We start from the raw sequence: 57,671 nt of genomic DNA, 5'->3' as shown, positions 1-57,671 counted from the left end.
CTTGGCCCGCTGGTTCCACCAGCCGTAGCGCGGGTGGTAATAGCCGTAGGCGCGGTTGTAGTAGTAGCCGTCGCGATAGCGGAACTCGACCCGCTTGCCATGCCAGCGGTAGTAGCGGCGGTCGGGCGAGGCGCCGGGACCCCCACGCCAGCCGGGCGGGTTCTCCCAGTTGGTGCCGGGTCCGCCGCGCGGGCCGGGCGGGTTGTTGTCGCGGTCGTAATGGCGCTGGGCCAGGACCGGCGTCGCGGTCACGGCGGCCGTGGCCAGGGCCAACACGGCCAGGGTTCTGAGGCGCTTCATCCGCGTCTCCTTCGGTTGTTCTGTCCCTCTGGCCTATCAACGCCCGAGACGGCGATTCCCGTCGGGAGATGATGTATGTTCTCGAAAAGTTCTGGCCTTGCGAAGCGACTCTGCTAGCGTCGCCGCATGACCGAGATCACCCGCTGCACCTGGAAAGGCATGAACGGCGACCCGTTCTACGAGGCCTATCACGACCACGAATGGGGCGTGCCCGAATGGGAGTCCCGCGCGCTCTGGGAAAAGCTCGTCTTGGACGGTTTCCAGGCCGGGCTGTCGTGGATCACGATCCTGCGCAAGCGCGAGGCCTTCCGCGCCGCCTTCGCCGATTTCGATCCGGAAAAGGTCGCCCGCTTCGACGAGACCGACCGCGCTCGGCTGATGGCCGACGCCGGCATCATCCGCTCGAACGGCAAGATCGACGCGGCGATCTCGGGCGCGCGGATCTATCTGGACATGCGCGAGCGCGGCGAGGATTTCGGGACGTTCCTGTGGGACATGGTCGGCGGCGCGCCGATCCAGAACCAGTGGCGGGCCGGCGAGGTCCCGGCCGAAACGCCGCTGGCGGTCCAGATGTCCAAGGCCCTGAAGGCTAAGGGCTTCAAGTTCTGCGGCCCGGTGATCGTCTACGCCTTCATGCAGGCCACCGGCCTGGTCAACGACCACCTGGTGACCTGCTTCCGCCATGAGGAATGCAAGGCGATGGCGAAGCGGACGGGTTGACCGCGCGCGTGACCCTGGCGCGCCGCTAGAGGCCCGAGGGGAACATGTCGTCTTCGCCGCTTCCCGACCGGGCGGCCGTCGAGGCGACGGCGCGGGTTTCGTCGAACCAGACATAGGCGTCGAACTGCCGAGGCAGAGAGCAGGCCGAATAGTGGCTCCAGCGTTCGGTCTCCGGGCGATAGATCACGCCGATGAACCGTTCGAGCCGGGGCTCCAGGAGCCGATAGCGCAGGTCGGGGCGGCGGCCCTCGCGCAGGTCGAGCAGGAACCGGCTCACGCCGCTGTCGTGCGCCAGCCGCTCGTAGCTGTCGGGAAGGGCCGGGCGGACGCGCTTTTCCTCCAGCGGCCCGTCCCAGTCGCTGGCGCAGGCCACCGTGCCTGTATTGGTGCCGAAGCCGATCAGGGCGGCCGCGTCGCCGAACCGCTCGCGGCACAGCTGGCCAATGTTGAGCTCGCCGCGCGACAGGCCCATGTCGGTCTTGGAAGCGTCGCCGACGTGGGAATTGTGCGCCCAGACCACGGCCTTGGCGTTGGGTCCCCTGGCTTCAAGGACCGCCTCCAGCGTCTCGAACATGTGCGTGTCGCGCAGGTTCCAGCTGTCGGCCGCGCCATAGTACATCGCCCGATAATAGGCCTCGGCGTTCTTGACCAGCCGGGCGTTGGCGGCGGCGTCGAGGAAGTCGTCGCCGTCGTGGGCCGCGTAGTCGAGCCGTCGGCGCAGCAGGTCGACCAGGGTCTTGACCACGGCGGCCTCGCACCGCCCATAGCCCGCGCTGCGCGCCATGCGGCCATAGGCCTGGGGCTCGTGCGCCCACGGCGTCAAGCAGCCATAGCGCTCGCGGGCGATCGCCGCGGCGGTAGGGTCGACGCGATCGAGATAGTCCAGCACCGCGCGAAGCGAGGCCGACAGGTTGTAGAGGTCCAGGCCATGGATCCCGACCCGGTCAGGCTCCGGCAGGCCGGCGTTCCACAAGGCCAGCCAGGCGGTGAAGTCCTCGAACTCCCGATTGCGCCACATCCAGGTCGGGAAACGTTGAAAGGGCGGCTCGGCGTCGAGGCGCGCCGGCCGGTCGCGCACCTGCCGGTCCAGCACGGCGACGTCGGGCCAGTCGGCCTCCAGCGCCACGATCGAAAAGCCATGGGCCTCGACCAGTCGCCGGGTGATCGCCGCGCGGGCGCGATAGAACTCCGACGTGCCGTGGCTGGCCTCGCCCAGCAGCACCACGCGCTTTTGGGCGAAACGGTCGAACAGGGCGCCGAAGGCGGGATCGTCCAGGTCGGGCAGCGGCTCGGCCGCCTCGGCGATCAGGCTGGCCGTGGTCCTGCCCGGCCCGACGGGTCGGAAGCTGCGCGCCTCGACAGGGCGGCCTTCGGTCTCGGCGTCGCTCCAGCCATGTTCGCCGATCAGCGGGACGAAGGTGACGGCGCCGAGATCGTCCTCCTCGAAGTGGTTGGCGCTGGTGCGGGTGATCTTGATCAGCCGCTGCCCGCCCTGGCGCTCGCCGACCGGCATGACCAGGCGGCCGCCCAGGTCCAGCTGATCCTTCAGCGCCTGCGGAATGGCCGGACCGCCGGCGGCGACGAGAATGGCGTCGTAGGGGGCGGCGTCGGGCCAGCCGTGCGTGCCGTCGCCCAGATGCACCTCGACATTGGCCAGTTGGGCCAGGCGTTCGCGCGCGGTCTTCGCCAAGGTCTCGTGACGCTCGATCGTGTGAACCTGGTTGGCCAGGCGCGCCAGCACGGCGGCGGCGTAGCCCGACCCCGTTCCGATCTCAAGCACCCGGTCGCCGGGCTGGATCATCGCGGCGGCGGCCATCAGGCCGACGATATAGGGCTGCGAGATCGTCTGACCGGCCTCGATCGGCAGGGGCGAGTCGTCATAGGCGAACTCGCGCAGGCCCTCGGGCACGAACAGCTCGCGCGGCGTCTCGCGCAGGGCCTCCAGCACCCGTTTGTCGCGCACGCCGCGCCGGGCCACCTGCCGCTGCACCATCCGTTCGCGGGCGTCTTCCAGGTCGATCATGGTTCTAGCCGGGCTGGGCGGCGCGGCGTCCGAGGCTCGTCCTCGATATGGGACATGGCCGCCTCCTGAGACGAGGGCGGCGAGGCCGCCGACACCTCCCGGAAACGCCGTCGATCAGCCTGTGTTCCTCATTGTGCGGCGACGGCGCAGCTGTGAACTTCGAGGCGTCCAGACGGTTTTCATGAGGGGGAGGACGGGCGCCGAGCCTGCCAGACCGGCGCCAAGCTGGAAAGGAGACCCTCATGGACGCGATATCTCCCCACGACCTGATCATGGCCGATCGGGTCACCGACACGCCGGTGTTCAACCGCGCCGGCGAGCGCATCGGCCGTATCGACAACCTGTCGATCGACAAGGTGTCCGGCGAGGTCGTCTATGCCCTGCTGTCGTTCGGCGGCTTTCTCGGTATCGGCGACAAGCTGCATCCGCTGCCCTGGGCCCGGCTCGAATACGATGTCGAGAAGGGCGGCTATGTCGTTCCGCTGAGCAAGGAACAGCTGCAAGCCGCTCCGGCTTTGGATCGCGAGGACCTAGAAGATCTCGGCGCGGGCGCCAGCTGGCGCGACGGCGTCGGCGCCTATTACGGCTCGCTTGGTCCGTACTGAATCGAGAGGCCTTCGAACCGCGCGACGTGGGCGAGGGTCACCCGTTGTCTCGGGCCTCGTCTACGCCCACATTCGGCGACCTTCGGACGACCGCCCAGGATCGCGCATGACAGAGATCGACGACCGCACCGCCGCCGCCGCATTCCGCCGGCTGGTCGAGCACCTGCGCCTGCGGACCGACGTTCAGAACGTCGACCTGATGGGCCAGGCCGGGTTCTGCCGCAACTGTCTCGGCGATTGGCTCAGCGAGGCGTCGGAGGGCGCGCTCGGCAAGGACGCGGCGCGCGAGGCGGTCTACGGCATGCCTCAGGTCGAATGGAAGGCGCGCCACCAGGTCCCGGCCACGCCCGAGCAACTGGCCCGCATGGAGGCCAGCGTAGCCCTGAACGAAAACCTCAGGGCCGCTCGCGACGCCTAAGCCTATTTGGTCGGCTTCGGCCGCACCTCGACGATTGAGCCGTCGGCCGCGTAGGTCAGCGGCTCGATGGCGATCGAGCGGCGGTGGTCGCCGCCGCCGGGCAGCAGGTTGTCGTGATAGAAGAACCAGGTCTTGCCCTTGGCCTCGATGATCGCCTGGTGGTTGGTCGAGATCTTCAGATAGTCGAGGATCACGCCGCGATAGGCGTAGGGGCCCATCGGGCTCTTGGCGGTGGCGTAGACGATCTGGCCCGGCCAGCCGGTCGAGAAGCTGAAATAGTAGAGGCCCTTGCGCTTGTGCAGGAACGGGGCCTCGCCGTACTTCTTCTTCGGGTCCTGCGCGGGGAAGCCGGTGACGACCAGATCCTGGATCGGACCGGTCAGGCTCTTCATGTCCGCGCCCAGCTTGACGATCTTGGGCACGCGGGTGCCGAAGACCACGTAGGCTTGGCCGTCGTCGTCGATCAGCACTTGCGGGTCGATCGGCTCGGCCCCGGCGTTGGCGTCGCGAGCCTTGTCGACCAGCGGCGCGCCGATGGCGTCGGTGAACGGCCCCTCGGGCTTGTCGGCCACGGCCACGCCGATCTTGTCGCCGCCGACGGGGGCGTAGAAGTAGTACTTGCCGTTCCGATAGGCCGCCTCGGGGGCCCAAGCCTTGGCGTCGGGCTTGGCCCATTTGAACACCGACACGCCCAGGAAGGCGCCAGCGTCCTTCCAGGTCTTCAGGTCCTTGGAGGTGTAGAGCCGCCAGGTGGTCGAGTCCCAGTACTTGCCGGAGTTCGAGGCGTCGTCGGTGGCGTAGAGGTAATAGCCGCCCTTGAAGGCGTGCGGCGACGGGTCGGCGTTGAAACGTGGGCTGATCGGCTCACCGGCCAGGGCGGGGCCCGCGAGCAGGGCCGCCACGAGCAGCGGAGCGGCGAGACGGAGGGCTAAGGGCTTCAAGTCTGAACTCCTACTGCGGCGGCGTCGCCTGGGCGGGGCGGGCCTTGTCGGGCGTCGTGCCCTCGCCGGTGAACGGCTCCAGGCGGAAGCTGACGCGGGTCGGCGCCAAGGTCGTACGGTACTTCATATGCGGCAGGCCGAACGTGTTCCAGGCGGTGTCGCCGCCGACGCCCCACTGGGCGGCGTCGATCAGCAGGGTTCCGTCGCCGTGCGGGACGACGTCGGTGGATTTCCAGGTCCCCGGCTCCCGGCGATAGAGATCCTCGTACGGGAAGGCGAGGGCGGTCATCATCAGCGGCCGCTCGCCGGTGACCCGCACGCCGCGGCCCTCGCCGCTCAGCTCCATCCAGCGGACGTCGACCTTGTTGCCGGTGTCCTGGGGGCGGATGTAGTCGTGGTCCTGGTCGGCCACCGCGCCGCGCCACAGGCCGATCGACGCGCTGGTCTTGCGGTCGACATAGCTCTCGTGCGGACCGCGTCCGTACCACTCGACCGTCTTCAGAGCCGAGGGAACGGTGAACCACAGCCCGACCCGAATCGGCGGCGGCAGGTCGTCCTTCAGCGGCGTCGGGTCGCCGGTGACAGCGACCGTTCCGTCGCCGGCCATGACGTAGGTGGTGACGAAGCGCGCCGCGCCCGCGCCCAGGGCGTGCTCGACGACGATCCGCCCATCGCCGGCGCTGACGGAGCGCACCTGGCGCTGCTTGGTCATGGCCTGCCAAGCGCGTTGCTGGGTCGAGAGGCCGGTGCCGGCGTCGTTGTCGGTCTCGGCCCGGAAGAAGTTCGGCTGGCCGCCGCGCGCCAGCACCACGCCGTCCTTGACGTAGCTTTCGACCAGGCCGGTGGCGCGGTCGATCCTGAGCACGGCGCCGGCCGCCGATAGGGTCACCGCGTCCTTGCCGTCCGTCGTCGCCACGGAACCGGCGCGGGCCGGCGCGGCCTTGGGCGCCGACTTCAACGCAAACTGCTCCCAGCCGACCACATAGCCCTCTGGCGTCAGGGGCACAGCGCCAGCCTTGGCTCTAGCGCGGATCGTGACGAAGTACTCGGCGCCCGGCTTGCGCGGCGTGGCGCCCAGCGGCAGGACGATCGTCTGGCGCTCGCGGGCCTTGGTCGCCAAGTCGGGCAGGGCGCCCGAGGCGACGGGGACGCCGTCCTCTTCCAGCACCCAGTCAAAAGCAAAGCCCGACAGGTCGCGGAAGTCGTGACGGTTGACCACGCTCACCCGGCCGTCGGCCTCGTCGAAGGCCTCGAACTGGATCGGCGAGAGCACCTTCTGGGCTTCGTAGACCTGGGGGTTGGGCGTGCGGTCCGACTGGATCAGGCCATCGCCGAACTCGATCTCGCCGCCGGGGTTCGGACCATACTCGCCGCCGTCGCCCCAGTAGCGGCGACCGTCCTTGGCGTAGCGGTACATTGACTGGTCGACCCAGTCCCAGATGAAGCCGCCCTGCAGCTTGTCGTACTTGTAGATGGTGTCCCAGTAGTCTTTCAGATTGCCGCCGGAATTGCCCTGCATGTGGGCGTATTCGCACTGGATCATCGGCTGGGTGCGGGTCGGATCGGTCGCCCAGTCCACCATCTTGGTCACGTCGTCGTACATCGGCGCATAGATGTCGACATAGCCGTTGGGCACGTGCTCCCAGGGCCGCGCGCCCCAGCCCAGATAGGAAATCAGCCTGCCCGGGTCTCGTTTCCTGGCGGCGGCCGCAGCCTTTTCGAAGTTCTGGCCGATGCCGGCCTCGTTGCCCAGAGACCAGAAGATCACCGACGGGTGGTTCTTGTCGCGTTCCACCATGTTCAGCACGCGGCTGACATGGGCCCCTTCCCAGGCCGGATCGAAGCCAATCTGGCGCTTGTCGCGCTGGGACGGGTCGGCGTTGCCGTAGCCCATATAGGCGTGGCTCTCGATGTCGGCCTCGTCCATGACATAGAGGCCGTACTCGTCGGCCAGGGCGTACCAGAGCTCGGCGTTGGGATAGTGCGAGGTGCGCACGGCGGCGCTTCATCAGCTCGATGTCGCGGCGCATCGAGGCTTCGGAGATGACGTGGAAGGTCTCCGGGTCGTGCTCGTGGCGATTGACGCCGCGGATGACGATCGGCTTGCCGTTGACGGCGACGCGGCCGTCCTTGATTTCCACGGTGCGGAAGCCGATGCGCTGCGGCGTGGCCTGGATGATCTGGCCCTTCGCATCGAGGACCTCGACCAGCAGGGTGTAGAGGTTGGGGGTCTCGGCGGTCCACTGGCGCACGCCGGGAACGGACGCCGACAGGGTCTCGGTCCTGGCCGCGCCGGCGGCGACCTTGGCCTCCTTCGTCAGCACCGCCTTGTCGCCGTCGAGCAGGGTCATGCGGACGGTCACTGGCTGAGTGCGCGCCGTCAGGGCCACGTCGGTCGACAGCACNGGCCTCCTTCGTCAGCACCGCCTTGTCGCCGTCGAGCAGGGTCATGCGGACGGTCACTGGCTGAGTGCGCGCCGTCAGGGCCACGTCGGTCGACAGCACGCCGTCGCGATAGGCCTTGTCGAGGCCGGCATGAACGAACAGGTCGGTCAGCCGGGCCTTGGGGGCGGCCTTCAGATAGACCGAGCGCTCGATGCCCGAGACCCGCCAGAAGTCCTGGTCCTCCAGGTAGGAGCCATCCGACCAGCGGTGGATCTGGATAGCCACCACGTTCTTCTGGCCGGCTTTCAAGAGCTTGGTGACGTCGAACTCGCTGGGCAGCTTGGAGTCTTCGGAATAGCCGGCCTCNGGATCTGGATAGCCACCACGTTCTTCTGGCCGGCTTTCAAGAGCTTGGTGACGTCGAACTCGCTGGGCAGCTTGGAGTCTTCGGAATAGCCGGCCTCCACGCCATTGACCCACACTCGATAGGCCGAACCGGCCGCGCCGATGTGCAGGATGATGTCCTGGCCCGACCAGCTCGCCGGGACCTCGAAGGTCCGGCGGTACGAGCCGACCGGATTGGTGGCGTGCGGGATCAGCGGGCGGTTGGCCGGAAACGGATAGGTGATGTTGTTGTAGCGCGGCTGGTCGTAGCCTTCGGTCTGCCACATCGCCGGGACCTTGATGGTCTTCNATCAGCGGGCGGTTGGCCGGAAACGGATAGGTGATGTTGTTGTAGCGCGGCTGGTCGTAGCCTTCGGTCTGCCACATCGCCGGGACCTTGATGGTCTTCCAGCCGCTGACGTCATAGTCGGGCTTCTCGAAGCCGTCGGGAACCGCGTCCGACGACGGCGAGAAGCTGAACGACCACTGGCCGTCCAGGGTCTGGTAGCGGCTCGACTGGGCCGGGTCGCCGGCCAGGGCCGCCGCGCGGCTCTCGAACGGGAAGTGCGTCGCGCTGGCCGCCAGCTTGCCCCGCGCATACACCGCCGGGTTCTCCCAGTCCGGACGCGAGGCGTCCACCTGNGCGCGGCTCTCGAACGGGAAGTGCGTCGCGCTGGCCGCCAGCTTGCCCCGCGCATACACCGCCGGGTTCTCCCAGTCCGGACGCGAGGCGTCCACCTGGACCGGCTGGACCTGGATTTCCTCCGCTTGAGCGGCAAGGGCGATCCCCAACCAGGCGGCGCCCGCCATCAAACCCCGCGTCATTCGGTCGTCTCCCCGTTTCCGGCCTTGGCCATTATGCATTCGTTCTCGTGCAACAGCGCCGCTAAGGCAGGGCGGCGAATCCGATTGCGACGTTTCCGTACAGCGATCCGAAAGCCGCACGCCTCCTCGCGGAGGCCGCTCGCCCAAACCTGGGCGCGAGCGTTGAGCGGATATCGCAATTCTTGGTTGATAATTTGGCCTGACCACTTCGCATAGTCGAAATATTTTTTCTAACGTAAGATTGCGAAAAAATATGCCAATTAAACCGAAGTGGCTCCGAAAATCTTATTAAATCAGTGAGTTGTTTCCATTGTTGCATAATGGCAGCACGGTTCAGCTGTCGTCAACGACAATCGTCAGACAAATTGAAGGGGGGCTCATGACCTGTTATCGCTAAAGAGGTCAGGCCAATAAGTCGCCAGCAAGGCGCCAAGAAACACAACGAGGAGGAGGGACTATCGTGAGCACCAACAACACCCGGGGGCGGGTCCTCAAGATCGCGCTGCTATCGGCCACCGTCATCACGGGCTTGCCGACGTTCGCCGCGGCGCAAACCGCCGCCGCGCCCCAAGCCGCCGCGGCGAGCGAGACGCTCGACGCGGTCGTGGTCACCGGCTTCAAGCAGAGCTACGCCAACGCGGTTCGCGCCAAGAAGACCGCCATCGAAATCACCGACGGCATTTCGTCGGACGGCCTGGGCCGCTTTCCGGACCTGAACGTCGGCGAGGCGCTGCAGCGCATCCCGGGCGTGCATGAACGGCCAGTCGTTCGCCTATCCGCCGCTGCTGCGCGACAATCAGGGCACGCCGCTGGGCGCGTTCAACTCGGATATCTTCTCGGCCTTCGTGATCCAGAAGTCGCCGATGGCCAACACCGTGTCGGGCGGCCTCAGCGGCAATGTCGACATGCAGATCGCCCCGGCGCTGTCGCGCAAGGATGGCGGCTCCATGAAGGTGTCGTTCGAGCACAACACCCTGGGAGACCTGAACGCCCCGGCCGCCACCATCGGCTACAACAAGCACCTGTCGGACACGCTCGCCGTGTTTGGGACGCTGGCCTACAAGAAGGAAAACTTCCGCCGCGATACGGTCCGTCTCAACAGCTACGACTATCTGACGTCGGCGATGACGGGCTTGACGCCCACCCAGTTCAACGCCGCCTACGGTCAGTACTTCTCGGCGACGGCGTGCCCGACCAGCGCGACCTCGTACTGCCGCTCGCTGGGCCAGGCCCTGGGCCTGTCGCAGACGGCGGCGACGCCGTTCATCACCAGCAACACGGGTTCGACGGCGACCAACGGCGTCTGGGCCAATAGCCAGATCCGCCAGTACACGCGCATGAACGTCGGCAAGGTCTGGTCGGGATCGGGCGGCATCGAGTGGAAGCCGAACGACAACACCAAGATCGGCCTGATCGGGTTCAAGACCGATCGCAACCTGCCCGACACGACCCAGTACTTCCTGATCAACACCGTCCTGCCGTCGGCCACGGCCGGCGCGGGCACGGTGATCACGCCGACGGGCACGCCGATCAAGACCAACGACGGACGCTATCTGTACCAAAGCTACTCGTTCACCAACATGAACGCGCTGTCGTCGACCCGTCTCTACTCGCAGCGCCAGAAGTCGGACGGCCTGATCGGCAATATCGATTGGAGCAACGATGATTGGCGCGTCGCCGGCGTCCTGACCGCGTCATCGGGCTACAACGCCTCGGTCGAGACCGAGGTCGACGTCGCCAACTACACCCGCGCGGGCGGCAACGGCATCGGCGGCTCGCTGACCACCGGCCTCGATGACATCGGCGCCTTCCAGTACACGACCACCCCGTCGCCGCAGAACTCGATCACGAACGGCCAGACCTGGACCTGGGGCGGCGCCGGCGATCCGACGGCGTTCTACAACAACGGGACCAAGGCCAACTCGACCAACCAGATCCAGATCCAGGGCACCGAGAGCTTCGCCAAGAGCGACGTAAAGACCGCCTCCCTCGACGTCGAGCGCTTCGTCAAGTTGGGCCCGATCAAGAGCATCCAGGGCGGTGCGCGCCTCGAGCGCGAGAAGTTCGTGTCGACCGGCTACCGGGTCTATGCCTACGGCGCCCAGATGCAGAACATAACGTCGAGCATGATGGTCACGGCGCCGTTCGTCGATGACTTCATGGGCGGCTCGGCTGGCAACTACAACCGCAACTGGCAAGTGCTGAACGTCCGCGACTTCCTGAATGCGGTCCGTCCGGTCACGGTCTATCAAAGCGGTGGCCTGTCGACCCAAGGCTTCAACATCCAGTATGCCGACGCCGGCTATTACGATAAGAACTTCACCAACGAGAACGACGTCAATCAGTTCTACGTCCAGGCGAAGTACGACACCGAGATCTTCGGTCACGGCCTGCGCGGCAACTTCGGTGGCCGCTACGAAGACACCAAGAACACCATCACCACCCTGGACCGCACGACCCCGCCGACCGACTCGGTCGGCTCGTCCACGGCGTTCAAGACCGACGAATATAAGAACAAGTACCACTACTTCCTGCCGTCGGCGATTTTCGTGGCCGACGTCACCGACGACCTGATCCTGCGCGGCGCCTACTACAAGACCTATGTCCGCCCGCACCCGCGTCAGTATTCGCCGTCGACCAAGGTCAGCCCGGCCCAGATCCTCAACAACAGCCTGAGCTCGGGCTCGGTCGGCGTCTATGACGTCACGGTCGCGATCGGGAACACCAAGCTGAAACCCTATCTGGCGGAGTCCTTCGACCTGTCGCTGGAGTGGTACAACCGTCCCAACGGCCTGGTCTCCCTGGCCTATTTCCACAAGAACATCACCGGCCGTATCGCCACCACCACCGACCCGTCGATCATCTGCCCGTCGGACGGTTCGACCTGGGGCTTCGGCGCCCTGGCCTGGGACGGCACCTACTGCAACGCCACCAGCCTGAGCAACGCCACCAAGCAGGTCCACGTCAACGCCAGCGGCNTCGACCTGGGGCTTCGGCGCCCTGGCCTGGGACGGCACCTACTGCAACGCCACCAGCCTGAGCAACGCCACCAAGCAGGTCCACGTCAACGCCAGCGGCGCCTATAACCTCGACAAGCCGACCACCGTCGAGGGCGTCGAGTTCAACATCCAGCAGAACTTGGACTTCCTGCCGGGCTTCTGGAAGAACTTCGGCGGCAGCTTCAACTACGCCTANGCCGACCACCGTCGAGGGCGTCGAGTTCAACATCCAGCAGAACTTGGACTTCCTGCCGGGCTTCTGGAAGAACTTCGGCGGCAGCTTCAACTACGCCTACACGACGTCGAAGAGCCCGGCGATCGCCCCGTTCCCGGGCATCTCCAAGCACAATGTCAACGTCATCGGCTACTACGAGACGCCGAAGTACGGCATCCGCGCGGTGTACAACTATCGCTCGGACTACGCGCTGAACGCCAACGGCACCTACACCGGCGCTGCCCGTTCGGTGAGGGCGCGCGGCCAGCTGGACATGTCGGCCTCCTACAACGTCAACGACAACCTCACCGTGTCGCTGGACGCCTATAACCTGACGGACTCGAAGCGCTTCGAGTACGAGAACGACACCAAGGTGTCGCGTTGGGTCGATTACGATGGCCGCACCTTCACCCTGACGGCGCGCGCCACCTTCTAACCTTCACTCCCCGTGAAGCCACTTGATAGCCGGTCCATTCGTGGACCGGCTATGTTTTCTCGGCGAGGATCGCTGCTCACTCGCCAGGCCTGTAAGTCGGATCAGTAAGAGGGTTTTCCATGCCGGGATTTCGCGCGACGCCCCTGCTGGTTTTAGCCGCCCTGGCGGCCGGCCCGATCGCCCAGGCCGCGCCCGACCCGTCCCTGTACAAGCTTCCCGCCCTCACCGTCGGCCTCGGCAACGACAACGAAGGCGACACCATTCCAGGGCCCACGCGGCCTAACGGCTCCATTCATCCTTCGCCCGAGACCCCCAATCCCAGCAACGCCGGCTACAACGCCGCCGAGCCGATCAGCGGCTTCGCCCAGTTGCATTCCCAAGGGTCGGGCGGGGTCACCACCTACGGCACGTTTCTGCTGTCGCCCCAGGTCGGCCAAGCCCAGTTCGACGAGGCCGCCCACCTGTCGCCCAAGGCCGACGAGGTCCTGGCCGCCGACGCCTATTCGGTGCGCCTGTCGCGCTACGACACCCGGGTCGAGGTCACGCCGGCTCACTATTCGGCCCTTTACCGCCTGACCTATCCGGCCACGGATCAAGCCCAGCTGGTCTTCGACGTCACCCGCAAGGTCGGCGGGCTGGTCGCCTCGGACCAGGCCGACGTGAAGCTGTTCCCCGCCGACGGCAAGATCGTCGGCCACGTCAAGGCCAAGGGTTATTGGAACCCGGCCCTGATCGACATCTGGTTCGTCGCCAAGTTCGACCAGAAGCCCACCGCCTGGGGCGTGTTCAACCAGCAGGACCGCCTGGCCGGCGCCACCGAGGGCAAGACCGGGCCGGACGCGCGCCTGGGGGCCTGGACGACCTTCAAGACCAACCCGGGCAAGCCGCTGCTGGTCAAGATCGCGGTGTCCTTCACCAGCGCCGAGACCGCCGAGGCCCTGCTGGACCGCGAGATCCCCGACTGGAGCTTCGACCGTGTCCGCCAGGAGAGCCAGGCCGCCTGGAACGACCGCCTGGGCGAGATCGAGGTCTCGGGCTTGTCGCAGGCCCAGACCCGCCGGTTCTACACGGCGTTCTACCACGCCTCGACCCACCCGCGGGACCGCACCCTGGACCAGCCGGCCAAGGAGCTGGGGCGGCCGAACTGGGACGACCACTATACGCTGTGGGACACCTACCGGACGCTGTTCCCGCTGATGTCGGTGCTGCGGCCCAGCGAATACGCGGCCAACCTGAACTCGCTGATCCATACCTTCGACAAGTTCGGCGCCGCCGACACCGCCATCATCGGCGGCCAGAACTATCATGTCGGCCAGGGTGGCGACGAGGTCGACAACGTGCTGGGCGAGGCCGCCCTGCGCGGCGCCCAGGGCGTCAACTGGACCGACGCCTGGCGCGTGACCCACTTCAACGCCTTCGAGCGCCGCCGGCCGCGCTATCTGGAGAGCGGCTATTTCGGGGTCGGCGACCTCAGCCCCGAGCCCAACAACCAGCGCGCCAAGTCGGGGTCGTCGACCCTGGGCTTCGCGCTGAACGACTATTTCGCCGCCCAGGTCGCCGCCAAGGCGAGTCATGCCGACGAGGCCGCCGCCCTGACGCAGCGCGCCCAGAACTGGCGCAAGATCTGGAACCCTGAAACCGCGAGCGACGGTTTCAATGGCTTCCTGATGCCGCGCTATCCGGACGGCAAGTTCCAGGACGTCGACCCGAAGCAGGGCTGGGACGGCAAGGTTCACAACAATGTCGGCTACTATGAGGGCACGGCCTGGATCTATTCCTACGGCGTGCTGCACGACCTGCCGGGCCTGGTCGAGGCCATGGGCGGGCGGGTGCGGTTCAACGAGCGCCTGAACCACGCCCTGGACGCCGGCCTGATCGACATCACCAACGAGCCGTCGTTCGCCACGCCCTGGCTGTTCCACAATCTGGGTCGCGCCGACCTGTCGTCCTATTGGTCGGGTGAGGTGTTCAAGCACTTCACCGACACCGCCTATCCGGGCGACGAGGACGCCGGGGCGATGAGCTCCAACTATGTCTTCAACCGCCTGGGCCTGTTCCCGAAGCTGGGCAGCGACCTGTTCTACCTGCACGGGCCGCGTCATCCGCGCAGCGTCATCCATCTGGAAGGCGGCAAGACGCTGGAGATCCTGGCCGCGGACGCCGGGGCCGATCACCCGTACATCGCCGCCGCCACCCTGAACGGCAAGCCGCTATCCGGCCCGTTCGTCTCGCAGGCGCAACTGTTGGCCGGCGGCGTGCTGAGCTTCACGATGAGCGCGACACCCGGCCAGTGGGCCTATGACAGCGCGGTGCTGAAGGCGGAGACCGACGTTCCGGTCCTGACCGACGGCAAGACCTCGACCGTCTGGACCGCCTCGGCCGGCCAGTCGGCGGTGTTCACCCGTCCGGCCGCCACGTGCCTGAAGGCCTACACGGTCAGTGTCGGCCCCGCCGCCGCCGATCCGACCGCCTGGCGCCTCGGCGGCTTCGATGGCAAGCGCTGGGTCAAGCTGGACGCGCGGCGCGGCGAGCGCTTCGAGCACCGCCATGCGACCCGGACCTTCGCCCTGACCGCCAAGGCCTACGCCCGCTACCGGTTCGAGGTGACCAAGGGCAAGGCCGTGCAAGTCGCGGAAATCGAGCTGATCGCGGCGGACCAGTCGGCGTGCCGTTGATCTGAGCTCAAGGTCGATTAGAGCGTGGCAGCCGAAAGTGTGAGCGGTTTCGGCGCCCGCCACGCTCTAACTATTAGAGATAGAGCCTGTTTATCCGTTTCTGATGTTTCCATCAGAAACGGACAGGCTCTAGTGTGGCCGGCGAGCTATTTGTCTGAGGAATATCGATGCAGTGGGTTCGATCCGCGACCGCGGGAGTCTGGGCGCTCGTCCTGTGCCTTGGCGTGACGACAGGGGCCATTGCGGCCCAGCCCACGCGGACCGCGGCCGAGGCCGAACCGATCTTCAGCGACAGCCTCGCACGCGGCGGTTTCGTGCTGGTCGAGGCCGGCAAGGCGCCGACGATCGTGATCGATCCCGCCGACGCGGCCGTCGTCCGCCACGCGGCCGATGATCTCGCTGACGACCTCAAGACCGTCACGGGCCAGTCGGTCGCCGTCGCGGCCGCGCCCGCCGGCAAGACCGCGATCCTGGTCGGCACGCTGGGCCACGGCAAGCTGATCGACCAGCTGGTCGCCGCAAGGAAGGTCGACGTCTCGCGCCTGACCGGAGCTTGGGAAAGCTTCGTCATTGCCTCCGTCGACCGCCCGCTGCCCGGCGTCGACAAGGCCCTGGTGGTGATCGGCAGCGACCGGCGCGGGACCGCCTTCGGGATCTACGAGGTCGCCCAGGCCATGGGGGTCTCCCCCTGGGCCTGGTGGGCCGACGTGACGCCGCAGCATCGCGACAAGCTGTTCGTCCGCGCCGGCGTCCACCGCTTCGGTCCGCCGTCGGTCCGCTATCGGGGCGTGTTCGTCAATGACGAGGACTGGGGGCTCTATCCGTGGGCCGCCAAGACCTTCGATCCCGAGCGCGGCGACATCGGGCCCAAGACCTACCGCCGGATCTTCACCCTGCTGCTGCGCCTGAAGGCCAACACCCTGTGGCCGGCCATGCACCACACGACCGCGCCGTTCAACTCCGACCCAGCCAACGCCAAGCTGGCCGAGGAGTACGGCATCGTCATGGGCTCGTCCCACGCCGAGGCCATGCTGCGCAACAATGTCGGCGAGTGGAAGGACGCGCCCGACAAGTTCAACTACGCGACCAATCCGGACGGCGTGAAGGCCTACTGGGAAGAGCGCGCCAAGACCAACGCCGGCTATGAGAGCCTGTGGACCGTGGGCATGCGCGGCATCCACGACAGCGGCATGGTCGGGCCCAAGACCATCCAGGAGAAGGTCGCCCTGCTGGACAAGATCATCGCCGACCAGCGCGAGATCCTCAGCAAGAACGTCTCGCCGGACCTGGCCAAGGTTCCGCAGATATTCGTTCCGTACAAAGAGGTGCTGGAGATCTACCGGGCTGGCGTGAAGGTCCCGGACGACGTGACCATCGTCTGGCCCGACGACAATTTCGGCTACATCCGCCAGTTCGCCAGCGCCGAGGAGGCCAACCGCAAGGGCGGGGCGGGGGTCTATTACCACCTGTCCTACCTGGGCTATCCGCTGTCCTACCTGTGGCTGGGCACGACGCCGCCGGCCCTGGTCCAGGAAGAGATGATCCATGCCTGGGACAAGGGCGCGCGCAACGTCTGGGTCGCCAATGTCGGCGACATCAAGCCGGCCGAGATCGGCGCCAGCCATTTCCTGGAAATGGCCTGGGACATCGATCGCTGGCGCGGCAAGAGCCAGCGGCAGTTCCTGGAGGACTGGAGCGGCCGCGCCTTCGGCTCCGCCTTGGCCGGCAAGACCGCCGACCTGCTCGACACCTATTACCGGCTGAACTTCGAGCGCCGGCCCGAGCACATGGAGTGGCAGCCCAAGGCCGAGAGCCGGCACCTGTCCAGCTTTACGGCCGACGAGGTCAATGACCGCCTCCGCGCCTTCCGCAAGCTGGTGGACGCGACCAAGGCGGCGGGGACCCAGGTGTCGCCGCAGCAGGCCGACGCCTGGTTCGAGCTGGTCGAGTTCCCGATCCGTGTCTCGGCGGCGGCCAACATGCGGTTCTTCGCCGCCGAGCGTTACAACGAGCTGATCGACGACGACCAAGTCATGGCCCGCTCGGCGGGCGCCGCCGCTGTCGACGCCCAGAGCGAGATCACCGCCCTGACCGACCGCTTCAACACCAAGATCGCCGGCGGCAAGTGGCGCTGGCTGATGCCCGAGGAGCCGGCCGACAGCCAGTGGCGCATCTACCGCGCCCGCCCCGTGCCGATGCCCGGCGGCGGCCTGATCTCGGATCCGGCCAAGTTCCTGGCCGTGGTCGACGGCAATGCGCCCGCCGGCTCGCCGATCGTCGAGGCCGAGACGTATCTGACCAATACCGGCTGGCGTCTGGTCGAGGGCGTGGGCCGGGGGCGTGGGGTGATGATCGCCGACGCGCCTGGCGCGACCCTGACCTTCAATGTCGAGGTCGGCGCGGCGGGCCGCAGCGTGCAGGTCGGCGTGCTGCCGATCTTCCCGGACGGCCAGGCCAAGGAGATCGAGCTGGACGTCAGCGTCGACGGCGCCGCGCCCCAGCGCGTCAGCTGGCCGCGCAATGTCGGCTCGCCGGCCTGGGCCCAGGGGGTGCTGGACAACCTGCTGAAGGCCACGGCCGGCCCCGTGCTGTCGCCGGGCCGCCACACGGTCACCGTCGTCTCGCGCGCCGGCCGTGTCGGGCTGGACCAGCTGCGCCTGGTCACGCCCGAGGTGATCCCGACCCACGAAAACCACTAGAGGCGTTCCCGATGAGCACGATGAAGCTGAGCCGTCGCGGGCTGCTGGGCGCGTCCGCGGCGCTGGGCGCTCTGCCCGCCGCCGCCGCGACCAAGCCGGCCGCCAAGAAGACGCCGCTGCTGGCCCCGACGCCGCCGATGGGCTGGAACAGCTGGAACAGCTTCGCCACCACGATCACCGAGGCCCAGACCTTGGAGCAGGCGGGGATCATGGCCCGCGAGTTGCTGCCCGCCGGCTACGACATCCTGACCGTCGACATCCAGTGGTACGAGCCGGGCGCCAGCAGCTACGAATACGCCGCCAAGCCAGTCCCGACCCTGGACGACCACGGCCGGCTGCTGCCGGCCCCGAACCGCTTCCCGTCCAGCGCCGGCGGCAAGGGCTTCAAGCCGTTGGCCGACCGCTGCCGGGCCCTGGGCCTACGCTTCGGCGTTCACCTGATGCGCGGCGCCCCGCGCTTGGCGGTCGAGCGCGGCCTGAAGGTGCTGGGGACCAATATTCCGATCGTCGACATCGTCGACAAGCGCAGCGTCTGCTCGTGGAACCCCGACATGTACGGGGTCGACATGAGCAAGCCGGGCGCCCAGGCCTATTACGATAGTGTCTTTTCGCTGCTGGCCTCATGGGGCGTGGACTTCGTCAAGGTCGACGACCTCAGCCGGCCCTATGACGCCCACGCCGCCGAGATCGAGGCCATCCATCGCGCCATCGGCCGCTCGGGCCGGCCGATGATCCTGTCGATGTCGCCGGGCGAGACCCCGGTGGTGCGCGGCGCCCATGCCAAGCAGCACGCCCAGATGTGGCGGATCTCGGACGACTTCTGGGACGACTGGAAGATGCTGGACGCCCAGTTTACACGGCTGGAGAACTGGTCGCCCTATAGCGGCGACGGCGGCTGGCCCGACGCCGACATGCTGCCGCTGGGCCGCCTGGCCCTGGGCGAGCGCGACACCAAGTTCACGGTCGACGAACAGCGCACCCTGATGACCCTGTGGTCGATCGCCCGCTCGCCGCTGATCATGGGCGGCGATCTGCGCCACCTGGACGGCCCGACCAAGGCCCTGCTGACCAATCCCGAGGTGATCGCGGTCAACCAGGCCTCGCGCGGCAACCAGCCTCATTTTGTCGAGGACGGGATCCGCGTCTGGACGGCGAAGGCGACGAACGGCGACACCTACCTGGCTCTATTCAACACCGGCGGCAAAGCGCGCGAGGTCGGCGTCGACTTCAAGGCCGTGGGCCTGCCCGGGACGGTTGCGGCGCGGGACCTCTGGTCACGGAGCGATCTGGGCAAGATCGCCGGCCGGTTCGCCGTTCAGCTGCCGTCGCATGGATCGGGGCTGTATCGGCTGGCAGGGCGCTGAACTGTTGGAATCCCTCTCTCTATGAGAGAGGGATTTATCCTCACTGTCCGTTGGGCGGGGCCACGAACGTCGTTGCCCAGGCCGATGGCTTCGAGCCCATCGTCAGCGTCAGCACCCCGCCCTTGGCGAGTTCGTCATGGGTGATCCAGGCGCGGTCCAGCGGCTTGCCGTTCAGGCTCGCGGCCGTGACGTAGCGGTTGGCGTCGGAGGTCGCCGGCGCCTCGACGACGAAGCTCTTGCCGCCTTCCAGCGCGATGACGCCGCGCGCGAACACCGGCGAGGCGATGTAGTAGTAGGGCTGGCCCGCGTTCGGATAGAGGCCGAGCGCGTTCCAGACGTACCAGCTGGACATCGCGCCGGCGTCGTCATTGCCCGGCAGGCCCGTGCGGGTCGCGTGGTAATGCTTGGCCATCAGCTGGCGGACGATCTCGTCGGTGCGGTCGGGCCGGCCGGCGTGGATGTAGAGGTACGGCGCCAGGATGTCGGGCTCGTTGCCCTGCGAGTAGTGGCCGTCGAACAGCTGGTCCAGCCAGGCGACGAAGCCCTCGCGGCCACCCGCCTTCGCCATCAGTCCGGCCACGTCCTGCGGCACATAGGTGGAGTACTGCAGGGAATTGCCCTCGTAGAACGGTGCGTCCCACCACGGCCCCGAGCGGTCCGGATACTCATAGGTGCAGCTGTAGTTCTCGACCCATTCGCCGTTCGGGTAACGCGGGCGGACGCAGCCCAGCTTATCGTCCCAGAGGTTCTTCCAGTTGCCGGCGCGCGCGAGGTAGCGCTTGGCGTCGTCGGTCTTGCCCAGGGCCTTGGCCACCACGCCGATGGCGTAGTCGTCATAGGCGTATTCCAGGGTGCGCGAGGCGGACCGCGTCTCGGTAAAGGGCACATAGCCCAGCTTCAGATAGTCCTTCAGCACCCGGCCCTGCAGGAAGGGTTGGTCGGTGTCGACCTCGCCGTTCTTGCGGATCGCCTCATAGGCCAGGGCCTGGTCGAAGCCGCCTAACTTCTTGACGACGGCGTCGGCGACCAGGACGTCGCCGTTGGAGCCGCCCTGGGTCATGCCGTTGGCCCCGGCGATGCGCGCGTCGGGCATCCAGCCGGTATGCTTGTAGGTGTCGATCAGCGAGCGGAGCATGTCGCGCTGCCGTTGCGGCTGGATCACGGTCAGCAGCGGGTGCAGCGTCCGGAACGTGTCCCACAGGGTGTAGAAGTCCTCGTAGTGGGGCTCGTCGGATGTCCACCAGACGTTCTCGCCGCTGAGGTCGTGCGGCATGGTGTGAGCGCGGTAGAGGGCCGAGTAAAAGATCCGCTGCTGCTCGTCCGTGCCGCCCTCGACCTGGATCTTGGCCAGGGCGTCCGCCCATTGAGCCCGCGCCGCCTGGCGATAGCCGTCGAAGTCCCAGCCGGGCATTTCCTCGGCCAGGTTGGCGCGGGCCTTGGCGGCGCTGACGAACGACACGGCCAGCTTCATCTGGACCTGGCGCCGGGTGGTGGTGTCGAAGGTCAGATAGGCGCCGAGGCGATTTGAGAACTCGCGCTCGGTGTCGTACTCAATCATCAGGCCCTGGCGGTTGGCCGGGCTCTTGACCTGCGAACCGCCTTCCGAGCGGCCGACGCCGGGCTTGGCCTCGAATGCGCCCTGGCCCGCCTTCCAGGCCCCGAAGGCCTTGGCCGGCCGGTCGACGACGGCGTGGAAATAGAGAGTGTAGGGCGCGGGGTTCCAACCGCCCTCGACCGTGACCTCGCCAGCCAGGGTGTGGTCGTCGATCAGCTCGACCTTGGCCAGCCGCACCCGCTGGCCCCGCCCGCGCATGGCGACCACTGAGCTGACGTCGAAGATCAGCTGGCTGTCGGCGACGGCGGGGTAGGTCAGGCGCTGGAAGCCAACCCGTCGCGAGGCGGTCAGCTCGACCTGGATCCGCTCGGCGTCGCTGTTGCCCAGGCCGACGGAATAGTAGCCCGGCGAGGCCCGCTCGCCGGTCTTGCCGAAGTGCAGGTGGTTCAATTTCAGCGGGCCGACGGTCGGCGTGACCCGGAAGTTGCCGTACTTGCCCGAGCCGCCGGTGCCGCTGACGTGGGTGTAGCTGAAGCCCATGATCGGGCTCTTGGAATCATAGCCGTTGGTGTCGGCGTTGGTGGTGTCGGGGCTCAGCGACACGAAGCCGAACGGCACGCCGGCGCCGGGCACGGTGTTACCGCCGGTGACCCCGCCGCCGTCGACGCCGACGAACGGGTCGGCTTTTTGCGTCAGATCAGGCGCGGCGGTTTGGGCCAATGCCGCGAGCGGCAGCACCGCCAGGGCGGCGCCGAGGAGAAGACCGCTCAGGAGGCGCATCGGGATCAGGCCTTGTGGGTGCGGGCGTAGTGGTCGAAGGCGACCGCGGCGACGATGATCAGGCCGATCACCACCTGCTGGAAGTACGAGGTGACGTGCATGATCACCAGGCCGTTCGACAGTACGCCGATCAGCAGGGCGCCCAGGATGGTGCCGCCGACGCCGCCGGAGCCGCCGGTCAGGCTGGCCCCGCCGATCACCACCGAGGCGATGACCCGCAGCTCGTAGCCCGTGCCAGCCACCGCCTCGGCGGAGCCCAGGCGGGCCGACAGCAGGAAGCCCGACAGGCCGGCCAGGGCGCCGATCACGGCGTAGACGCTGGTGACGATGAAGTCGACATTGACCCCCGACAGGCGCGCGGCCTCGGCGTTGCCGCCGACGGCGTAGACCTGGCGGCCGTAGCGCGTGTAGCGCAGCACCACGTGGCCGACGATCGCCACCAGGGCGAAAACCGCCACCGGGACCGGCACGAACAGGATGTCGCCCGTGCCCCACCAGCGATAGGCCGCGTCGAAGCCCGAGATAGGACCGCCGTCATTGAGGATCAGGGTCGCGCCGCGCCAGACGGTCATGCCGCCCAGGGTGACGATGAAGGCGGGAACGTGCAGCCAGGTCACCGCCTTGCCATGGATGTAGCCGCCGACCAGGCCGACGACGCTGGAAAGGGTCAGTGCGATCAGCCAACTGACCGGCGACTCGCCGACCACCGTGGTGATCACATAGGCGGCCGCCAGCGAGGCGAAGGCCAGCAGCGAGCCGACCGCCACGTCGATGCCGCCGATCAGGATCACATAGGTCATGCCGACCGCGATGATGCCGTAGATCGACACCTCGCTGAGGATGTTCAGCGCGTTGCGGATCGTCAGGAAGCGTTCGTTGACGATCCCGAACGCGGCGATCAGCAGCAGCAGGAACAGGATCGTCCGATGCTTACGCGCGAAGGCCAGAAGGTCGAAGCGGCGCCCAGGCGGCGGCGCGGGTTGGGGCGGCGCGGCCTGCTGGACTGTCGGTTCCGGGGAAAGCGTCGGGGAAGCGGTCATTGGGGACGGAGTTCCATTCCTGACGGCGAGGGCCGGCCGGCGCCGGTCGCCATATAGGCCATCAGGCCTTCTTCTGTGGCCGCGTCGGCCTCGAGGTCGGCGACGATCGCGCCTTCGCGGAAGACGATGATCCGGTCACTGACGGCCATGACCTCGGCCAGTTCCGAGGAGATGACGACGATTGCCACGCCCTGGGCCGCCAGGTCGGACAGCACCTGGTGGACCTCGGCCTTGGCGCCGATGTCGATGCCACGTGTGGGTTCGTCGACGATCAGCACGCGCGGGGCCAGCGCCATCGAGCGGCCCAGCAGCACCTTCTGCTGGTTGCCGCCGGACAGCTTGCCGATCGGGGTTTCCTGGTCGGCCATCTTGATCCGCAGCTTCTGGCGATAGGTCTCGACCAGGTCGCGCTCGGCGCGCTCGTCGACCCACTGGCCGAAGCGGCTCAGCGGCCCCAGGCTGGGCAGGCTGAGATTGTGGCGGATCGAGTGGTCGAGGAAACAGCCCTGCTGCTTGCGGTCCTCGGGCACCAGCATGACGCCCGCCCGGATCGCGTCACGCGGCGACCTCAGCTTCAGCGGCTTGTCGTCCAGATGGATCGAGCCCGACGCGATGGCGTCGGCCCCGAAGATCAGCCGAGCCAGGTCCGTGCGGCCGGCCCCGACCAGACCGGCCAAGCCGACGATCTCGCCGGCTCGGACCTCCAGGCGGATGTCCTTCAGATAGCCCGGCGTGGAGAGACGCGGCCGGCGCGGGGTCACGCTCTCGACCTTCAGCACCACGCGGCCGGGCGGACCCGAGCGGACGCGGCGAACGAACTCGACGTGGCGGCCGACCATCAGCCGGACCATGTCGGCGACCTCGACCTCGGCGACGTCGCCGCTGGCCACCCAGCGGCCGTCGCGCATCACCGTATAGCGGTCGCACATGGCCTTCACCTCGGCCAGGCGGTGCGAGACGTAGATGACGCTGACGCCGCGCGCCTTGAGGCCCGCGATGATGGCGTGCAGGCCGTCGACCTCGCGGCTGCTCAAGGCGGCCGTCGGCTCGTCCATGATGATCAGCCGGGCGTTCAGGGTCATCGCCTTGGCGATCTCGACCATCTGCTGCTCGGCCACGGTCAGGCGGCGGACCGGCTCGTCCGGATCCAGCGGCAGGCCCAACGCTTCGAGCAGGGCGCGGGCGTCGGCGCGCAGTCGCCTCCAGTCGATCAGGCCCAGCCGTTTGGGCTCGCGGCCCAGATACATGTTCTCGGCGACGCTGAGTTCCGGGAACAGGTTGAATTCCTGGTAGATCGTGGCGATGCCCAGCTGCTGGCGGCGCAGCGGCGTGTCGCGCGGGTCCAGCGGCTGGCCGTCGAACGTCACGGTCCCCTCGTCGGCCGCGTGGGCCGCCGACAGGATCTTGATCAGGGTCGACTTGCCCGCGCCGTTCTCGCCCAGCAGGGCGTGGACCTCGCCCTGTCCCCCTTTGGGTCCGACTTGCAGCCGGACCTGATCGAGGGCCAGCACGCCGGGAAAGCGCTTGCTGACCTGGCTGACGTCCAGAAGAGCCATGGCGTCGTCTACTTCACCTCGGCGATGCGCGAGGCCTCGGCGAGGTTGGCGCTGGTGATCAGCACGGGGATCAGGCTGACGCTCTTGGGCGCGGCGCCGGTCTTGATCTTGGCCACGGCCTGGCGAAGGGCGGTGCGGATCTGCTGGCCGGGGTTCTGCTCGACCGAGGCGACCATCTCGCCGGCCTTGATGCGGGCCAGGGCCTCGGGAATGGCGTCGAAGCCCAGCACCTTGACCTTGTCGGACGTGAAGCCGGCGGCGCGGACGGCCTCCAGCGCGCCCATGGCCATGTCGTCGTTCAGGCACAGGATCACGTCCGGCGGCGTGTCGTGCATCGAGGTCAGCACGTTCTGGGTGACCGTCAGGGCCTGGTCGCGCTTGGAGTTGGCGGTCTGCTCGGTGACGATCTTGAACGCCGGACCGCCGGACGCGAGTCCGTCGTGGACGCCCTTGACCCGCTCGATCGAACTGGAGCTACCGGGATCGTTGGTGATCACCACCACGCGCGCGCCGCCCGGATAGGTCTTGACCACCCAGTCGGCCATGGCGCGGCCGCCGGCCACGTTGTCGGCGCCGACGTGCGGCACCGGCGTCTTGCCGCCGACGATGTTGCGGTCGACCGAGATCACCGTCACGCCTTGCTCGGCCAGCTCGTCGGTGGCGGTGGCCAGGGCCTTGGAGTCGGTGGGGGCCACGATCACCACCTTGGCGCCTTGCACGGCGGCGGCCTCGAGGTCGGCGATCTGCTTGGCGGAATTGTTCTGGGCGTCCAGCACCTGGACCTTGACGCCCAGCTTGCCGGCCTCGTCCTCGAGTTCGCGGCGCATGGCCACGAAGAAAGGTTGGGAGAGGTCGTTGAAGCTGACCACGACCTCGGAAGCGTCCTGGCCGCCGCGCGAACAGGCGCCCAACAGGCCGGCCGTCAGCCCCATGCCTGACACCAGGCCCAGTCCGGACACCAGGCCGAAGAAGCGTCGGCGCGACGGCAGAGGGCGGGTCATGGGGTTTCTCTTCCTAATGTCTGATTATTGGATGCTGGGCATCACTCTGAGTTTGGGACAGGTGTATGGAAGGCATATTCCATGTCAAGCAAACTAAGAAATTGTGTTTCAAATCCGGCCTGATCGGGCTCCCCGGCTCGCGCCGCGCGCACGGGCCGCTACAGGCGCCTCGAGCGTCAGCATACTCGGATCCGCGCGGCGCTTTCACCCCCGTTCGACGGCTCCGGTCCAATTGTCGGAGATATAGCGCATAAAATGCGCGGGCGGGATCGACGCGCCGAGCGGTCCCAAGGGCGGGACTAAAGTTTTTACGCAACAGGTCGGGCGCGAGTTGGGAAACCCGCGCTCGCTAGCCGTCCAAAGCATTGTCGGGCGGCTCGGCGCTCTGTAAGCAGGCGCCTTACTGACCGCCGTGAGGCGTTGAGGAAGGATCCGCATGCCGAGTCCCTTGATGGCGGCGCTGAAGGACGTGGGAGACGGCATTCGCCTCGCCCCCCTGTGGTGGCGGCTCGGCCTGGACCAGACGGCGTCGCGCTTCCAGCGCTCGATCCTGGGTCCGTTCTGGATGGCCTGCAACCTGCTGGTCGTCGCCTTCGCCTTGGCGTTCCTAGTCAGCGCCATGATGGGCGTGAACCTGATGGGCACCTTTCCGCAGGTGGTGGCCGGCTTGCTGGCCTGGTCGCTGGTCGGGACCACGATCGCCGACGCCCAGGCGATCTTCCTCTACAATGCCGGCCTGATGCAGAGCCAGCGCCTGCCGCTGACCTTCTATGTCTTCCTGCACGCCCAAAAGGCGGCGACGAACTTCCTTTTCCAGCTGATCGCGTTTTGGGCCGTGTTGCTGGTCATCGGCCGTTTCGCCGTGCCGCACTGGACGCTGATCCCGGCGGTCGCGCTGATGCTGTTTGTCGTGTGTTTCCAGGGTTTCATCATCGCCATCCCGTCGACCCGCTTCCGCGACGTGGCGTACATGATGAGCTATGTCGTGCAGTTGCTGTTCTACGTGACGCCCGTGTTCTGGATGACCGCCAATGTCAGCGCCAAGCACCGCTGGGTGGTCGAAATGAACCCGCTGGCGCATCAGGTCGAGCTGCTGCGCGCGGCGCTGACCGGTCATGCGCCCGCGGCGATCGACTGGTGGTGGACGTTGGGAACGGCTGGCGTTCTGGCGATAATCGCCTTCGCGCTGCTGGCCATGTTCCGCAAGCGCGTGGTCTTCTGGCTTTAGGAGACGGCGATGACGCACCGGATCAAGCTGACGAACGTCGATCTCGACTACTTCGTCTACAGCCTGCGCTCGCAGTCGCTGCGCAGCGCCGTGTTCAACCTCGCCGTGGGCGGCAAGATGTACAAGGCGGCCGGCGACGTCGCCGCGGTCAAGGCGCTGTCGGACATCAATCTCGAGATCGTCGAGGGCGACCGCATCGCGCTCGTCGGACATAACGGCTCGGGCAAGACCACCCTGCTGAAGGTGATCGCCGGCATCTATTCGCCGACCCGCGGCGAGCTAGAGATCGATGGCGACATCACCTCGATGATCGCCCTCAACGCCGGCATCGACATGGAGGCGACGGGCCTTCGCAACATCCACAAGCTGGGCCTGATGCGGCGCCTGTCGCGCAAGGTGATCGACAGTCGCGTAGACGCCATCGCCGAGTTCTCGGGGCTGGGCGACTTCCTGCACCTGCCGGTCCGCACCTATTCGGCCGGCATGCTGGCGCGCCTGATGTTCTCGGTCGCCACCGAGTTCGAGGCCGATATCCTGGTGCTGGACGAGTGGCTCAGCGCCGGCGACGCCGCCTTCGTGCAGAAGGCCGCTCAGCGCATGCACCGCATGGTCGAGGACGCCAAGATCATGGTCATGGCCACGCATGACCACGACCTTGTCTGTCGCGTCTGCAACCGCGTCTGTGAGCTGCAGGCCGGCCGCATCGTCTTCCTCGGCCCGACCGAAGAGTGGCTGGCCTACCGGGAAGCCCAGGTCGCATGACGGTCTCCGCCCGCCTTCTCGCCCACGAAGACATCCGGGGCGAAGGTCCAAGCGCCTGGATCGCGCGCCTGAAGCGCTCGGTCGCCGAGCGCGCCCAGGATGGCTTGGTGTTCCCCGACTTTCCGTCGGCCGAGATCCAGAGGCAGTTCGTCGGCTCGGCCTACGAGGACGCCCTTGAGGAGGCCGGGCGATTCTACGACTTCGCGCAGGAGAGCATGGGCGACCGCGCCTACAAGCGGTCCGGCGCCGGGGGCTATCTGGACTTCGGCTGCGGCTGGGGGCGGATCGGGCGCTTCTTCTTGCGCGACTTCAAGGCCGAGGACATGGTCGGGGTCGACATCGATCCCGACATGGTCGCCTTCTGCGCCGGCGCGAACCTGCCCGGCCGGTTCGAGACCATCGCCAACGGCCAGCCGCTGCCGTTCGCCGACGGGTCGTTCCGCCTGATCACCGCCTATTCGGTCTTCACCCATCTGCCGCCGCACCTGTTCCGCGCCTGGCTGGCCGAGCTGCTGCGGGTGCTGGCGCCTGGCGGCCAGCTAGTGTTCACGGTCGAGCCGCCACGCTTCCTAGACATGCTGGAAGCCACGGACGCCGACTCCTCGAATGCCTGGATGGCGGCGCTATCCGTCTATAAGGACCGCCTCCCGCAACTGCGCGCGGACCTCGCGGGCGAAGGCATCGCCTATCTGCCATCGGGCGGCGGCGACTATCGCGAACCGGACGTCTATGGCGAAACGGCCGTGACGGCCAAGTTCGTGGCCAAGCAAGCCGCGCCGTACGGCGGCGAGGTGGTGCGCTACATCGACGATCCGGCCCGCTTCTGGCAGGCGGCCGTGGTCATCCGCAAGCGCGACCCCAACGCGCCGCGGGGCTTCTTCGCGCGGCTGCTGGCCCGCCTTTCGGGCAAGGCATGAGCCGCCCGCCGCCCAAGCCGGTGTTCGGCGGCCTGAAGCCCGGCCGCGACGTCGCGGTCCAGGGCCTCGACGCCCAGGGGCGGACCGTCTTGGCGGCGGCCAGAGGCGACCCTCAGATGGTCTGGACCGCGACCCGCGCCGAGCGCGCCGCCCTGCGCGCGGCCAAGGCGGTGCGGATCGACGTCAAGCTCGAGGCGGTCGAAGGGCAGTTGGTCGGTCCGGCGCTCTACGCCGACTGGGGCGACGGCTTTTCGGAAGATTCCTACACCCGCCTGAAGGCTGGCCCCGACGGCTGGTTCGCCTCGCTGCCGGCCCGCAGCTGGCAGCTGAACGGCGTGCGGCTGGATCCGTCGGAAGGCGCCTGCGCGTTCGTCGTGGCTGACTTCAAGGTCTCGCGCGTCGGCGATCTGGGCAAGGATCCGCGTGGCCTGAAGGGCGCGGCGATCCAGGCGATCAAGCCGCTGCTGGGACCCCTGCGCAAACCGGCGGGCGCGGCCTGGCGGCGAGGGCGGGCGATGCTGGACCGGGCGCGGGCGAGCCGTCCCGCCGCCGGCGGCGACTCGGGGCCGGTGCGGGCGACCTACACCCACGCGATCCGGGTCGCGAAGAACCTGCGCAGCCCCCACTACGCCGCCCCGATCGCCGCGCCGATCGCCCTGCCGGCCGACGCGCCGAAGGTGGTGGCCTTCTACCTGCCGCAGTTTCATCCGTTCCCGGAGAACGACGCCTGGTGGGGCAAGGGCTTCACCGAGTGGACCAATGTCTCCAAGGCCCAGCCGCAGTTCCTGGGCCACTACCAGCCGCGCTTGCCGGCCGACCTGGGCTTCTACGACCTGCGCCAGCGCGAGGTGATCGCCCAGCAGATCGATCTGGCCAAGGGCGCTGGTGTCCACGCCTTCTGCTTCCACTACTATTGGTTCGCCGGAAAGCGGCTGCTGGAGCGGCCGATCGAGTTGTTCCTGGCCGACTCGACCCTGGACCTGCCGTTCGCTCTCTGCTGGGCCAACGAGAACTGGACGCGGCGCTGGGACGGCGACGAGAGCGACATCCTGATGGGCCAGGATCACTCGCCCGAGGACGACGAGGCCGTATTCGAGGACATGGCCCGCTACATCCGCGATCCTCGCTACCTGAAGGTCGGCGGCAAGCCGGTTCTGGTGCTGTATCGCCCCGAGATCCTGCCGGACTCCAAGGCCACCACCGACCGCTGGCGGTCGCGGGCGCGGGCGATGGGGATCGGCGAACTGCACCTGCTGTGCACCACGGCCTTCGGCTTCCAGGACCACGCCGGCCATGGCTTCGACGGGATCATCGACTTCCCGCCGCACGCCATCGTCGAGGGCGAGATCACCAAGTCGGTGACGCCGCTGCATCCGAACTTCACCGGCAAGGTCTACGACTATCCAACGGTCGTGCAGCACAAGCTGGACGAACTGGAACAGGCCGACGCCGCCTTCGTGCCGGGCGTGATGCCGGGCTGGGACAACCAGGCGCGCAAGCCCTGGGCCGGCCACGCCTTCCACAACGCCGACCCGGAGAGCTATCTGCGCTGGCTGTCGGGCGCCTTGAAGCATGCGGAGACCAAGCACCCGAAAGGGCAGGGCCTGGCCTTCGTCAACGCCTGGAACGAGTGGGGCGAGGGGGCCTATCTGGAGCCTGACCGCTGGTTCGGCCACGGCTATCTGCATGCCACCCGCGCCGCGCTCGGCGCCTACCTGCCGCGCCTGACCGACGACCATCCATTGGTCGCTGAAGCTCAGCGGGGCTTCGTCAAGCGCGCCGAGGCGGTGACCCTGCTGCATCTGTTCTATCCGGAACTGATCGACTGGTTCGCCGAGCGCCTGGCCGCCACGGCCGGCGTGCTGGACCTGATGATCACCGTGCCGGAAGCCTGGGGCGAGGCCGACCTGGCCAAGGTCCGTGCGGCCTTCCCGCGCGCCCACCTGGCCATCGCCGAGAACCGTGGCCGCGACATCCGGCCGTTCGTCGAGACCCTGCGCCGAGCCCGGGCGCTCGGCTATTCGGTGTTCTGCAAGCTTCACTCCAAGCGCTCGCCACACCAGCCCAAGGGCGACCAGTGGCGGGCCGCGCTGGTCGATGGCCTGCTGGGCGGCGAGGCGACCGCCCTGGCCCTGCGCGCCTTCGCCCAGGATCCGAAACTGGGCCTGCTGGCCTCGTCGGAGGCCCGCATGCGGATGGGCGATCCCGACGTGATGGACAACAACCGTCCGGACGTCGAGCGGCTCTCCGCGCGCATGGGCCTGAAGCCGCGACCCGAGACGCCGTTCGCGGCCGGCTCGATGTTCTGGGGACGGACGGAAGCGTTCGCTCCGCTGACCGACCTGACCGACGCCGAGCTTGGTTTCGGGCCGGAGCTCGGCCGCGTCGACGGCACGACGGCCCACGCGATCGAACGGCTGACCGCCGCCATCGTCTCCCGCGCCGGCTACCGGGCGAGTTTCGAGCTGTGAGACGGGTGCTACGCGCCGCGCGCCGGGTGGCCAAGGGCGCGACGAGCCGACTGAAGGCCCTGGTTCCCGAGCGCCCGCGGGGCCCAGGTCTGCCGCTGACGATCGTCAGTGAGGCGGCGGTTCTGCCCCGCGTCGCCAACGTTCTGGACGGTGGCGTTCCCGCCGCGCCGGGCCTTATCGCGGAGCTGACGTCCGAGAGCGTGGAGGCGGAAGAAAAGACGCGCCTGCGGCTGGCCGGCCGGGTCGGCGGTGTCGATGCGCCAGCATGGGCCACAGGAGCCGGCGGCGTTCGTCGCGCGCCCGTCGACCTCGTCCGAGTGACGGGCGTCTGGCACGCCCCGGCCTTCGGCGCGGTGTTCAACGACCAGGGGCAGGTGTTCCAGAAAACGGTCCAGGAGGCTCTGTATCTGACGCCCTCGCTGGGCCTGTTGCCGGGGGTTCGCGTCGAAGAGGACCGAGCCGTGTTTCGCCCGCCGGGCAAGGTCCCGCGGCTGGAGCGCGCCACGGTCTTCATGGCGTGGGGAGGGCTGCACAACTATGGCTGCTTCCTGATCGAGTGCCTGCCGGCTCTGGTCGCGGCGATCGAGACCGGCGCGACCCAGCGCTTCCCGGCGATCGCGCCGCCCCTGCTGCCCTGGCATCGCGATCTCCTTGCCCTGTTGCTGGGCTCGGCGCCCCAACCCCGCGTGATCGAAGCCCCGCTGGCGCGGATCGAGGACGCGATCTACGCCTCGACCCTGGATCACTTCCTGCACGCGCCCAACGCGCCGCTAGATCGCGTCCGCGAGCGGATCTTGGCGGCGGCGGCCGTCGATCCCGCGGTCGGGCCGCGGCGCATCTATGTCAGCCGCCGCGACTCGGTCGACCGTGTGCTGCTCAACGAGCTGGACCTGGAGACGGCCCTGGCGGCGCGCGGCTTCACGATCGTCAGGCCCGCCACCCTATCGGTCCGCGAGCAGGTGGCGTTGTTCCACGGGGCCGACGTCGTTGTCGCCGCCCCCGGCGCGGCCCTGGCCAATATCCTGTTCTGCCGACCAGGGACCAAGGTGGTCGAATTGCAGCCGACCCACTTCACCGCCGCATGGCCGCGCAACCTCGCCCTGTTCGCCGATCTGGACTGGCGCGCCTTCTTCTCGCCCTCGCCGGTCAGTCAGGTCGAGATGATGCTGGAGGACTGGCGTCGTCCGGACGCGGCGTTTAGCTGGCGGCTGGACCTGCCGGCCTTCCTCGGCTTCCTCGACGTGGGGCTCTAGGGGCGATGGTCCAATCCGTCGACATCACCGCGTGCGACCTCGTTCCGCTGACCACGGCCTTGGCCGGCGGCGGCCGCGCCGTCCGCGCGCGCCTGATGGGCGACAGCGGCTATGTCCTGGCGCGCCCGATGCCGTGGCCGTGCGAAGGCGAGCAGATGAACGCCGACCACCGGTACGATTGGCCGACGCCGGCCATCGATCTCTATGTCGCGCGCGACGTGCGGGTGGGCGGCCTGGGCGGGCACCTGACCTTGGACGGCCAGCTCGTCTATGCGGCCGGTCCCTATCCCAGCTACGTCAAGCACTGGTGGGACAACGACATCACGCCCCAGCGCTGGGCGTTCTCCGCGCCCGCCAAGCGCCGGCTCGAGCGGGCGTTCGTGATCACCCATTTCAATTTCGTCTGGGGTCACTGGCTGACCGAGATGTATCCCAAGCTGTTCCTGATCCAGGCCTTGGCGGCGAGCGGGGTCACCGCCCCCGTGGTGCTGCCGGCCAGCGCCCCCGGCTACGTGTCGCGGATTGTCCGCGAGATGCTTCCGGGGCACGAGATCGTCACCTACGACCCGGCCCGCGAGGCGCTCCACGTCGACGTGGCCCTGCTGCCGCACATGCTGCACAAGGATTACATCTTCCACGACTTCCTCCGGTGGAAGCTGGAGGAACAGGCGCTGGCCTGGCCGCGCGGCGCCGGTTTCGACAAGGTGTTCGTCAGCCGCGCGGGACTTCGCGCGCCCGGGGTCTTCCGCGAGATGGTCAATGAACCCGAGATCGAGGGCATAGCACGCGACCTGGGCCTGACCGTGCTGCGGCCCGAAACCCTCTCGTGGACGGAGCAGGCCCGGATCTTCTCGCGCGCTCGCGTGGTGGCCGGCGAGTTCGGCTCGGGCCTGCACAACACGCTCCTGTCGCCGCCGGGCTGCCAAGTGGTGGCGCTGAACTGGCTGGTCGAGGTGCAGTCGCGGATCGGCAATTTCCGTCGCCACGACGTCGGCTACATCCTGCCGTCCGACGGTCGCCCGCGCCTGCATACGATCGAGGCCCAGAGCCAGCCCTTCACGATCGATCCCGCCGAGTTTCGCCGCAAGCTGACCGTGGCCATCGAACGCGCCGAGGCCACCTCCGCCATGGCCGGCTGGGACGACGGTCCGCTTCTCGCGCCGGCGTCGCGGCTTTGAAGGCGCTGGTCCTCGCCGCGCTGCTCGCAGTGACGCCGGCGGCGGCGAAAGACCGGCTGTCGCTGATCAAGGCCTGCGAGACGCCCAAGGGGATCGTCTTCGAAGGCGGCGGCTACGGCGGGATCTCCGGCATCGACTACGATCCACGTTCGGGGCTCTGGGCGTTCATCAGCGACGACAAGTCCGAGCACGGACCGTCGCATGTCTTCCTGGGCCGCCTCGACCTGCGTCCCGGCCAGCCCTGCGCGCCGACGCTGGAGAAGATGATCCCGCTGCGCCGCGAGGACGGCGCGACCTTCCCGGACCGCAAGGCCGGGACCGAGGCGGCGGACGGGGAGGCGATCCGCTTCGATCCGCTGAGCCACGACCTGATCTGGGCCACCGAAGGCGACTTCGACCACGGCTACCCGCCGGCGGTGCGGCGGATCAAGTCCGACGGGACGCCGGTCAGTCGGATGGTGGTCCCCGAGATGCTGACGTTTCATGCGGGCGGCGAGACCGGTGCGCGCAAGAACGCCACCACCGAGGGCGCGTCGTGGTCCGTTGACGGACGATCGATGTGGCTGTCGATGGAATGGCCGCTGGCGCAGGACGGTCCCGTTCCTTCGGTGGCCCAAGGCGGCTTGACCCGCCTGAGTCGCCTGGATCGTTCGGGGCGGCTGTTGGCGCAGTACGCCTATCCGCTGGACCCGGTGCAGGCCGCCTCGCCGGTGGGCGTGAACGACAATGGCGTCAGCGAGATCCTGACCCTGGACGACCATCGCCTGCTGGTGCTGGAGCGCTCGGCGGCCAAGGGCGCGGACGGGCGCTACGGCTATCACATCCGCCTGTACCTGGCCGACCTTGCCAAGGCCCAGGATGTTTCGAAGGTCGAGAGCCTGGCGAAGACCCCGGTCCGGCCCGTCGAGAAGCGGTTGTTGCTGAACTTCGATCGCCTGGGCGTCCGGATCGACAACCTGGAGGCCATGGCCTGGGGGCCGCGCCTGAAGGACGGGGCCCGCGCGCTGGTCCTGGCTTCGGACGACAATTACGACGCCAACCAGATCAACCAGATCCTGGTCCTGCGGTTCGGACGGTAGGACAGGCGCGGCGACGGAGGACGGGCTGGACCTGAATCGTCGATGAGCCGATCATCGCGGTTCTCGTGCATCAGTGAGCAAGGTTCAGTAATGCGGCCCATCGCCCCCGCGGATCTGGCCAGCTTCCTGGCCATCGCCCGCCACAAGAGCTTCCGCCGCGCCGCCGACGAGCTGGGCTGCACGCCGTCAGCCCTCAGCCACGCCCTGCGGGGGATCGAGGAGCGGCTGGACCTGCGCCTGGTCAACCGCACCACCCGCAGCGTCGCCCTGACCGAGGCCGGCGAGCGGCTGTTCGCCCGCGTGTCCCCGGCGTTCCGCGACATCGACGACGCCCTCGACGATCTCAACAATTTCCGCGACCGGCCAATGGGAACGCTGCGCTTCAACGCCTCGCGCGGCGCCGCCGAGCTGGTGCTGCTGCCGGCCGTGAACCGCTTCATGGCCCGCCAGCCCGGGGTGAAGGTCGAGATCATCGTCGATGGCGCCCTGGTCGACATGGTGGCCGAGGGCTGCGACGCCGGCGTGCGCTTCGGCGAAACCATCGCCCAGGACATGGTCGCCGTGCCGATCGGCCCGCGCCAGCGCACCGCCATCGTCGCCGCGCCGGCCTTCTTCGCGCGCCATCCCAAGCCGACCGCGCCCGAGCAGCTGAAGGACCTGCCGTGCATCCGCTTCCGCTTCGCCAGCGGCCGATTTTATCACTGGGAGTTCGAGCGCGACGGGGTCGAGCTGAACATCGAGGTCGACGGGCCCCTGACCCTGGGCGACCAGGGCCTGATGATCCAGGCCGCCCTGGACGGCGTCGGCGTGGCCTTCGCCTTCGAGGATCAGGTCGCCGACCTGATCGCGGCCGGCAAGCTGGTTCGCGTGTTGGAGGACTGGTGCCCCTACTACGGAGGCTTCTATCTCTACTATCCCAGCCGGAGGCGCGCGCCGGCGCCGCTGCGGGCCTTCATCGACTTCCTGCGCGAGGAAGGGTGAGGCCGTTCTATCCGGCTCGAAACTTGTCGATCGCCTGGCGCAACGCCCCGACATTGATCGGCTTGGCCAGCACCTCGACGTTTTCGAAACCTCGGCGGGGGAGGTCGCCGTAGCCGGTGGCGAAGACGAACGGCACACCTTGCTCGCGCAGCGCCTCGGCGACCGGAAACACCATCTCGCCGCCGATATTGACGTCCAGCACCGCGCCGTCGGGCGCGGGCTGGCCGCTGTCCAGCCAGGCCAGGGCGTCGTCGACCGCGCCGAACGAGCCGGCGACCTCGCATCCCAGGTCGCCGAGCATGTCCTCGACCATCATGGCCACCAGCGCCTCGTCCTCGACGATCATCACCTTGCTGGGCGGCTTCATGCGGCGAGATTCATCCTTGTCACCCGATCGCTATCGGACCTTGGGGCGTCCCGAGGCGCTAGACTCAACATCGCTCCAACTTCGCACGTCGGTTGTATTTGAAACCCTAACATGCGGACGGCGCCGGACAGCTTTGCCCGCCATGGCGGGATGCGCGCTCGCCCGTCCCGGGATCAGGCGACGGCCGGTTCGACCGGCGCGGTTTCGCCGCGCAGGACGCGCGTCAAACGATCTCGGTCCAGAGCGCCTTCCCATCGCGCGACCACCAGGGTGGCCACGCCATTGCCGACCAGGTTGGTCAGGGCCCGGCACTCGCTCATGAAGCGGTCGACGCCGACCAGCACGGCCAGGGCCGCGATCGGGATGTCCGGCACCACCGCCAGGGTCGCGGCCAGGGTGATGAAGCCCGCCCCGGTGACCCCGCTCGCGCCCTTCGAGGTCAGCATGGCCACGCCCAGCAAGGCCAGTTCCTGCCCCAGCGAGATGTGGGTGTTGGTCGCCTGGGCCAGGAACAGGGTGGCCAAGGTCATGTAGATGTTGGTGCCGTCCAGGTTGAAGCTGTAGCCGGTCGGGATCACCAGACCCACGACCGAACGCCGCGCGCCGGCGTTCTCCAGCTTTTCCATCATCTGCGGCAGCACCGACTCCGACGAGCTGGTGCCCAGCACGATCAGCAGCTCCTCGCGGATATAGGCCAGGAAGCGCAGGATCGAGAAGCCGCTGGCCCAGGCGATCGCGCCCAGCACCACCAGCACGAACAGCAGCGAGGTGACGTAGAAGGTCGCCACCAGCGCCCCCAGCTGCACCAGCGCCCCGATCCCGTACTTGCCGATCGTGAAGCCCATGGCTCCGAACGCGCCCAGCGGGGCCAGTCGCACCACCACATGGATGACGCCAAAGAACAGCTTGGCCGCGTCCTCCAGCACATTGGCGACCTTGTCGCCGAAGTCGCCCAGCCGCGTGCAGGCGAAGCCCGTCAGGATGGCGACGACCAGCACCTGCAGAAGGTTGCCCTCGGCGAAGGCGCTGAAGAAGGTGTCGGGGATCAGGTGCAGCAGATAGGCGACCAGGCCCTCGCCGTGCTGGGCCTTGGCCAGGTAGCCGGCCGCGATCGACGGGTCGAGCGCCTTGGGATCGATATTGAACCCCGCGCCCGGCTTCAGGGTGCGTCCCACCACCAGGCCCAGGATCAGGGCCAGGGTCGAGACCGCTTCGAAATAGAGCAGCGCCTTGATCCCTACCCGGCCGAACGCCTTGATGTCGCCCATCCGGGCTATGCCGCCGGCCACGGTGCAGAAGATCACCGGGGCGATCACCAGCTTGATCAGCTTGATGAAGCCGTCGCCGAGCGGCTTCACCGCCACCCCGATCTTGGGCCACAGCGCCCCGACCAGCACCCCCAGGGCGATGGCGATCAGGACCTGGACATAGATGGATTTCAGATGCCGCATCGTGTTCGCCCCCGAGCGTCGTCAACGGGGTTCGCACGCCCGCCTTCTTGCGCTATTGACCCAAACCCGCGCGAAACGCGGCCCGGTAGCTCAGCAGGATAGAGCAGCGCTTTCCTAAAGCGAAGGTCAGGGGTTCGAGTCCCTTCCGGGCCGCCAGGGAATTTGTTGTCGTTGGACACTGGCGGGCGGCGACAATTCATTCTCGGGCCAGTGCGTCCACCGGATCCAGCGCGGCCGCGTTGCGGGCTGGCAGCCATCCGAAAACGAGACCGACAAGCGTCGATATCCCAAGCGCCAGCAGGACGGACCAAGCGGAGTAGACGAGCTGGAACGTCTTCACCAACAGGCTGAAGATCGCCGCAATCATGAACGAAAGGCCGATACCCAGCGCGCCGCCGATCAGGCAGACAAGCACCGCCTCGATCATGAACTGGCTCATGATATCACTCCGCCGCGCCCCGACGGCTGTCCGCACCCCGATCTCTCGGGTCCGCTCGCTGACGGAAACCAGCATGATGTTCATCACGCCGATCCCTCCCACGAAGAGGGAAATGCCGCCTATCGAGCCCAGCAGGAGCGAAAAGATCAGGGTGATCTGACCGAGTTGCTTGCGCATGCTGTCGCTGGATCTGAGGAAGAAGTCCTGTTTGCCGTGTTCGGTGATGAGGGCGTTTGTAATGGCCGTCTCCGCGGCGGGGGTGGACACCCCGTCGGCGAGGCGCACCGAAATCTGCGAGACATCGGGCTGCCGCACCATCCGGGCCATCACGGTCGTGTAGGGCGCCCAGACCTGGAGCTTTGAGCCCTGGAAGATGACGTTCATGCCTTCGGCCTTGGCTGTCACCCCGACCACCCGCAGCGGCACATTGCCCAGCAGAATAGTCTGACCAAGCGGATCGCGGTTCTCGAACAGTTTCTTCGCCGCCTTGTCGTCAATGACCGCTTCCTGCGCGGCGGCCGTCACGGCGGCGGCGTCGAACATCCGGCCTTGGGCGAGCTTGGTGTTCTGGACGCGGAAATACTGCTCTCCGACCCCATTGATGGTTCCGTTTCCGGACGCCGATCCGGCGCGGACCAAGCGGCTCGTAACGATGGTCGGGCTAACGCTGTCGATGTAGGGCTGCCCCGCCAGCACGGAAAGATCCGATGGCCGGAGGCCGCGGGTTTGCGCGACGCGCGTATCGCCGGCGCTGGCGCCGGCCAGGATGTTCACGGTGTCCGAGCCCATCGACCCGACGCTCGTCATGATGCTTTTCTGAGCCCCGCCGACGATGGCGAGAATGGAGACCACCGATGCGATGCCGATGATGACGCCGAGCATCGTCAGAACGGTGCGCAGACGGTGAGCGTTCATGGCCAGCAACGCCATGTGGAAGGCGTCGCCGAGGCGGGCGACCAACGCGGTCAATCTTTCCTTGTCAGCGAACTTCAGGGTTTCGCCGGGCCTTTTGACCGAGTGCGCCGGGCCGTTCCGCCGATCGGACAGGATTTCTCCGTCGCTGATCTCGATGATCCGGCGGGCGTTCTCCGCGACCTTGGGGTCGTGGGTCACGAGGATGATGGTGTGCCCCTCGGCATTCAGCTCCTGGAGGATCTTCATGATCTCGCCGCCGCTCTTCGTGTCGAGCGCGCCCGTCGGTTCGTCGGCCAGAATGACCTCGCCGCCGTTCATGAGAGCGCGCGCCACGCTGACCCGCTGCTGCTGCCCCCCCGAAAGTTGTGACGGGCGGTGGTTTAGCCGGTCGGCGAGGCCAAGCCGGGTCAGAAGCGCCACGGCTCGGTCGCGGCGAGACCGCGCCGGCGCGCCGGCATAGATCGCCGGCGCCTCGACATTGCCTTGCGCATCGAGATCTGGAAGCAGGTGGTAGCGCTGGAAAATGAATCCGAAATGCTGCCGGCGCAAAGCCGCCAGATCGTCCGGAGTCATCTCCAGCACGGCGCGTCCGGCGATCTTGTAGGATCCGCGACTCGGGCGGTCGAGACAGCCGAGGATGTTCATCAGGGTCGACTTGCCCGAGCCTGACTGGCCGATGATCGCCACCATCTCGCCGGCCTCGATGCTCAGGCTGACATCCTTGAGGGCGTCGATGGGCTGGTCACCGGCGGGATAGCTGCGCCATACGCCGGTCAGTTGCAGAAGAGGGGGGCGGGAATCGGCGGACATCGATCGGTCTATTTTTCGCCAGGCTTGCGGCCGTGGGCGGCGGATCTGTTCAACGCGTCGCCGACAACGACATTTTCGCCGCGCTTCAATCCATCGAGGATTTCGGCGTTCGCGCTGTCGGAGACGCCGACTCTGACCCGCCGGTCCGTCGTCTTGCCGTCCGGACCGAGCACCTTGACGAGATAACGACCATCCGCGCCCCTCTTGCCAAGTGCGCCCGATGGCGCGGTGAGGACGCCCTTGGCCTGCGCCAGGACGACGCTCACCTGCGCCGTCATGGACGAGCGAAGACGGCCATCGGCATTCGGCACGTCGAAGAGGGCGTTGTAGTAGACGGCCGCGCTGGCCGGCGCGGTCAGGGTGTCGTCGGCGTTGTCGGGGGCCGGCTCCACGGTGCGCAGCCTGCCGTAATATCGTCGGGAGGGATCGCCGAGGATCGTGAAATAGGCGACCGAACCGGGGTGAACCCGGACGACGTCCGCCTCCGAGATCTGCGCCTTCACCGTCATGACGTCCATCTTGGCCAGCCTCAAGAGGGTCGGTGACATCTGGACAGCGTTCACGCTCTGACCTTCGCGGACGAGGATCGAGGCCACGACGCCATCGATCGGCGCGATGACGTTCGTCCGCCCCAGATCAACCTGAGCCTTTTCGACCAGAATGCGGGCCTGGGTGACCTGCGCGGAGGTCGTCCGGACGCTGGCCCGCGCCAAGGCGACCTGCGCCGCCGCCTGGTCATACGCCGCGGGCGAAGCGTATCCCTTGTCGAGGAGCGCCTTCTGCCGGTTCAGGTCGATCAGGCTCTTTTCCAGCTGCGCCTGTTGCTGCGCGTTCTGTCCTTGCTGCACCGCCAGGGCCGCCTCGGCGTTGCGAAGGGTATTCCGTTGGATCGCGGGATCAATGACCCCCAGGAGTTGGCCGCGCTTCACCACATCGCCAAGCTTTACCTCCAGTGACTGGATCTGGCCGGTCGCCTGGGCGCCGACATTGACCACGACGAAAGGCTGCAGAGTGCCGGTGCTCAGCACGGTCCTCTCGACGTCGCCCGTCTCCACGTCGGCCGTGAGATATCTGCCGGCGTTGTCGCCTCTCCCCTCGGAGCAGCCTGTGGCGCAGACGAACAGGCCGGCGATCAAGGCGCCGACGATCAATCTTTTACTCATTTTGCGCGCAACGCTTCCCCGTGCCACCCGTGCGTGTAGGGGTATGCCGAGTTGTTGTCCTTGTCACGAGCGGAATGGGCCGATGGGGGCAGCCTCCGGCGCTCGATCAGGCAGGCTCACCTTAGCTTGACAGCGCCTGTCCGATGCGTCTCTAGCGTTGAGCATGGGGACCTGCACGCGCCAAGATGGCGGGCGTCACATGTAAAGATTTCTTGGGGGGATTGCGTTGCCCGGAGCCGATGTGAGGGACGAGCAGGAGAACTTGTGGGAGCGCCTGTTCTCGTCAAAGCGGTTGCGGCTCGTCAACCAAAGCGAAGCCGCCGAATGTGGTCTGGCCTGTCTCTGCATGATCGCCGCCTACCACGGCGTGAACTATTCCATGTCGGAGCTGAGACGCGGTTCCAGCATCTCAACGCGGGGCGCCAGCCTCGGGGGCTTGATGCGCATATCGGAGAAGCTGGGCTTCACGGCCAGGCCCCTGCAGCTCAGTCTCGATGAGCTTTCCAAGCTGGCCACGCCGTGCATTTTGCATTGGGAATTCAACCACTACGTGGTGTTGACCCGCGTCGCGGCAAGCTACGTGGAAATCTATGATCCCGCGTCTGGTCGGCGACGGCTTTCGCATGCGCGGGTAAGCGAGTCGTTCACTGGCGTCGCGATGGAGCTGACGCGTACGGCGGCGCTTCGCGGAGCGGCCCAGATACGCCGGGTCCGCATGAGCGATCTTTGGGGCTCGGTAGTGGGCCTGCGGAGCTACCTCCTGCAGCTCTGCTTGCTGGCGGTCCTCACCCAGGCGCTGGCCATGATCAGCCCGATCATCACCCAGGTCGTGACCGATCGGGCCATCATGCGTGGAGAGGCCGATCTGATCACCGTGCTCTCGATAGGCGCGGTCGCGGTCTTGCTGATCCAGGTCGGCGTTTCATTCCTGCAAGGCATGATCGGCCTGCATTTGGGCACGCAATTGTCGCTCCAAATGAAGACCGGCCTTTTGAGGCATGCGCTTAATCTACCCCTGGCGTGGTTCGAGAAGCGGCATATGGGGGACATACTGGCGAGGTTCTCATCGCTCGACGTCGTTCAACGCTTCATCACGAACTCGCCGTCGACCTTGCTGATGAGCAGCACCATGGGACTGGCGTCCCTTGTGTTCATGTTCCTCTATTCGGCGCCGCTCGCGGGCTTGGTCCTGTTGCTGTTCGCCGCCGCTTTCGGGCTGCGTTCGGCCTATTTTCCGGCGCTCCGCCAGCGCATGGATGACAGCATCACGTACGGCGCTCGAGCCCATACGGTGTTGATGGAGACGATCCGCGGCGCCCGCACCTTCAAGCAGTACAATAGGGAGCAGGAACGCGTCGCCGTCTGGCAGAACCAGCAGATTCACGGGCTGAATTCCAACGTGGCCGTGGCCAGGATGAGCATGCTCGGCGGGTCGGGCCTCAGGTTGATCAACGGCCTTCAAGTCGTGCTGGTTTGGTCGGTTGGCGCGCACGCCGTCGCGCAAGGCCGTCTCACCCTCGGCATGCTCCTGGCGTTTCAAAGTTTCGCCATGCAATTCACGGGGGCGGTCTCCAGTCTGGCTTCGGTCCACTTCGAGTGGAAGACCCTTGGCCTTCACTTGGAGCGCCTGGCCGATATCGTGCATGAAGACGAGGATCCGGCCGCCATCGCGAACTCGCCTGAAGGCGGACGGCCGCTGATGGGGCGCGTTACACTTCGGAATGCGTCCTTCCGGTTCTCGTCTCACGATCCGTACGTGTTCAACAACGTGACCCTGGATATCGAACCCGGGGAATTCATCGCCATCCTCGGGCGCACCGGAGGCGGCAAGACCACGCTTCTGAAGGCGCTCGCCGGATTGGTCCCGCTGACCGAGGGGCAGTTTCAGATTGACGGGCTCCCGGCGGCCGGCTTCGGGCTTCGCAACTATCGCGAACAGATCGGCGTCGTCCTTCAGGACGACCGACTTTTCCAAGGCTCGATCGCCGAAAACGTCGCCTTCTTCGATTCCGAGATCGTCCTGGACAAGGTGAAGGATGCTCTGAAGACGGCTTGCTTCTACGAAGAGGCCATGGCGATGCCGATGCAGCTCGAAACCATGGTGGGGGACATGGGCGCGGCTTTGTCCGCGGGGCAGATCCAGCGTGTGCTGATCGCTCGAGCGCTCTACCGGTCGCCGAAGATCCTCTTCCTGGACGAGGGCACTTCCAATCTTGATCCGGCCACGGAAGCGGCCTTGGCGCGCGGGCTGAAGAACTTGCGGATCACGCGCATCCACGTCTCTCACCGCGAGCGCGCGGCCGAGGGAGCGGACCGCCTGATCCGAATGGAAGATGGCGCCACCCAGGAGGCGGGGGCGACCATAAGTGTCGCTTGAGGCGCCCTGGTCCTATCGTCGAGCGGGTTTCATGCGGGAGTCCAGAAGCAGGCGCAGGATGTTGGAAGGCGGCAGGACGATGGCCGCGTCGAGCCTCCGTCCATGGCGCAACGCCTCCATGACCTCCTGATCCTGATCGGGGCGGGGGGCCAAGGCGACCCGCAGCGTATCGCCCTGGCCGGCCGGCGATCCGGCGGGCGCGGCGTCACTCGCGACCACGGTGGTGGCGATGGAATGCTCGGCGGCGAACTGGGCGCCTCTAACACGGAGGCGGATCTGGCTTTGCGCCGACAGCGCGGCTGGGAACGCGGTCCTTGCCTGAACCAGCCATGCCGCCTCAGTCGGACCGGCGCCGCCGGACTTGGCGACTGGGGGCGAGCCTGGAATCAGCGCCACTTCGTCGAGCGGAATTTTTTCGGTGTAGGGCGTTGCCCACGCTAAGGCCAGCAGGACCGGGATCGCGCCGATCGCGGCGCAGAGATAGATCCTGTAGGTATTTGACTGCCATAGTCGGACGCTGCCGTAAAATTTTCGGCGTCTAGATTCCATGGATTCAGGTCTGAAAAGACTACTCATGATATGCCTTAGAAGTATAAATAGAAGTATGTTTATCTATCTATGATGGTGATGTCGAATGCTTCAACATCGTTTTCGCTTTTCCGCCAGTACCGCATTGGCGGCCTTGCCGGCTCGCTCGACGCTAAACACATCGAAGTGTGAGGTGTAGGCGCCGCGCATCGGACGGCGGGATGCTTTTACGTTGAATGGCCGGTTCTTGACAACGTTGCGGCGAGTCGGTGAAGTGTCCAGGTTGGAAACGCAACCGGGGGTTAAAAATCATGCGAGAAATTAGCGATGCTGAGTTGGCTGGCGTGTCGGGCGCCGGCGCGTGCACCAATTGGGAATACTTTCTGATCGGCGCCTGTGAGGTCAAGTGCGAGGTTCTCCACCCTGCGCCGGGGTTCCTCGAAGAGTGCAGAGACGACTGCCATGAGAACGCCGACTGCGACTGGTAAGATAAAGGGCGGTTAGCGTTTATTAGCGCTAAGCGTTCGTAACTATGCATAGGAAGTGAAGGCGCTGGGCGATACTCAAAATACGTATCTGCCTTGCGATGCTGTAAGTCGCGGGCCGCTTAGTGGTCACGCGCCTTCGATTTCCAGCCTATTATCCAAAAATACATATTCGGAAATTCATTACGATTAAGGTGCTGCCGTTGCCGGGCTTGTTTCACGCCAGAGCATGGGAATAGTTTCCTTGGCGATCGCCTTGGAAAGCGTCAGGTAACGCTAACCTGATCAATGTGGTTATCTCTGCGCTGGCGTATTTTCGTCAGGCAAAAAATTGGACGTGTTGGCTAAATTGTTTGGGGTGTTGTGTATACCCCGAGCCCGTCAGATTAAGCTCAAATACTCCAGATCTCTATTGTTGCTATGTTATCTCGCTGTCGCTGGAACGCTCCCAGCGCATTGGACGCTCGGCGCCATGGCAATTGAGCGAGTCCCTGAGGTTGATCGATATGTTGTTGACAACATTAAGGGGAGTTGCTGAGGTGGCTGGGTTAGAAAGCGCAACTTGGGGTTAAATCATGAGAGAGCTTAGCGATGCTGAATTGGCTGGCGTTACAGGCGCCGGAGACTGCAACGCCTGGGAAGCTATGCAGATCATAGCTTGTCAGCTCGGGTGCATCATACTCCACCCGGCGACAGAGGATGCATGTCAAATTGACTGCATCGCAGATCAGGGGTGTTCATTCACCTGATACTATACACGCCATCGCCATTCAAAATTCAGTATTGAAATCGAATTTCGAGCGGAGGTGAGGATAATTAAGAATAACTTGCTGCGCTTATTCTTGAGCGTTGTTCAAGATAATTATTGTATCGGCGGCGTTTTTGGTGCTGGCCAGTATTGACATGGCCATGATGATGTCGCCATCGCTGGGATGGGTTATGATCTAATCGTTTAGAGCGTACCCATCGCTCGTCCCGGCGATCTTTCGGAATTTAAGCCCATTACCCTGGACGGTTTGTTCCTTGTGTTCAGCCCGGCGTCGCACGTTATCCGCCGGATAAATAGCTCGGACATGATGGTTGGGCGCGCCGTTGCGTCGGCGCCGAGGCTGGGGAAAGCGCGAACGGGGGCGCCCATAGCGCCCATCGCGTCGGATCGACAGGCGCCTCGCTATCGACAGCCGGATCAGCGCTCTCAATAGGAACGAACGAGATCCACCGTCGCCAAGCTCACAAGATGTCCTTGGTCGCCGAAGGCGCCGTCGAGCCCAGGATGCGGTTCAATGTGAACGCCAGGCGCACGCCAGCCCGCTTCAATTGAAGCGCGGTCGCCGCTCGGGCCGCCGCGTCATAGCCTTTTGGCAAGAACACCGGGGCGGAGTCGGAAGCACAAGCTTGCTCGGAACCGATCGCGTAGGCGGTCGTCCTGGCGACGTCGAAGCTTTCCAGCGCCCACTCCTCGAGATGACCCGACTCCCAGGCCGCGCGGTCGGCTGGCGTGATCTCGGCGGACAGGCGGCTCGCCAATTTCGCGGCGTCCGGTTCGATCGTCTCGACCGCGATGGTGTCCCAGTACTTCAGCAGGTCGACAGTCCCGGCGCGCCCATAGGCCACGCGCACGCAGCTCCCGCTGAGATCCTGGTTGTCGGCTGTGTGCAGCGGCTGATGCAGGTCTCCGATCAGGTGCAACACGAACTTGAACGCGACCAAGCGCGCGGCTGGGGTCGTGCCGGGGTCGGCCAGTTCGCGCTCGAACGTTTCCAGGCGGCGCACCAGGCAATTCTGTTTAGGCGCGTCCGCGACCGGCATCTGGCCGCCGCATGCCGCGTCCACATCCGGATCATCCAGCTGGATGTCGACGAAATGCCACTGCGCGGTCTCGGGGCGGGCGCTCACCAAGGCGTCGGCCCATGAGGCGCGCGCGATGAAATCCTTGGCCGTCAGGTCATCATCGTCGACGGCCAGCAGCGCATCGACGGCGGCCGCGGCCTTGGGATTTAGATAGGTCAAAGCAATCTGCGCGACCGCGGCGTGCCCGGTCCGTCCCCAGGCGCAAGCCAAGTCGGGCGCGGCGACGGCGGCGGAGAAGAGGAAGGCGAAGGCTAGGGCGCGGCGCATGTTCAATTGATCCGGACGAGAAGGGATCGACTCGGGGACGCCTATCGCCCCGCGAAGCCTCGGTTTCAGTCATACGGCAATATCTTAGGTTGCAGGTCAATCATGTTCGCGCACGTTAAGGCTAGCGATCGCGTTCTACGCACGGAATAGGTGTTCTCTGCCGGCGCGACTACGAGACCATGCGTGGCGAGCCCTTGGCGCAACCTCATATTGACGAGGGTGAACGGAGTCGGTGAAGTTGAGCGGGCGGGCAGGGCCTGGCGGCGAGTGTCGCTGAGGTCTCAAGCTGGCTGGGGGCATATCGGGCGGGCATGGAGCTTCTCAGACAACGCGGCTCGCGGCGCGCGCGCGGAGATTACGATCTCGCGGTCATGGCCATATTTCGGAACGAGGCCCATGTGCTGGCCGAATGGCTTGACCACTATGTCCAGTTTGGCGTCGAGCACTTCTATCTGATCAACAACCGCAGCGACGACCACTTCGAGAGCGTGCTGGCGCCGTACCAGACCGCGGGCTTGGTGGATCTGTTCGATTGCGACGAGGAGGGACGGCAGAACGGGGCCTATGCCGCCTTGTTGCCCCTTCTGGCGCGCGAAACGCGATGGATAGGGGTCTTCGACCTCGATGAATTCATCTATCCGCCGGCGGGAGGTGCGATCGGCGATGTCCTGGCGCGCTGTTCGGCCTACGACGCGGTTCTATGCCCGTGGTTGAGCTTTGGCTCCAACGGCCACCTGGACCAGCCGCCGAGCGTCGTCGACGGGTTCACGCGGCGTGGGCGCGCCGGGGTCAGTCGAGCCTTTCTCAAGGCGATATCGAAACCAGCGAGCATCCAGGAAATCTCCCAGCACAACCCCATCACTCGCGGACCCAAGGTTCTGTCGTCTGGCGACAGGCATGGAGACGAGCTGTTCTTGAACCTGCGGGAACGCGACCTGACGCGGTTCTCGCTCGTCAACAACCACTATCGTCTTCAGAGCCGCAGCTATTTTCGAGCGGTGAAGACCGGCCGGCCCGAGGTCAACGAAGCCGTGGCGGGCGCGTGCAAGGCGATGAAGTTCTTCGACGAGAACGACGCGGGCTGGAACGAGGTGGTCGACACTCGGCTGGCCGATCTACGCCGCGCGCACCTGACTCGGGACATGGCCATCCCGGAACCGTGGCGGGGGAAGGCATGACGGCGGCGAAGCCATTGAGATGCGCAGCGATCACGCGCCACAATCTGTCCGTGAGGGGCGATGTCGGATTCCGCTGAGTTGGCCGTGGCGCGCGTCGATGTTCAATTGGGCGCGATCGTGAAGGTGCTCCTGGCCACGCCGCGCAAGGCGTTCCGGATCGGCGCCCTGGAGCCTCAAGTGCTGCCTGCGCTGAACGTCGATCAGGCTGTAGTGCTCCGCGATCAGCGCGGCGCGGTCCAAGGCTACGCGCTGTGGGCCTTTGTCACCGACACGGTCTTGCACGAACTGCTCACCGACCCGATGCGGCTGCTGCATCGGAGCGAGTGGAACGAGGGCCTGAACCTGGTGATCATGGATTTCGTGGCCCTGCCAGGGGCCACGAGGGCTCTGGCGCGCAGGCTACGAACGCGCGAACTGCGAGGTTTCGAGAAGGCCTGCGGCATTCGGCGGACCGAGCAGGAGGCCGCTCGACTGATGACATTCATGCGTCGGCGCGGCGAAATCCTCGATCCCCCTGACATGTCGATGCGGCGGGCCTAACCCTCTGGCCTCCCACGGGGCGCTCGCCGCCTCGCGGCTACCAGTCAGGATTGATCGGACACTCGGTCGCGGAGAAGCGCGCCTTGATGCCCATGTCGCACCCGCAGGAACTGCAGGTGATGGTGTTGTCCTTCTTTATCGACAGAGCGCAGGTCCCGCAGGCCTCCAGCCTTGCTTGAAAGGCCGGTTTGGCGAGCAGCGCGAAGCCGCTCTTGGCGACCTTCGCCGCCGTCTTCAGGAAGGCGCCCTTCGGCGCCTCATCGTCCAAGATTTCTTCCAAGAAAACCCCCCATAAAAGCGGCGATAGAACAGATCTGCGCGCCTTAGGCGTCACAGCTGTCGATGATTTCGGTCAGGCTTCGTACTTTGGTGTCGAAGTCTTCACGGCCAAAGAACCCGATCCATCGGCGCTTTCGCTCGCCTCCGACGAAGTAAAGGAGCTGGGGGAATTTGCCGGCAAGGTACTCATTCAGGAAGGCGCTCGTGTCTTCGTCGGGATCAGCGAGATGAAACATCAGCAGATCGGGCTCGGAACGCTCCTTGAAGGTGATGGCGAGCGCTTCCTTCATGGCCGTACAGGCCTTGCAGTTGGATAGTCCCACGAAGACGAAGCTTCGGTCCAACTGCGCGAACCGCCAAAGATCCGAACCGTCGCTGCTTTCCACAAGCATACTGATTATCCCCCCTCGCGAGACTCGCCAAATGCGTCCCACGCCCTAGAGCACAATCCCACATTGCGCGAAGGCTGCAAGCCTATAGAAAGGAGAAAAGCGGTTTGGCGGTGCGGCCGGGCCGCCAAAACGGGCGGGGGAATCGCGGGTGGATCGTTGCGTCGACGACTGGCTGGACACCTCCGCGCTGGAGGGCGGCTTCTCGTCGTTGACGCTTCACGACCTCGGCTCCAGCCTCTTCGCGCCGCTCTCAGCACGGCCGTTGGCCAGCGCGCGCGTGCTCTGGATCAACGCGCGCTGGTTCGCGCAACAGGGCGTCGATTTGAGTTGCCGGGCGACGGCCGAAGCCGTTCGACACCGCCTTCTTGACGCCTTCGCGGTCGAGGCTCTGGCGGGTGACCCCCCCTTGGGAAACGACAGTCGCGAACACGCCGTTCTTTGGGCCGATCGCTACGGCGGATCGACCGGGGGCGCCCAGGGAGGCAGCGGACGTTGCGCCGTCCGCGGCGCGTTCAACATCAAGGGGGTGGGGCGGACCCCGCTCGCATCGGCTGACGTCGATTGGGACCACCGACACGGCTGGCTTTGGCTGCCCGAGGCGCTCCGTGAAGCGATCTGCTCGGAAATCGCGCGAGCGGAGCTGCCTTGGGGAGGGGCTCCCAGCATCGCCATCATCGACGTCGGCGAAACCGTTGAGGATCCCGCTGACCCGAAGCCTGATCTCTTTCGGCGGCGCGCCCTGATTGTCCGGCCGAACTTCGTGCGTCCGGCTCACTTTGAACGCAGCATCTATTTTGGATCGGCCGGAACACGCACCTCCGACCAGTTCCTCGACGCCGAGCGCACGCGAGAGGCCTTTGAGGCCGCTCTCGGGATCGCGGGAGGATCCGCCGAGTTGTTCGCCGCCGTGGACGAGATGTTCCTACGCTTCGCTGACCAACTGGGCGCGGCTCGCGCCAATAAACTCTGGTCCGGGCGGTTCATGTCGGCCAACACGACCATCGCGGGCGAGTTGGCCGATTTCGGCATTTTTCGAGCCGTGCCCAATTGGCGGAAGCTGACGGGGATCCCGGGGGAGCGGCTGGGCGAGGATATGCCCCACCTCGCGACTGCGGTCCGCTCGATCTACTATTATGCCCGCAAGTACGCCCACGCTGGCGTGGACGCCGGACGCGGCGAGGAAGCCCTGATCCAGGCCGTGGAGGCCGGCGTCGAACGCGCCTTCATTCGGACGTTGCTTGGGGGGCTGGGCCTCGACGAAGTCGCGCACGCCGACCTGCGCGATCGGCTGACGCCGCTGTTGAGACGCTTCTACGACCTGCAGCAGCGTCACGTCATGCGGGCCAATAGTCCGGAGGCCGAGGCTTCGCTCTGCCTCCACGATTTCCTGCTCCACGACCTGGCCGAGCCTTCGGCGCTGGCTGAAGTCGCCCGGTCGATCGTCCAGGCGATCAGCGAGCATAATGCGGTGTCGGAGACACAGATGGTCAGCCTGGCCAACCTCCGCCGCTGGTTGGCGCCGCGCCCGAGCCTGTACTACGTCGCGTTGACGGAGGCCGTTGAGACGGTCGCGAGAGACGTCGTCGCGGCCGGTCAGGAGGGCGAGGCGGTCACCACCGAGTTCATCGATCGCATGATCGCGCTCTCACGCCGCACTTGGTCTCTGCTGCCCGCCGGCTTCGAGATCGATGGCGTGGGCTATCGCGCGGGATCGGCCGTCCTCTACGTCAGGCGCCCGGAAACGGGCCAGCCCGGCGTCTGGATCGAGTGCGCCGCCGCCAAGGGCGTGGTCTACCCCTTCGGGCGGCCGGTCGCCGCCGATGCCGGGCTTGGCGAAGTGATCCACGGTGAGCGGCGGGCGCTGCTCTATGCGCCGCTGAGCGGGGAAGGAACTCCTGAAAGCGCTACGATCGGCGGCGAGCATTTCACCCTTCCCGCGCCCATGCTCTAGGCCGGATCGACGGCATTGATCTTGGCGTAGCCCTGCATGTGGGCGTGATAGCTATCGTGCTCGGGACTGCCTGGCGTCAGCAGCGACGGATTGCGGATCCAACGGACGCCCTTGCGTGTCACGCGAGCCGGGTTGCCGGCGATGACGACGTGTTCCTCCGCGAACTGGCCCGTCACCACGCTGAAGGCGCCGACAATGATCTCGCTGGCGATTTCGGCTCGCTTGGTGACGTAAACCCCTTCGCCCATCCAGACGTGATCGCCGACGACGGTGCGTGATGAAGTGTCGAGATATCGGCCGGTTTCGAGATCGAACAGAAGATGGGGAGACTCGCCGCACCGGATGACGATGCTGTTGGAAAACATGCAGTTCGCGCCAATGGTCAGGGTGTTCCCGGAGTTTGGAAGGAGGAACTGCGTATTCCACTCGACGGAGAAGCCGTCCGCTATGGTGAGTCTTGTCGCGTCCGCGGCGACGTGGGTGCCGACCCGGATCCTGAGCCCCTTGAGTTGGACGCTGTTTCCGATGCGGATGCGGTTGCCGTCGCCCCTGATGCTGAGGGTCAGGGCGCTGTCTTCCTGCGCGTCGCCGATTTCGACGACGTTGTCGTCGCCGACGATCTCCCCTTCGACCCGAACGTTCGCTCCGGTCCGAACCTGATTGTCCGCGCCCGTGATATCCATGATCACTCGTTGCCCATATCGACCGAAGACGGCACGGCGCCGCCGCTAAGGATCAAACGTCGCCGCGAAGCTCGCTCGATCAAGACTGCTCCCCGCGATCAATAGCCTTGCGGAGGACGCGAATAGAGGCGTCGGGCATTTCGCAAACGGCCGACAGCGCTTTGCCAAGCCGCGCGCACAGGCCGGGAATGCGGCCGGCGCCAAAACGGACATAGGCCGATAGCCGATCCTCATCGACCCGGAGCACCAGATAGTAGCAGTCCCGTGGTCTTGTCACCGCGCGCGTCGGCTGCGGAACCTTGAGGCCTGGATAGCGCGCGCTGCCCGGCGCGCCACGCCCGCCGATGAAGTTGAGCGCCGGGAGGTCCCGCGGAAGGCTGGCCTCCCACAGGTCGTACTGCACGAACTCGTCGCGGACGAACGCGTGTGCGCGGGCCTCGGTAAGCGCTCGGGTGGTCGCCTCGAAGACGTCGTGGAAGGTCGAAGCCTGGCGCAGATCGCTGATGACGTAGAAGCGGTCGGCCAGATTGCCGACCGTATGGAGCAGGCCGCTGCTATCGCGGCCGGTCGTCACGATACGCGTCGCCACCCGGCCATCGCCGGCGTAGTCGAGAAGGCACAGGTTGTGGACCGACAGGAACAGCGTGAAGGGCGTGGTTTTCAGGCGCCGAGCGAGCAGGCTGAGGTCCGACCAGGAGGGAGATGAAAAGGTGACGTGCTCGGGCTCGGATATCTCCGAGCGTGGAAAGGTGAGCACCGGAAGATCAGATAGGCGGGCGAACGCGGCCTTCCGGGCCGAGGCGCCTTGGGGTGTCGACATCCAGTCGGCGATCGCACGCAGGTAATCGCCGTAGGCGACGCCCTTCGGAAATGCGGGAGGCGGTTTCCCGTCGCGGGCAGCTTCATACAAGCCGAGGAATTCTCGCCTCAGGATGGCGACCGAAGCGTCGTCGCAAACGAAGTGGTGGACGACGAAGCCGACCGCGCTCAGGGTTTCATCGATCCGAACGACATAGAAGCGGCTGAGCGGACCCGCGTGAACGTCGATCGCCTCCCAAACCAAGGCGCCGATCGCCTCCCGTCCCGCCTGTTCGCGGGCATGGGGTGGAAAGTCGCGTAAATCCAATGTCTTGATCGACAAGCCGCTAGCTTCGCCAGGCACGAGCCATGGCGCGCCTTCGCGTTCCTCGATTCGGCCCATGATGAACGGGTGTCGGTTCGCGATCCCTTCGAACGCCGCGAGAGCGGCGGCCGGATCGAGATGCTCGATGAAGATCAGGTCATTCGTGCCGTTGCTGGTGTCGGATTTCGCACCGCCTGTCACCAGACCCTGCCAGGCGCCGTGGTGATAGCTGCGCACCGGGCCATGCTGCGCGCCGATGTCGAAGCGAAGGCCAGAAACGTCCTCGGGGATCGCGTTTATCACCGCGCCACGCTTTCGAGCGTCACATCCACGACGGGGCGATCCCGTTCCGTCGCCGCCGCCGTCGCGGCGAGATAGGCCGAGAAGCTCGAGGGAGTCGGATGCTCGATAAGGCCGGTAACGTTGAGATCGCGCTCCACGGAGGACGCGACCAGGAATACGGCGTTCAGGGCCGCCAGGGAGTCGCCGCCCGCGCCGAAGAAATCCTCGTCGAGCCCGAGAGGCTCGCGTCCCAGCACCTGACCCCACATCTCCGCGATCGTCTCCGCCAGCCGCGCGCTTCGCTCCACGCTGGTCGTCGGGGAGCGCGGCGCCGGAGCCAGCGCGGATAGCGCCGAGCGATCGACCTTGCCGCTTGTCGTGAGCGGCAAGGTCTTCATCCAAACGAAGACCGAGGGGATCATGGATTCGGGAAACCAATCGCCCAGATGCGCGCGGAGCTCGGCGTCGGTGGGCGCATCGGCGACACATTGCGCGACCAGAAACGCCGCCAGACTCTTCCGGTCCTGATCGTCCACCCGCACGGCCACGGCCGCTTGGCTTACGCCGCGCGTCGCCAGTAGACGCGCTTCAATCTCCCCCGGTTCGATGCGTACGCCGCGAAACTTGATCTGCGCGTCAGCGCGGCGCAGGAAGACCAGCGCTCCGTCGGTCCGGCGGTAGCCGATGTCGCCGGTGCGATAGAGACGCTCGCCCAAGCCGGGGTAGGATTGAAACCTGTCGGCGTCGAGGTCGGGCCTGTCCAGATAGCCGCGAGCCAGTCCTTGTCCGCCGATCAGGATCTCGCCCGGAGTGTCGGCAGCGGCGGGCGCGCCGAAACTATCCACGACGTGCGTCACGGTGTTGCTGAGCGGGACGCCGATCGGGATCGCGGCCGCTTCGAAATCCTGCCGCGTCACCCTGTGCATGGTGGCCCAGATCGTCGCCTCGGTTGGGCCATAGGCGTTCCAGACCGTCGCGACCCGCATGCTCAGCCCCCTGGCCAGGTCCGGGTCGAGCACCTCGCCGCCAGCGATGGCCTGGACGTGCTGGCCGCGCCATCGCGTCTGGAGGAGCGCTCGCCACATCGACGGCGTTCCTTGCACCACGGTGGCGGGTCGAGCGTCGAGCGCCTCGCACAGGCGAACGGCGTCCCGCGTCACGCCCTCATCCAGGAGATACGCCGTTCCGCCGGAAATCAGCGGAAGGAACAGCTCGAGCGCGGAGATGTCGAAGCTCAGGCTCGAGGTGGCGGCGAAGACATCGCTCGCGGAGAAGCCGATCGTGTCGCGGACGCTTCGCAGCAGGCTGCACAACGCGGCGTGATCGACGATGACGCCCTTGGGCGCTCCGCTCGAACCCGATGTGAAGATGATGTAGGCCGCGCCCGGCTCCGTGGACGTAGTCTTGACGCATGCATCGCCCTCTCGCGCAGGGCGAGACACATCGATGCGCCCGGCCGGGGTCGCAAGGTTAGGCAGCCTTCGCAGCGCGCTGGCGTAGAGGATCGCCGCGGGACGGCACTGGTCTAGCGCCATCTGGACCCGCGCCACCGGGCTCGCCAGGTCGAGCGGCACATAGGTCGCGCCGATCTTCCACACCGCCAGGCACGCCACCAGCATGTCCAGCGACCTGGGGATATACAGGGCCACACGATCCGCGGGCGCGACACCGGCGGTCGCAAGGCGCCGCGCCAGGTCGGATACCGCCTCGTCCAACTGAACGTAGGTGTAGGCGCGCTCGTCCCATATCACCGCGATCGCATTCGGCGTCGAGCGTGCCTGGGTCTGGAAGAGGTCGTAGACGGACACGCTCGGCGTCTCGGCTTCGAACTGCCGAGCGGCCTCATGGTCGTCTCCACCGTCTCTCATTGGATCCCCTGTCACACGGTCCTCGACATGCGGGCACCGGCAATCTCATTTCTGGCAGTTCCGCTTACGCTTGGGTAGCGTGACTGGCTGACGCTCGTCTAGGGCGTGGGCGCGGGCGGCTCTAAAGAGTCCGTCACGCAGGCAAGCATCCTCACTTTCGGTTGAATGGTTCGGGCAACGGTCGCTAAGCTTGCGTTCCCTATTTCGCCGGTTATGGTTGGCTTCGGGGGAAGCGAACATGCATCAGGAATCCGACCAGACGTCGCTGGACGGCCGTCGTTCGTGGCGTCTTTTCGCTCGCCTCTATCGAGAATCGATGAGCCGGCATTGGCGGCCTCTGATCCTGGCGCTGCTCTGCATGGTCGCGGTCGCCATCGCCAGTTCAACCCAGACCTATTTGATGGGTCCCCTGATCGACAAGGTGTTCATCGCTCGCGATGGGACGCTGCTCTGGCTCATGGCCGGCGGCGTCTTGGCGATCTTCGCCGTGCGCAGTTTGGCGCGCTACCTGCAGGAAGTGCTGCTGGTCATGGTCGGCCAGAAGATCGTCGCCGAAACCCAGGACCGCCTCTTCCATAAATTGCTGCGCCATGGCGTCGACCCGGGGGAGGGCCAGCCCTTCGGGGCGCTAGCGGCCACGTTCGTCTATGACGTCAACATGATGCGCCTGGCCGTCTGCGACGTCTTCCTGATCGCCGGCAAGGACACCCTGACCATCCTCACGATGATTGGGCTGATGGTCTACACGAACTGGAAGCTGGCGTTGGTGTGCCTGGTGCTACCGGTGCTGTCGATCCTGCCGATGAAATACATCGGTCGCAGCATGCGAAACATTTCGCTGCGCACCCAAGCCGAGGTCGGAGCGCTCTCGCAGTCGCTCACGACGGCCTTCCAGGGCGCGCGCACGGTCAAGGCCTACGGCCTCGAGCCCATGTTGCAGGCCGAGGGCTCAAAACAGATGTCCCGGGTCGCCCGGCTGGTGATCCGCGGGGCATGGATCGGCGGCGCCATTCTGCCGATCGTCGACGGCTTGGGCGGGATCGCGATCGGCATCGTCATCCTTTTCGGCGGCTGGCAGGTGATCGCCGGCGCCATCACGCCAGGGAACTTGTTTGTTTTTGTCGGCGCGGTCGTGGGCGCCTATGCGCCGATCCCTTCGCTTTCCAAGGTCAACAGCACCCTCCAGACGGGTCTTGCGGCGGCGGAGCGTGTGTTTGAGCTGATGGATCGCGAGCCGTCGGTGCGGGTTTCGGCTTCGGCGACGGCGGTGCCGCGGGNCTGGTTTTCGTGGGCGCCGTCTATGGCGCCTATCAGCCGCTGCGTTCGTTGGCCCGGGTCAATGTCGACCTCCAGACGGGTCTTGCGGCGGCGGAGCGTGTGTTTGAGCTGATGGATCGCGAGCCGTCGGTGCGGGTTTCGGCTTCGGCGACGGCGGTGCCGCGGGTTTCGGGCGCGGTGCAGTTCGAGGACGTGCGGTTCCAGTATGGCGCTGACGGCGAAACGGCCCTGGAAGGGGTGAGCTTCGTGGCTCCGGCTGGGCAGGTCACGGCGCTGGTGGGGGCGACCGGCGCGGGCAAGAGCACGATCTTCAATCTGATCGCCCGCTTCTACGATCCGGACCAGGGCCGGGTGCTGGTCAACGGGGTCGATCTACGGACCGCCGATCCTGGCGCGCTACGCGACAACATCGCCCTGGTCAGCCAGGAGATCACGCTGTTGGACGACACCATCGCGGGCAATRTCCGCCATGGACGGCTGGACGCCACGGACGCCGAGGTCGAAGCCGCCGCCCTGGCCGCCGGCGTTCAGGATTTCCTGGCCCAGACGCCCTTGGGTTTGCGAACGCGCGTGGGCGAGAACGGCCTGCGGCTGTCGGGCGGACAGCGTCAACGCATCGCCATCGCCCGGGCGCTGCTGCGCGACGCGCCGATCCTGTTGCTCGACGAAGCCACCAGCGCCCAGGATCCGGTCTCGGAACGGCAGATCCAGCACGCCATCGAACAGTTGACGCGCGGCCGCACCACCATCGTCATCGCTCACCGCCTGGCGACCATCCGCGACGTCGATCACATCCACGTCCTCGACCGGGGNGCCATCGAACAGTTGACGCGCGGCCGCACCACCATCGTCATCGCTCACCGCCTGGCGACCATCCGCGACGTCGATCACATCCACGTCCTCGACCGGGGRCGGATCGTGGAGTCCGGCTTCCACCAGGACCTCCTCGACAAGGCCGGGCTCTACGCACAGCTCAGCGGCATGCAAAATCCCAGGGGACGCGGCGATGGCCCAGCGTTGGCGCGGCGCGCCAAGACCCTTTCTCCCCTCAATTGAGAAGGCGCGATGATGTCGTTGGATCCGACCTGGGGACCTGCTCGTGAACGGACCAATTCGTGGCGGCTGATCCGCAGGCTCTATAATGAATCCCTGCGCCTTCACCTGGGGCCGCTGATCCTGTCTTTCGCCTGCATGGCGCTCATCGCCGGTATGGCCTCGGCTTACACCTACTTGATGGGGCCACTTGTCGATCGCGTGTTCATCGCGAGGGACGCGAGCCTGCTCTGGCTGATTGGCGCGGCCGTGGTGGCCGTCTTCGTCGTGCGCAGCGCGGCAAGCTATGTCCAGGGCGGTTTGTTGACGATGCTGGGTCAGAGCATCGTTCTTGACCTGCAAAAGCGCCTCTGGGCGCGGTTGTTGCGCCAGGATCTCGCCGCCCTTCAGGCTCAACCGTCCGGCGCCCTGGTCGGCGTCTTCACCTACGACGCCAATCTGTTGCGCGTGACCGTCTGCAACTTCTTTCTGCGGATCGGCAAGGACTGCATGACGATCAGCAGCATGATCGGCCTGATGTTCTATACCGACTGGAAGATGGCGCTGTTCAGCATCGTGGCCGCACCGCTGTCGATCTTTCCCATGCTCTATCTAGGGCGGCGGCTGCGCGAAGTCTCGTTGAGGGCCCAGGAGACGATCGGCGGTCTGAGCGCGAGTCTCACCCAGGCCTTCGAATGCGCGCGGCTGATCCACGCCTATCGGCTGGAATCGGTGGTGGAGGCGAAGGTTCGTCAGCAGGCCAACGGGGCGGCGGACCTGTTGATCACCACCACCAAGGTCCAGGCGGCGATCCTTCCCGTCTTCGACGGTCTGGGCGGCCTGGCGATCGCCGCCATGATCATCTACGGCGGCGGCCTGGTGGTCGGACAGGCGATGACCCCGGGAAACTTCCTGGTTTTCGTGGGCGCCGTCTATGGCGCCTATCAGCCGCTGCGTTCGTTGGCCCGGGTCAATGTCGACCTCCAGACGGGTCTTGCGGCGGCGGAGCGTGTGTTTGAGCTGATGGATCGCGAGCCGTCGGTGCGGGTTTCGGCTTCGGCGACGGCGGTGCCGCGGGTTTCGGGCGCGGTGCAGTTCGAGGACGTGCGGTTCCAGTATGGCGCTGACGGCGAAACGGCCCTGGAAGGGGTGAGCTTCGTGGCTCCGGCTGGGCAGGTCACGGCCCTGGTGGGGGCGACCGGCGCGGGCAAGAGCACGATCTTCAATCTGATCGCCCGCTTCTACGACCCGGACCAGGGCCGGGTGCTGGTCAACGGGGTCGATCTACGGACCGCCGATCCTGGCGCGCTACGCGACAACATCGCCCTGGTCAGCCAGGAGATCACGCTGTTGGACGACACCATCGCGGGCAATRTCCGCCATGGACGGCTGGACGCCACGGACGCCGAGGTCGAAGCCGCCGCCCTGGCCGCCGGCGTTCAGGATTTCCTGGCCCAGACGCCCTTGGGTTTGCGAACGCGCGTGGGCGAGAACGGCCTGCGGCTGTCGGGCGGACAGCGTCAGCGCATCGCCATCGCCCGGGCGCTGCTGCGCGACGCGCCGATCCTGTTGCTCGACGAAGCCACCAGCGCCCAGGATCCGGTCTCGGAACGGCAGATCCAG

General features: G+C 66.4%; 39 protein-coding genes, 1 tRNA gene and 6 pseudogenes (1 of these 46 running past the window's edge). 25 read left to right on the top strand and 21 right to left on the bottom strand.

What is annotated here, in order from left to right:
* Nucleotides 1–300, bottom strand: partial view of a hypothetical protein gene (locus ASC70_RS21960; protein WP_056054684.1) — the 5' portion only. The gene continues 126 nt to the left of window position 1, outside the view; 300 of the gene's 426 nt are visible here — the first part of the coding sequence; it begins with the start codon at nt 298–300; the stop codon falls past the left edge of the window.
* A 126-nt stretch (nt 301–426) separates the two neighbouring features.
* On the opposite strand from ASC70_RS21960, the gene ASC70_RS21955 reads away from it, so the two are divergent.
* A complete protein-coding gene (locus ASC70_RS21955) occupies nt 427–1,020 on the top strand; it encodes a DNA-3-methyladenine glycosylase I (protein WP_047411546.1) in 594 nt (197 codons plus the stop codon).
* A 25-nt stretch (nt 1,021–1,045) separates the two neighbouring features.
* On the opposite strand, the gene ASC70_RS21950 is transcribed toward ASC70_RS21955, so the two are convergent.
* Nucleotides 1,046–3,043: a protein-L-isoaspartate(D-aspartate) O-methyltransferase gene (locus ASC70_RS21950; RefSeq protein WP_056054681.1), complete on the bottom strand. Its 1,998-nt coding sequence runs from the start codon at nt 3,041–3,043 to the stop codon at nt 1,046–1,048.
* A 242-nt stretch (nt 3,044–3,285) separates the two neighbouring features.
* On the opposite strand from ASC70_RS21950, the gene ASC70_RS21945 reads away from it, so the two are divergent.
* Entirely contained in the window at nt 3,286–3,648 is a 363-nt protein-coding gene (locus tag ASC70_RS21945) for a PRC-barrel domain-containing protein (protein ID WP_047411539.1), read from the top strand.
* 106 nt (nt 3,649–3,754) lie between these two features.
* A complete protein-coding gene (locus tag ASC70_RS21940; protein WP_056054678.1) occupies nt 3,755–4,066 on the top strand; it encodes a DUF1244 domain-containing protein in 312 nt (103 codons plus the stop codon).
* A gap of 2 nt (nt 4,067–4,068) precedes the next feature.
* Here ASC70_RS21940 and ASC70_RS21935 read toward each other — a convergent pair whose 3' ends face one another.
* The 4 genes and pseudogenes from ASC70_RS21935 to ASC70_RS25725 form a co-directional block, all read right to left on the bottom strand.
* Complete coding sequence (locus tag ASC70_RS21935) at nt 4,069–5,007, bottom strand: family 43 glycosylhydrolase (protein WP_056054675.1); 939 nt, start codon at nt 5,005–5,007, stop codon at nt 4,069–4,071.
* Nucleotides 5,008–5,020: 13 nt separating this feature from the next.
* Nucleotides 5,021–7,328, bottom strand: a pseudogene (locus ASC70_RS26060) (glycoside hydrolase family 2 TIM barrel-domain containing protein); the annotation flags it as partial.
* Between the two features lie 85 nt (nt 7,329–7,413).
* Nucleotides 7,414–7,701: sugar-binding domain-containing protein (locus ASC70_RS25730; protein WP_255355025.1), on the bottom strand; the 288-nt coding region annotated here is incomplete at its 3' end.
* A gap of 58 nt (nt 7,702–7,759) precedes the next feature.
* A partial coding sequence (locus tag ASC70_RS25725; RefSeq protein ID WP_369815462.1) for a sugar-binding domain-containing protein occupies nt 7,760–8,063 on the bottom strand: 304 nt, incomplete at its 3' end.
* A gap of 1,290 nt (nt 8,064–9,353) precedes the next feature.
* Between ASC70_RS25725 and ASC70_RS21925 the strand changes: the two are divergent.
* The 5 genes and pseudogenes from ASC70_RS21925 to ASC70_RS21905 all read left to right on the top strand — a co-directional run.
* A pseudogene (locus ASC70_RS21925) lies at nt 9,354–11,579 on the top strand (TonB-dependent receptor); the annotation flags it as partial.
* 217 nt (nt 11,580–11,796) lie between these two features.
* Nucleotides 11,797–12,250, top strand: a pseudogene (locus ASC70_RS25720) (TonB-dependent receptor domain-containing protein); the annotation flags it as partial.
* 119 nt (nt 12,251–12,369) lie between these two features.
* Nucleotides 12,370–14,925, top strand: a complete 2,556-nt coding sequence (locus ASC70_RS21915; protein WP_056054667.1) for a GH92 family glycosyl hydrolase — start codon at nt 12,370–12,372, stop codon at nt 14,923–14,925.
* Nucleotides 14,926–15,092: 167 nt separating this feature from the next.
* Nucleotides 15,093–17,624 carry a glycosyl hydrolase 115 family protein gene (locus ASC70_RS21910; protein ID WP_056054663.1) on the top strand — a complete coding sequence of 844 codons (2,532 nt, stop codon included), beginning with the start codon at nt 15,093–15,095 and terminating at the stop codon, nt 17,622–17,624.
* Between the two features lie 11 nt (nt 17,625–17,635).
* Nucleotides 17,636–18,988, top strand: coding sequence for a glycoside hydrolase family 27 protein (locus ASC70_RS21905; RefSeq protein WP_056054661.1), 1,353 nt, complete (start codon nt 17,636–17,638; stop codon nt 18,986–18,988).
* A 40-nt stretch (nt 18,989–19,028) separates the two neighbouring features.
* Here ASC70_RS21905 and ASC70_RS21900 read toward each other — a convergent pair whose 3' ends face one another.
* From ASC70_RS21900 to ASC70_RS21885, 4 genes are read right to left on the bottom strand one after another with little or no spacing between them, the layout of a single operon-like run.
* Nucleotides 19,029–21,323 (bottom strand): GH92 family glycosyl hydrolase, encoded by a 2,295-nt coding sequence (locus ASC70_RS21900; RefSeq protein ID WP_082539811.1) that lies wholly within the window; start codon nt 21,321–21,323, stop codon nt 19,029–19,031.
* Nucleotides 21,324–21,328: 5 nt separating this feature from the next.
* Nucleotides 21,329–22,363, bottom strand: coding sequence for an ABC transporter permease (locus tag ASC70_RS21895; RefSeq protein ID WP_082539812.1), 1,035 nt, complete (start codon nt 22,361–22,363; stop codon nt 21,329–21,331).
* The gene (locus ASC70_RS21890; RefSeq protein WP_056054656.1) at nt 22,360–23,919 is read right to left on the bottom strand and encodes a sugar ABC transporter ATP-binding protein; all 1,560 of its coding nucleotides are present in this window, start codon (nt 23,917–23,919) and stop codon (nt 22,360–22,362) included. Before ASC70_RS21890 ends, ASC70_RS21895 begins: the two co-directional genes overlap by 4 nt.
* Nucleotides 23,920–23,927: 8 nt before the next feature.
* Entirely contained in the window at nt 23,928–24,920 is a 993-nt protein-coding gene (locus ASC70_RS21885) for a sugar ABC transporter substrate-binding protein (protein ID WP_056054654.1), read from the bottom strand.
* Between the two features lie 436 nt (nt 24,921–25,356).
* Here ASC70_RS21885 and ASC70_RS21880 point away from each other — a divergent pair, with 436 nt between their 5' ends.
* The 8 genes from ASC70_RS21880 to ASC70_RS21845 all read left to right on the top strand — a co-directional run bounded on the left by ASC70_RS21880 (nt 25,357) and on the right by ASC70_RS21845 (nt 34,789).
* Entirely contained in the window at nt 25,357–26,148 is a 792-nt protein-coding gene (locus ASC70_RS21880; RefSeq protein WP_056054649.1) for an ABC transporter permease, read from the top strand.
* Nucleotides 26,149–26,157: 9 nt separating this feature from the next.
* Complete coding sequence (locus ASC70_RS21875) at nt 26,158–26,910, top strand: ABC transporter ATP-binding protein (protein WP_056054647.1); 753 nt, start codon at nt 26,158–26,160, stop codon at nt 26,908–26,910.
* Nucleotides 26,907–27,827, top strand: a complete 921-nt coding sequence (locus tag ASC70_RS21870) for a class I SAM-dependent methyltransferase (protein WP_056054644.1) — start codon at nt 26,907–26,909, stop codon at nt 27,825–27,827. The genes ASC70_RS21875 and ASC70_RS21870 overlap by 4 nt, the downstream gene beginning before the upstream one ends.
* Nucleotides 27,824–30,298 carry a glycoside hydrolase family 99-like domain-containing protein gene (locus ASC70_RS21865; RefSeq protein ID WP_056054642.1) on the top strand — a complete coding sequence of 825 codons (2,475 nt, stop codon included), beginning with the start codon at nt 27,824–27,826 and terminating at the stop codon, nt 30,296–30,298. The genes ASC70_RS21870 and ASC70_RS21865 overlap by 4 nt, the downstream gene beginning before the upstream one ends.
* Nucleotides 30,299–30,303: 5 nt before the next feature.
* Complete coding sequence (locus ASC70_RS21860; RefSeq protein ID WP_056748847.1) at nt 30,304–31,551, top strand: DUF563 domain-containing protein; 1,248 nt, start codon at nt 30,304–30,306, stop codon at nt 31,549–31,551.
* A gap of 5 nt (nt 31,552–31,556) precedes the next feature.
* A complete protein-coding gene (locus tag ASC70_RS21855) occupies nt 31,557–32,729 on the top strand; it encodes a DUF563 domain-containing protein (protein WP_056054636.1) in 1,173 nt (390 codons plus the stop codon).
* Nucleotides 32,726–33,808 (top strand): esterase-like activity of phytase family protein, encoded by a 1,083-nt coding sequence (locus tag ASC70_RS21850; RefSeq protein ID WP_235519559.1) that lies wholly within the window; start codon nt 32,726–32,728, stop codon nt 33,806–33,808. Before ASC70_RS21855 ends, ASC70_RS21850 begins: the two co-directional genes overlap by 4 nt.
* Before the next feature lie 90 nt (nt 33,809–33,898).
* A complete protein-coding gene (locus ASC70_RS21845; RefSeq protein ID WP_056054633.1) occupies nt 33,899–34,789 on the top strand; it encodes a LysR family transcriptional regulator in 891 nt (296 codons plus the stop codon).
* Nucleotides 34,790–34,796: 7 nt separating this feature from the next.
* On the opposite strand, the gene ASC70_RS21840 is transcribed toward ASC70_RS21845, so the two are convergent.
* Together ASC70_RS21840 and ASC70_RS21835 are read right to left on the bottom strand one after the other, a co-directional pair.
* On the bottom strand, nt 34,797–35,156 hold the full coding sequence (locus tag ASC70_RS21840; protein WP_047408587.1) for a response regulator: 360 nt from the start codon (nt 35,154–35,156) through the stop codon (nt 34,797–34,799).
* 173 nt (nt 35,157–35,329) lie between these two features.
* Nucleotides 35,330–36,598: a dicarboxylate/amino acid:cation symporter gene (locus ASC70_RS21835; protein ID WP_162247258.1), complete on the bottom strand. Its 1,269-nt coding sequence runs from the start codon at nt 36,596–36,598 to the stop codon at nt 35,330–35,332.
* Between the two features lie 88 nt (nt 36,599–36,686).
* On the opposite strand from ASC70_RS21835, the gene ASC70_RS21830 reads away from it, so the two are divergent.
* Nucleotides 36,687–36,763 (top strand) — tRNA-Arg (locus tag ASC70_RS21830).
* A gap of 40 nt (nt 36,764–36,803) precedes the next feature.
* Here the strand turns inward: ASC70_RS21830 and ASC70_RS21825 are convergent.
* Together ASC70_RS21825 and ASC70_RS21820 are read right to left on the bottom strand one after the other, a co-directional pair.
* The gene (locus ASC70_RS21825) at nt 36,804–38,771 is read right to left on the bottom strand and encodes a MacB family efflux pump subunit (RefSeq protein ID WP_056054627.1); all 1,968 of its coding nucleotides are present in this window, start codon (nt 38,769–38,771) and stop codon (nt 36,804–36,806) included.
* 8 nt (nt 38,772–38,779) lie between these two features.
* Complete coding sequence (locus tag ASC70_RS21820; RefSeq protein WP_056054623.1) at nt 38,780–39,922, bottom strand: efflux RND transporter periplasmic adaptor subunit; 1,143 nt, start codon at nt 39,920–39,922, stop codon at nt 38,780–38,782.
* Nucleotides 39,923–40,160: 238 nt separating this feature from the next.
* Between ASC70_RS21820 and ASC70_RS21815 the strand changes: the two genes are divergently transcribed.
* Nucleotides 40,161–42,311, top strand: a complete 2,151-nt coding sequence (locus tag ASC70_RS21815; RefSeq protein ID WP_082539814.1) for a peptidase domain-containing ABC transporter — start codon at nt 40,161–40,163, stop codon at nt 42,309–42,311.
* A 12-nt stretch (nt 42,312–42,323) separates the two neighbouring features.
* On the opposite strand, the gene ASC70_RS21810 is transcribed toward ASC70_RS21815, so the two are convergent.
* Together ASC70_RS21810 and ASC70_RS21805 are read right to left on the bottom strand one after the other, a co-directional pair.
* Nucleotides 42,324–42,860: a hypothetical protein gene (locus tag ASC70_RS21810; RefSeq protein ID WP_056054621.1), complete on the bottom strand. Its 537-nt coding sequence runs from the start codon at nt 42,858–42,860 to the stop codon at nt 42,324–42,326.
* A 1,694-nt stretch (nt 42,861–44,554) separates the two neighbouring features.
* Nucleotides 44,555–45,442 (bottom strand): S1/P1 nuclease, encoded by an 888-nt coding sequence (locus tag ASC70_RS21805; protein ID WP_056054619.1) that lies wholly within the window; start codon nt 45,440–45,442, stop codon nt 44,555–44,557.
* Between the two features lie 311 nt (nt 45,443–45,753).
* Here ASC70_RS21805 and ASC70_RS21800 point away from each other — a divergent pair, with 311 nt between their 5' ends.
* Together ASC70_RS21800 and ASC70_RS21795 are read left to right on the top strand one after the other, a co-directional pair.
* Nucleotides 45,754–46,620, top strand: coding sequence for a glycosyltransferase family 2 protein (locus tag ASC70_RS21800; protein WP_082539815.1), 867 nt, complete (start codon nt 45,754–45,756; stop codon nt 46,618–46,620).
* Between the two features lie 60 nt (nt 46,621–46,680).
* Nucleotides 46,681–47,160 carry a toxin-activating lysine-acyltransferase gene (locus ASC70_RS21795; protein ID WP_056054614.1) on the top strand — a complete coding sequence of 160 codons (480 nt, stop codon included), beginning with the start codon at nt 46,681–46,683 and terminating at the stop codon, nt 47,158–47,160.
* 37 nt (nt 47,161–47,197) lie between these two features.
* On the opposite strand, the gene ASC70_RS21790 is transcribed toward ASC70_RS21795, so the two are convergent.
* Both ASC70_RS21790 and ASC70_RS21785 read right to left on the bottom strand, forming a co-directional pair.
* Nucleotides 47,198–47,428, bottom strand: a complete 231-nt coding sequence (locus ASC70_RS21790; RefSeq protein ID WP_056054611.1) for a hypothetical protein — start codon at nt 47,426–47,428, stop codon at nt 47,198–47,200.
* Between the two features lie 55 nt (nt 47,429–47,483).
* Complete coding sequence (locus tag ASC70_RS21785; RefSeq protein ID WP_056054608.1) at nt 47,484–47,831, bottom strand: hypothetical protein; 348 nt, start codon at nt 47,829–47,831, stop codon at nt 47,484–47,486.
* 148 nt (nt 47,832–47,979) lie between these two features.
* On the opposite strand from ASC70_RS21785, the gene ASC70_RS21780 reads away from it, so the two are divergent.
* Nucleotides 47,980–49,782 carry a hypothetical protein gene (locus tag ASC70_RS21780; protein WP_056054603.1) on the top strand — a complete coding sequence of 601 codons (1,803 nt, stop codon included), beginning with the start codon at nt 47,980–47,982 and terminating at the stop codon, nt 49,780–49,782.
* Here the strand turns inward: ASC70_RS21780 and ASC70_RS21775 are convergent.
* The 3 genes from ASC70_RS21775 to ASC70_RS21765 form a co-directional block, all read right to left on the bottom strand.
* On the bottom strand, nt 49,779–50,465 hold the full coding sequence (locus ASC70_RS21775) for a hypothetical protein (protein WP_056748850.1): 687 nt from the start codon (nt 50,463–50,465) through the stop codon (nt 49,779–49,781). The genes ASC70_RS21780 and ASC70_RS21775 overlap by 4 nt on opposite strands.
* Nucleotides 50,466–50,544: 79 nt before the next feature.
* Nucleotides 50,545–51,891: a condensation domain-containing protein gene (locus ASC70_RS21770; RefSeq protein ID WP_056054597.1), complete on the bottom strand. Its 1,347-nt coding sequence runs from the start codon at nt 51,889–51,891 to the stop codon at nt 50,545–50,547.
* Nucleotides 51,888–53,678 carry a non-ribosomal peptide synthetase gene (locus tag ASC70_RS21765; RefSeq protein ID WP_162247255.1) on the bottom strand — a complete coding sequence of 597 codons (1,791 nt, stop codon included), beginning with the start codon at nt 53,676–53,678 and terminating at the stop codon, nt 51,888–51,890. The genes ASC70_RS21770 and ASC70_RS21765 overlap by 4 nt, the downstream gene beginning before the upstream one ends.
* Before the next feature lie 298 nt (nt 53,679–53,976).
* Between ASC70_RS21765 and ASC70_RS26055 the strand changes: the two are divergent.
* From ASC70_RS26055 to ASC70_RS21750, 4 genes and pseudogenes are all read left to right on the top strand, one after another.
* Nucleotides 53,977–55,015 (top strand): annotated as a pseudogene (locus ASC70_RS26055) (ABC transporter transmembrane domain-containing protein); the annotation flags it as partial.
* 112 nt (nt 55,016–55,127) lie between these two features.
* A pseudogene (locus ASC70_RS26050) lies at nt 55,128–55,828 on the top strand (ABC transporter ATP-binding protein); the annotation flags it as partial.
* 1 nt (nt 55,829) lies between these two features.
* Nucleotides 55,830–56,072 (top strand): annotated as a pseudogene (locus ASC70_RS25715) (hypothetical protein); the annotation flags it as partial.
* Between the two features lie 12 nt (nt 56,073–56,084).
* On the top strand, nt 56,085–57,671 hold a 1,587-nt coding region (locus ASC70_RS21750), incomplete at its 3' end, for an ABC transporter ATP-binding protein (protein ID WP_162247254.1).

Origin of the sequence: Caulobacter sp. Root343, from assembly GCF_001425745.1 — a bacterium.
GTDB lineage: Bacteria > Pseudomonadota > Alphaproteobacteria > Caulobacterales > Caulobacteraceae > Caulobacter.
Note: the sequence above shows the minus strand (reverse complement) of the source record. Positions and strands in the feature narration are given on the sequence as shown.

Coding starts and splice junctions, on each gene's coding strand:
- ASC70_RS21955 (WP_047411546.1), top strand. CDS start 427: ATGACCGAGATCACCCGCTGCACCTGGAAAGGCATGAACGGCGACCCG.
- ASC70_RS21950 (WP_056054681.1), bottom strand. CDS start 3,043: ATGATCGACCTGGAAGACGCCCGCGAACGGATGGTGCAGCGGCAGGTG.
- ASC70_RS21945 (WP_047411539.1), top strand. CDS start 3,286: ATGGACGCGATATCTCCCCACGACCTGATCATGGCCGATCGGGTCACC.
- ASC70_RS21940 (WP_056054678.1), top strand. CDS start 3,755: ATGACAGAGATCGACGACCGCACCGCCGCCGCCGCATTCCGCCGGCTG.
- ASC70_RS21915 (WP_056054667.1), top strand. CDS start 12,370: ATGCCGGGATTTCGCGCGACGCCCCTGCTGGTTTTAGCCGCCCTGGCG.
- ASC70_RS21910 (WP_056054663.1), top strand. CDS start 15,093: ATGCAGTGGGTTCGATCCGCGACCGCGGGAGTCTGGGCGCTCGTCCTG.
- ASC70_RS21905 (WP_056054661.1), top strand. CDS start 17,636: ATGAGCACGATGAAGCTGAGCCGTCGCGGGCTGCTGGGCGCGTCCGCG.
- ASC70_RS21900 (WP_082539811.1), bottom strand. CDS start 21,323: ATGCGCCTCCTGAGCGGTCTTCTCCTCGGCGCCGCCCTGGCGGTGCTG.
- ASC70_RS21895 (WP_082539812.1), bottom strand. CDS start 22,363: ATGACCGCTTCCCCGACGCTTTCCCCGGAACCGACAGTCCAGCAGGCC.
- ASC70_RS21890 (WP_056054656.1), bottom strand. CDS start 23,919: ATGGCTCTTCTGGACGTCAGCCAGGTCAGCAAGCGCTTTCCCGGCGTG.
- ASC70_RS21885 (WP_056054654.1), bottom strand. CDS start 24,920: ATGACCCGCCCTCTGCCGTCGCGCCGACGCTTCTTCGGCCTGGTGTCC.
- ASC70_RS21880 (WP_056054649.1), top strand. CDS start 25,357: ATGCCGAGTCCCTTGATGGCGGCGCTGAAGGACGTGGGAGACGGCATT.
- ASC70_RS21875 (WP_056054647.1), top strand. CDS start 26,158: ATGACGCACCGGATCAAGCTGACGAACGTCGATCTCGACTACTTCGTC.
- ASC70_RS21870 (WP_056054644.1), top strand. CDS start 26,907: ATGACGGTCTCCGCCCGCCTTCTCGCCCACGAAGACATCCGGGGCGAA.
- ASC70_RS21865 (WP_056054642.1), top strand. CDS start 27,824: ATGAGCCGCCCGCCGCCCAAGCCGGTGTTCGGCGGCCTGAAGCCCGGC.
- ASC70_RS21855 (WP_056054636.1), top strand. CDS start 31,557: ATGGTCCAATCCGTCGACATCACCGCGTGCGACCTCGTTCCGCTGACC.
- ASC70_RS21845 (WP_056054633.1), top strand. CDS start 33,899: ATGCGGCCCATCGCCCCCGCGGATCTGGCCAGCTTCCTGGCCATCGCC.
- ASC70_RS21840 (WP_047408587.1), bottom strand. CDS start 35,156: ATGAAGCCGCCCAGCAAGGTGATGATCGTCGAGGACGAGGCGCTGGTG.
- ASC70_RS21825 (WP_056054627.1), bottom strand. CDS start 38,771: ATGTCCGCCGATTCCCGCCCCCCTCTTCTGCAACTGACCGGCGTATGG.
- ASC70_RS21810 (WP_056054621.1), bottom strand. CDS start 42,860: ATGGAATCTAGACGCCGAAAATTTTACGGCAGCGTCCGACTATGGCAG.
- ASC70_RS21805 (WP_056054619.1), bottom strand. CDS start 45,442: ATGCGCCGCGCCCTAGCCTTCGCCTTCCTCTTCTCCGCCGCCGTCGCC.
- ASC70_RS21800 (WP_082539815.1), top strand. CDS start 45,754: ATGGAGCTTCTCAGACAACGCGGCTCGCGGCGCGCGCGCGGAGATTAC.
- ASC70_RS21795 (WP_056054614.1), top strand. CDS start 46,681: ATGTCGGATTCCGCTGAGTTGGCCGTGGCGCGCGTCGATGTTCAATTG.
- ASC70_RS21785 (WP_056054608.1), bottom strand. CDS start 47,831: ATGCTTGTGGAAAGCAGCGACGGTTCGGATCTTTGGCGGTTCGCGCAG.
- ASC70_RS21775 (WP_056748850.1), bottom strand. CDS start 50,465: ATGGATATCACGGGCGCGGACAATCAGGTTCGGACCGGAGCGAACGTT.